Source organism: Legionella maioricensis, from assembly GCF_023618015.1.
GTDB classification, from domain to species: Bacteria; Pseudomonadota; Gammaproteobacteria; order Legionellales; family Legionellaceae; genus Legionella; species Legionella maioricensis.
Genome location: NZ_JAJKBJ010000010.1, coordinates 57,672 through 115,342, shown reverse-complemented (window position 1 = coordinate 115,342; position 57,671 = coordinate 57,672). Strand labels below are relative to the sequence as shown.

Here is a 57,671-nt window from a genome sequence, read left to right as displayed (position 1 = left end):
ATAAATGTGTCTTTTGCTTATTTGACTCAACGTATATAAGTCCTGACCTTCCGGTAAGGGATAAAAAAGATTATCTTTAATAAAATAATTAAGTTGAACCAGCTTATTATTCAGGCGCAAAATGATTTGTTGATGCTTTGCTAATACAACCCAATGATCATTGGCTAATGGTCCTAATATTCTTCTTGCTTCTTTGAGTGTTCTTGCTTGTATGGGTTCTTTACTGCTGTCTGTCAGCCCCATGACTAATTCATTTAAACTGGCATAGCCTTTTTGTGCAAGCCCCTTTAGTTTGTAATAAGGAGTTATTTGGGTGATGGAAACTCCATTAGAACGATAGGATACGTCCGTTTTATGAGTGGGTTTCTCCGTGCTTGATAAATATTCCATCCAATCTTGACCGTCGCGCCATAATTGACGAAAAAAAGCTTCCAGTTTTGCGAATCTATTTGCCGGGAGGTCACTTAAGCTAGGTGCGGGAATTAATTTATAATGTTGGCAAATTGTTCTTAATGCATCGTCCAGATCGTTACTGTTGTGCCCAATATGGAGTTCACTATCCCACACAAAACAGGGATTAGACTCCTTTCCACATGTTATTGTATCGGCGCATTGTTTCGTCGCTACGGTGCTCGAATCCGCATGTACTGGCGTCGAAAGAAGCCTATTGTTTTTTTTCCTCTTTATTTTAGTAAAATCCATTTGATCCTGTCGGGAAACAGCATGAATACGATTGAATTGATGGTGTTGTGCCGCTTTATGGGCATCGTAGAGTAAATAACCCAATGCCCCTTCTGAAACGATGGGGCTATTTGCCAGCATTCGATTGCCGTCCCTACAGAGCTCAATAATGGAAATAACTTTTCTTCTTAATGCTTCATGGCCGATATGATCGTGGCTTTTTAAACGACGTTCTTTTTTTAGGAGAAGAGTTAGGGAATTAATGCATTCGTTGGCCAGTTGAAGTTTCTCTTGTTGAGCAGGACTAAGGGGTTTTTTATAACTCTCCGATCGGATACGATAACGTTGAATTTTATCGATTGTATCTGCGACTAATGATGAAGGGCGTTCCCCGGGAAGCAGTTTTAATAGTTGAGGATCATGGGTAAACAACATTAGCTGGACAGTTTTTTGATTATGGTTCGCGATTAATCGTATTCTGTCCCCTCCTGGAAGGAGGTATTCCATGTTATAAAATCCATACAATACCGTACCTGCCTCTTTACTGAAAGCACTTCCTGTTATCGTAGGCATTGCTTTATGACTATACGGTTTGATTTGTAGAGGAATGAGAATCTGTGTTTGGCCATTGGTAGTTTGAAAGTCTGACATAAAAACCATTCCTTGTTTTTATAGCATTCAGATTACTTGATTTTCCAAGAAAATAGCAAGTGAAGAATGAGTAAAATTTTATGTTTGCTCCACACAGGTTATATTCATTTACGGCTGGAAGTTTTAGGGCGTGGCTGATAAAATGTGTTAAAAATAAACAGGAATCAATTTTAATGACTAGTTATTGTGGATATATTGCTTTGGTCGGGAGACCAAACGTAGGGAAATCAACATTGCTCAATCGTATTTTAGAGCAAAAATTAAGTATCACTTCTAAAAAACCACAAACAACGCGACACAGTATTTTAGGGATCCGTTCGGAGGGAGATCATCAGTTTGTTTACGTGGATACCCCAGGTATTCATCAAGGCAATAAAAAAGCGATGAATCGTATGATGAATAAAACGGCTATTAGTGTACTGCGTGATGTTGATGTGGTTGCCTTTGTGGTTGATGGAACCCATTGGGAAGAAGAAGATGAATATGTATTGGGTTTAATCAAACAATCGAAAGTGCCTTGTGTTTTGGTGGTCAATAAGGTGGATAAAATCACTGATAAGACGCAATTACTACCTTGGATGGAACAAATGAGTCAACGGCATGAGTTTGCTGCCATTATTCCCTTGTCGGCAAAAACAGGGGTACAGGTGGATGAACTTCAGGCTAAGCTCATTGATTATTTACCTGAAGGCCCACATTTATTCCCCGATGATCAATTTACTGATAGATCTGTAAAATTCTTATGTGCTGAATTACTTCGAGAAAAAATTTTCCGCTTTTGTGGTCAGGAGTTACCTTATTCAGTGACTGTGGATATTGAATCATTTAAAGACGAAGGGAATCTTGTGCGTATTCACGCGTTGATCCTGGTAGAGAAAGACAACCACAAACGCATGGTCATTGGTGATAAAGGACAAAAATTAAAAGAGATGGCGACGAATGCTCGTCTGGATATGGAAAAAATGTTAGGAAAGAAAGTTTTTTTACAATGCTGGTGTAAAGTTAAATCAGGCTGGGCGGATGATGAACGCATCTTAAAGCAACTTGGCTATGACTAAGTCGTTACAGGCTTGGGTGATACACAAACAATGGTCCGGAGATACCAGTGCCAGAGTGAGTTTTTTTACTCGTGAATCGGGATTGATTCAGTGCCTTTGCAAAGGAGGGCGAACGCCTAAAAAGCAATCTCTTTTGCAGGCGTTTACTCCTTTATGGGTAGAGATTGATGAACGTTATGATCGTTATTATACTCGAACCATTGAAAGCATTTCTCCCATGCTTCAGTTAGAGGGCAATTCTCTTTTTTCAGGATTGTATATTAATGAACTTCTCTATTATGCATTGAGTCCTGTATATCCAGATGACGCATTATTTAATGCCTATTTAATGACTCTAAATGGTTTAGCCTTAGTTTCAGACCGATTAGGGGTGGAGTCTTTATTACGTCGTTTTGAGTGGGCTTTGCTCAAAACGTGCGGGTATTCTTTTTCTCTGACTCAGGAGGCTCGAACCGGTGCGTTAATTGATGCGGAGCGCCACTATCAATTTGTTGCGGGTGAGGGATTTATAGCCGTCAGTAAAGGTATCCCCGGCGAACATCTGCTCTCACTTGCAGAAGATAATTTGAATGATGAGGTTTTACTAAAATCAGCAAAACAGATTATGAGAGCAGCCATAGATCACCTTTTGGGAGGCAGGGAGATTAAAGCACGCGCTTTATATGGATGAACGTTAATATTGACCTGTGAAAGAAGTCTATTATACTTTTCTTTTTATATTTTTATGGTGCAGAATGAATAAAGAATTATTGTTGGGCGTTAATATTGATCATGTTGCAACAGTGCGCCAGGCTCGCGGAACACGTTATCCTGATCCGGTTCAGGCCGCAATGGATGCAGAAGAAGCAGGTGCTGATGGTATTACTCTGCATATGCGAGAAGATTTGCGCCATATTCAGGCACGTGATGTGCGCTTAATTAAACAAGTGCTGCAAACACGAATGAATCTTGAATTAGCGGTTACTGAGGCTATGCTGGATTTTGCAGAAGAAATTTTACCTGAGCATACCTGTTTAGTTCCTGAAAAACGTGAAGAATTAACTACAGAGGGTGGACTGGATATTTTAACTCACCAGAAGACGGTAGAGCATGCAGTGAGACGTTTGCAAAAAATGGGTAGCGAAGTGTCTTTGTTTATTGATCCCGATATGGAGCAGATTAAAGCTGCTGCAGAAATTGGTGCCCCAGTAATTGAGCTACATACCGGCTGTTATGCTGATGCAACCTGTATAGAGAAGCAAAATAGTGAGTTAGAGCGAATTAAACAAGCTGCAAGCTATGCTGCGAGTTTAAATCTGATTGTTAATGCGGGACATGGGTTGAATTATCACAATGTTAAACCCATTGCCGCAATTAAAGAGTTACTTGAACTTAACATAGGACATGCCATTGTTGCCCGAGCCTTATTTTGTGGATTTAAGGAGGCAGTAAGACACATGCGCCAATTAATGCAAGAAGCGAGACTTTATGTCAATGACTGACGTGATTGTTATCCGGATTACCGGAGATTCTCTTAACAGCAGGCTCTGCAAGCCCAACATCATCAGAGTTAAATCTGGGTGAGGGGCTGGGGCGAGTAAAACGACCTCCAGATATCTTTTCTAAATTTTCTTTTTTCAATTTTCTTTTATTCTTTTTTGGATTATCAGATTTTTTCATGACTTCATCCTATAAAAAAGAGCTATTTTAATTTATAGCTCATTTGATGGATCTCTATTGATCCTAATCTGACATTTATTTAATGAGAATGCTATGAGTTCCTGGCTTTGTTAATCAAATATCTTCATTGAAAACTTCACATTTCCGTGGGTAGTTTTACCCATCCATTTTTTGCTCTCTCTGTTTTAAGATGTGTCACTTGGATGTTATTGATGACAAGTGAGCGCTAAGACTAGAACCGTCATTGATTTTCATCAAACCTTCAAGGAAATTCAGCGTCGCTAAATAAAGAGCAGTAAGACCTGTACCTCATTAGCGAATTAGTTTATTTATTCGAGTGGTTAGAAAATGGGAAAAGTATATTACTGGCAAGGCATTATAGGTGATGCCTCACGATTCGCACCTTATCATGAAATCATTCATAAGTTGGTACAGGGTAACTATAAAGCAGCAGACCTGGATTTAAAAAAATTAAAAGGACACTGTGTTTACAGTGTACGCGTTAACAAAAGTGATCGCCTGATATTTACGACATTCAAGAAAGAGGGAAAATCTTATTTAGTTTTATTAGATATAGTCTTAAACCATGATTATCAAAAGTGTCCTTTCTTAAAGGCTAATGTATTAAAGAATTACCTGGAAAAGAACGCGCCAGTAATTGCAAATCAAATAGAGCATAATGATTTTATTGATACGACAGAAAGCGGTTTATCGGGAGAAGACCTTACCGACACTACCTCTTTACAGTATGTGCCTCTTGCCTATTACAATCAGATGTATATTGAGTTCAATGAGGAACAACAAACAGCAAGAGGAGCCACACTGCCCGCTGTAATTAGTGGTCCGCCTGGTTCAGGTAAATCCTGTGTTGCGTTGTCTCTTTTAGAACAAGCAGTTAATCAAAAAGCGTATGAAGGTGGTCCCATACTGTATATCACCCAGTCTGAACCTTTAAAAAAGATGCTGGAAGCGGGATGGAATGAATTACCTGTAGCACAAAATTTACGCCCCAAGACCGTACAATTTCGTACCTATACTGAACTTTTAAATGACTGCATACCTGATATCACAACACAAAAAATCGTTGGTGATCAGCATTTTCAAGTGTGGTTTGAAAACTACAAAGCCAGACTAAAACACCGAAAAAGCACTTCTTTTGACTTGGATAGCTTTGGTAAACAGACGTCTTTAATCTATCGAGAGTTACGGATTCTCACTGCTTATAAAGCTGAGGAGTATTTCAACCTGGGGGAACGACAATCCTTAATTTCTGATCGGGAAAAGAGACAATGGCTTTGGGAAATGGCTCAGGCTTATTTAGCTCATTTGGAAGAAACCCAATGCATCCATCCGGCATTTTATTCAATAAAAAGTAAACCCAAATTTTCTTTCGTGGTAGTAGATGAGGCGCAGGATTTATCACATCGTCAGTTAAAGAATCTACGTGACTTAACCGAAGGGTATCAAGTGGCCGCATGCATGGATACGCATCAAAGTCTGGAAGATGAGCAATCAAAACGTGATTATTTATTGCAAATCTTGAGCGAAGGTTATTCTAAAGCAGCACATTTCGCATTAAATGCAACGTATCGTTGTCATCCTGTTATTGTGGAATTGGCGAACAGGATTATTGAAGTTAAAAATACTCTGACTGGAGGTATCGCTGATAAAAAAGAATTTAAAACTATTGTTTCTGCGCCTAGTTTACAAGATGAAAAAGGTTTTGTTGAATGGCTTAATAATTCTTCAGCGGCAGAACTGCAAAAATTACGTCACAAAGAACTTGTGGTGGTGACGTATGAAGAGTTTAAAGATGAAGCGATTAAACTATTTCAAACCCCGCTGGTATTTACACCCGAACAAATCAAAGGACTTGAATACAAAACAGTTGTTGCCTTTCGCTTGTTTGACAAAGAGGAATTCAAACAGGCCAATGTGTTACTGAAAAATAAAGTCAGCGAGGGTAGCTTGGTTGCACCAAAGCATCGTGCCAAACAGGGACATAGGGATATAAGTTTTGGACCATTATTTAATAGGGTGTTTACTGCGTTTACGCGTGCTCAAAACCATTTAATCATTGTCCAGGATTTAAAGCAGCTAACTCACTTGAGCAATTTATTGCAGAAAACCGCTATAAAGCAGGAAACTACTGTGTTTACTGACCTTGCATCAGATACGCAAATCGATTGGCTTAAGGAAGCTGATAAACAACGGCAGTATGGAAATGAGGAAATTGCCAGAAAAATTGAAACTGAGAAACTGCAAGAGAACAGTAAGCCGGTTAAGCAAAAAGTAAAGCAGCCTTATATAATAAAATCGAACAATAAAAAGACCTCGAATATACAACTGAAAAAGGAAGACCATCCTTCTGCCTCTACGGGACTTAAGTTGCCCCAAATTTTTTCCAGAAAAACGCTTATTAATCTGCTTAAAGATCCCAGTATTGAAGACTTTTTTAAGCTTAATGTAAAAGGGAATTCTTGTGGCTTTATTGATTTTATCAAGAAAGAAGATAATCAAAGACTGTTAGCATCTGTACTCGGGCAACATGATGAATTAATCAAAGTAGTAGTAGAAGGTTTGCAGAGTAATTTTGATGGACGTTTTCTTTCAATGGTTCTATTGGAAAGGGATTTATTGAAAAAGTTACTTACAAACATCCCTCAGCTATTTCTACATTTATCTCCTGAATTTTTAACAAAAACATATTCTTTTGATAAAGAAGAAAGCACACCTTTCTTAACTTTATCAAAATCTGGCGAAGGGCGTTCTATATTAGAATTGTTGTTTTTACGCGCCCCGCATTTAATAAAAAATTTTTCAGCCTCTGATTTAACTACCCCTTTTAATCAGCCTGACAATTTTCCTTTATTTTATTTAACTCATGATTTTCATTTTGGTGGCGAGGCTGTACTGACATTAATGTTGAAACAGAATCAAAAATTGGTTACAGAAATATCTGCTTCTGCATTCATGAAGCCCCGTTCTACGGAATTATTTTCGAATACCTCGCCGTTTTACTGGTTGAGTGTTTATGGAATAAGTTTATTGAATCAATGGATTGAAGCAAATCCACAATTAATCACAAGCCTGTCCCTTGAAGAATTAATGGATTCACTCTTCTCCAATACTTGGAATCCCGCCTTTTATTGGTTAACGATAAATCAGGAAGCGTTGAGAACATTCAAGTTAATATTAGAATTGAAACCTGACTTTATCTCCTATGTTCCTGCAAAGCGTTTAGCTGAACAATTGACTCGACAAAATAGTGAAGGTGTTTCTCCATTATACTCATTAAGCACCCATGCAGATGGATGTCAGTTACTAAACTATTTTTTAAAAGTCAAACCAGAATTAGCAAAGTATATTTTTCCTGCTGATTTAGAATTTGCTAATACAGAAAATCGCAACACGTATGGAGATTCTCCGCTGTATTGGCTAAGTTCGAGCGTTGAAGGTCGAAGTGTCTTAAAGAATTTATTTAGCTTAAATCAAAATCTTGCACGATTCCTGGAGTTAGAAGGCCTGATACGCCCTCTGATAATGACTAGACGTCAGGGGATAAATTTATCAACTATAAATACCTCTGCTCTTTACTGGTTAACGACTAAATTTGACGGTCGTCAGTTGCTTAAAGCGTTACTTGATATAAACGATAACCTGGTTAAGGGGATTTCGCTTCAAGAATTATTACGTATGCGAACAGCAGAGGCGGGTAAAGAGGCTAACACCACCGCATTCTATTATTTAACGTCTGATCTAACAGGGCATAAAATTTTAAATATGCTCGTGGAAAAAAATCCTGGATTCATAGCAGGGCTATCGTTAGAGGATTTAACTCGTTCTTTAACTGAGGCGGCCGGATTATTTGCAATAACCTCACCATTGTACTGGTTAGCTTACCATTATAATGAAGAAAGTAATTTATTGGACCTATTTTTAACTCCAGAAATAGAGAAAAATCTTACGGCTGAAATATTAATTAGTAAAAGCAACATCGATGAAGGGCCACTTCCTAATTCTATTTTAGGTAGTTTAAGTCGTAGCCAAAAAGGGTTGGAAAAAATAACTCAGCTATTCACGAAATATCCAAACCTTTACGAAGATTTTCTAACTCGTTTTTTAAATGGTTTTTCAGGAAAAGGTTTACCTTCTGCTTGTGGTACTGTTCCTTATTACTCTCTTATGCTAACCCCGGAGGGACGACTTATACTGGGCGATAAATTACGGCGAGAGCCATCCTATGTGAAATTTTTTCCTGTTCAAGATTTATTAATAAAAATCGGAGCTCCTCTGAGTAGCTTTGAGTTTACTCCTCTTCAACTTCTGTGCAGTGCAAATTTTGGTATTCAATTGTTGGTTGCCTTACTGGAGGCAAATTCAAATTATATTAGAGACATCCCAGTCACGGCATGGACAGATGTTGTAACTACAGCGACGCTAACCAATGCATTTTGCCTACATTGGTTAGCACGTAGTGAAGAGGGGGTAAGTGTTTTAAAGCGGTTATGCTTTGAAAATGAAGCGATGGTGAAACAGATTTCAATCGAAGTCTTACTAAACCCAGTATTTTGCAACCAAACTAAAGAGCAAACTACTTTATTATTTTTGTTAATCTGTAAGGCCAGTGGACGTCAGCTGCTTACCTATTTACGTATGAAAAATCCTGAATTAAGAAAGCAATTGACTGAGGACTATGAATTATTAGATGAGCTTGATATTACTCAGATGAGAGTCCCAAGCGATAATAAAACGCTATCTTCCACAGAGTCCACCTCTTCACAACCTTCATCAGCAGAATTTAAAGAAACAGGTTTGATGGGTAAGAATTTAAGGCTGTTTAAACCAGCTAGTGAAGAGAAAGAGGACACTTCATCCAAGCCAGATAAAATTACAAGAATTAGTTAATATTAAAAATCTTAAAGGCAGATTAAGCAACCCTCTTTAGAGCTAAGGCCGGCTGGCCAAAGTTAAAGGGGGTAACATTTTCTGGATTACGCTGTACTCATCCAGGCTAAAAACTCAATAAATTTATTTAGTAAAATTATATTCGCCTTCGAGTGCGCCAAAAGTTATCTCTTCTATTAATTTGAAATGACTTGCGATATGCGCTTGATAAGAGGGCAAACGCTTCACTTCTTCTGGGATAGCTTGCTCATAAAACTCCAGTAAATTGCTTTTCTCTTCTAATTCTCCGCTAAAAAAGCTCAGTGGTCTTATCACCTCAAAAAATGAATGATGCCCAAGAGCAATTGTAGAGGATGCAACTAAAATCCCTAACAGTTGATATTCTGTTTTAGAAAGCATTACAAACGAGTTAATTTTGCTTACGGTTTTTCCTATGCCACCTGATGCACCAGAAATAACAGGTAAGTAATGTTCTCTAAGCCATAGTGCCATAAGGCTATCTTCCTTAGCTTTATAGTATTGTCGGGAGGGATAGTGGGGCAATGAAAAAAAGTCTTTTAGGCTATCAGGCGTATTCTCGGAAGATAAAATACCTAAATTTCGGGTTTCTTTTTCACTATCTAAATCGGTGATTTCTATCACGCCTCTGTTTTTATCTGAAAACAGATAAGCGGGTCTCATTTTTTTTAAAAAAATGGCTTCCCCGTATTGTTTGGATTTAAATAATGAATGTTGGGCTAAAGTACTTAGCGAGGTTATTTCTCCAGAGTTTTCCAGTTCTATTTCGGGTAGTTTTATTGAAGTAAGCACCATGATGCGCTCGGCAAAATACTTACAAAAAGTATCAAAGGCAACTAGCGACTTAGATCCTTTGAGTGCATTCATATCTTTTATCTCTGGACATTCTTCGACTAATTGCGAGAAGACCGAAAATAGCACTCTATTGAACATGGAGTTTTCAGAATTGCTAGTAATTATCTGTTCAACTGCTTCAAGTACTTTATTAATAAGTGGTTGGAAGATCTCTGGGTGTTCAATAAAGTATTGGGCGAGATAGCTTTCAAATAAACATACCTCAATAAGATTTTTTTTATCATCAAATGTCATAATATAGCCAAATTATTCAATTATTATCAATTCGGAGCTGAAATAAATACATAGTGAGCGCAAACAGATATTTATTCTCTAAAGTCTTATCTAGGGCTATTGAATAAGTTATTGAGTAAAGAGTTTTGCTTTCATGGTCTTGTTGGCCGCGAGCCCGGCTTCCCAACTAACATTCAATTTGATCTAATAATTCAATCTGTTCATTAAGATTTACCACCAGATTTTGCCAATATACAGGCGTATTAAACCATGGGAAACTCAAAGGGAATGCTGGATCAGTCCAGCGTTTTGCCAGCCATCCTGAATAATGCAGCATGCGTAATGTACGTAATACCTCAATTAAGTGGCGTTCGCGGGGGTTAAAATCATGGAATTCACAATATCCCTGTAAAATCTTCGCCAGTTGCACCTCCATTTGTTTTGGTTCGCCCGAAAGTAACATCCAAATATCTTGCATCGCCGGGCCAGTGAGGCAATCGTCTAAGTCCACAATATGAGGGCCTGATTCGCTCCATAACATATTTCCTGCATGACAATCACCGTGTAAGCGTATTGGAGCAATGTGACCAATGCATTCAAATATCTGCTTGATTCTTTGTAAGGCCGTTTCGACTGTTTTGCAAAAATTAGGTTTTAAATAATCCGGAATAAAATTTTGTTCAATGAGAAATTCATAAGGCTCCTGACCATAACTTAGAGCATTTAGCTGGATGCGATGTTGAAATGACCGGCAGGAACTGATGCCATGTAAACGTCCTATAAAGCGTCCCATCCATTCTAATTGTTCGCTATTATCCAATTCTAGAGGGCGGCCGCCGTGTCTGGGGAAAAGTGCGAATCTGAAATCCAGATGATGGTGCAATGTTTGACCATTTATAATTAGGGGTGCAATAATGGGAATTTCATGTTGTACTAATTCGAGTGCGAACTGATGTTCTTCTAAAATCGCCTGTGAACTCCAGCGATGGGGTCTATAAAATTTCACGATGAGGGGGGGCGCATCTTCAATTCCTACTTGATAAACCCGGTTTTCATAGCTATTGAGCGCGAGTAAGCTGCCTGTGCAAAGAAAACCTGTGCTTTCAATTGCATCCAAAATAACATCGGGAGCGAGTCGCTCATATGGGGTTTGATTCTGGTGATTCAAATGAGAATCCTCTGATGGGTAAGTATAGGGATGCATTATACAGATTGTTTGTAACAAGCGTAGGCAAAAAAAAAAACAGAAGAGGCAAGGCTGCTGTTGAAGCGCTGCTCCAGTCGGGGAAAAGAAGAATACGTTGAAAGAGCAATGCGTGACATTGAGAAATTTATTTAGTGTTCTATTTGGAGTACAGCGTTATGACAACTGAATCTGCGACAGAAAATGACAAGCTGAATAAAACAATCATTCAATGGGGATGCGAATACCTTTTATCTCATGGATATACCCTAAAAAGCAGCTTGCCAGAAGAGGTGCAAAACACTCCTTGGTCTTATGTAGTGCGCTTTGCAACATCTGCTGGCTACATTTATTTGAAGCATACGCCGGAATTGCTTGCCTTGGAGGCCATCATTACCCTGATTTTGCATGAGCAATTTCATGCTTCTGTTCCAGAGGTTATTGCACATAATGCTGAATTAAATTGTTTTTTAATGAAAGATGCGGGCAGACCATTACGAGCAATTTTAAAAAAGCAATTTGATGCAGCATTGCTTTGCAAAGCTATTGAGCAATTTACCGCTATTCAGTTAACTGTTGTGGATCATGTCACTCTTTTTCTTGATATTGGCGTTCCCGATTGGCGATTAGATAAATTACCCGTTTTATACAAGCAATTGCTTGCACAAAAAGACACATTGATGGCGGATGGGCTATCAGAAATAGAAATTAGCCAATTAGAGATGCTCTTTCCCAAGGTTTCCAATTTATGTGAAAAATTATCCGACTACTCCATCAAACAAACCATTGTTCAATGTGATTTTCATGACAATAACATTCTTATAGACGATGTATTACAAAATGTCACAATGATTGATTTAGGTGAAGTAGTGATTTCTCATCCGTTTTTTTCATTGGTAGGCTGTTTGCGACAGGCAAAATTTCACCATGCACTAACCGATGAAGATGATGCATATCTGCGGCTTATGGATGCCTGCCTTAAAAATTATATGGTTTTTAATTCTAAAAGAGATTTATTAGAGGCTTTTTCTACGGCACGCATATTATGGATTGTTTATGAGGCGTTGGCGCAATATAGGTTGAGGGTCGCATGTGATAATGCGAGATTTATGTCATTTCAAAGAAATGGAAGACTCAGTGGCTCATTGAAAGAATTTATGACCGCGTGCAGTGGAATGGACTGAAAATTATCCGATTTGAGGGTATAGCGGGCTGAGAAAAATAACTTGGAGTTAACATCGCTAGTCCCGCCGGCCCCAAATCAGCAATTATGCTATTTTCTCTTAACAGTACCAGGTAATCGATCCCTGGGTCTTAAGGGGCCAAAACGACCTCCTGATACCTTTTCTAAATTTTCCTTTTCCAATTTTCTTTTATTCTTTTGGGGATTTTGATCAGATTTTTTCATGATGCTGTCCTATAAAAATGAAATACTTTAAGTATAGTCCACTTTAGTCATAGGAGCGGGGCATGGAGCAAGGTTGGGTCATTTTGATCCAACCTTGTATTTTAAAAATCTAAACTATTAAATAAAACAGTCTTTGAATTTAAAGGACAGCCAGGGGCTGCTCTATCGTGGGCGGTACATTTTCACCTTTTCTAATGCTGCCTGCCGCAAAGAGACCAATTCCCGCCAAAGTGGCTGCAATCCCAATTCCTGCTAATACTAATCCGCCAATACCAAAGGTGGCTGCATTTAGCGCTGCAAAGGCAGTTGCAATGGCTGCAACTCCTAGAACAGTTATAAATCCGCCTAATATTTGCATGCTAAGATTAGAAAAAGCAGAAGGTGGTCTTCGCACTATAACTTCCTCATCTTCAGTCACATTTAAGAGTTTTACTCCGTATCTGAATGATTGCTCTTCTTGTGGAGAGGTATGAAATTCATCCTCCGGTACAGAGTTCTTCTCAAGGGTATGAGGATTCTCCGGGATAGATGCTGTTTTTAAAGGGATGTCCGTACTAACAGAAGGTTGATGCGGTGGAAGTTCTAAATCCATCTCGTCTATTTTGTCTATCTCGCTTAGCGCGTTTTTTACATAAACTCCTGTTTTTAATGGCATACTATTCAAGCAACCTTCTGATAATAAAGGTTGATCCATCATCATTTGGGCAAGGGCTAGTGAGTCAACAGTACAGACATCGTTAAATGGAATATCTTCTTCTCTTTTTAATTTTTGGGTTATCACTCGCACAAAATTAGTGCACCCTGTAATCTGTTTTAATTGCTCAATGATGGCTTCACAATTTCGCGTATCCTCACCAGGGTTTGCCAAAAACAAGGTGTTACTTTGAAAGTCAACTTTGACCGCAAAGGCATGATTTCCGGTAGTGGTACTAATAAATAAAGGTTCTGCTTTGTTTTGCAACGCCAATTTTAATTTTTCTGAATTTGCATCTTTATTTTTGGTAAAATTATTAAGTAAATCTTGATCTGCAAAAATCCAGTTTTTTTGATCTAACTGTAAATAATTACGGACAAGCTGGGCTAAATATCCCTCTTCTCGCACCAATTTTTCTATGTAGCTGTACAAGATGCCTATATCGATGTCAATAAATCTATCCTGAACCTGATCTGGCGAATTGACTATTCGATCTTGTAACTGTAATAAATGGCCATTCTTACTGCCTTGAAGAAACATCTCTCTTACTTCTCTTTGTATCCCAAGACCTATAAGAGGGAGAAGACGTCCCATATCACTTATGTAGTTAAGGCCTTGGCTAATATCATCTGAGCTGGCTATCCTTGGTTGCAAATCTGATATCAACTGATTAAGTAACTGATTTGCAGGTGTAGTGCCATTTTTATTGGAATAATCTACAGTGATTAAGACAGAATCTGCGTTTTTTTTGATCGTATGATTTGTATCGTGTATTGCATTGGCGGTTTCTCCGGTATCTTTATACATACTCAATGGAATTCTGATGGTATTTATTCGTTTATGATATTGATGACCTTCTGGATAATAAGTCACTTCAATTTTATCCAGGTTTGAAATGAAACCATCTGAATAAATATAGTTATGATAACTTGAGTCATTTTTACCAGGGATCGGCGCTCCTTCTTCTCTGAGCTCTTGTTGATTCACGTCTTTGATTTTAAATCGGACTCTATCCTCAAAAAACGCGACATCTTCTTGTTTAAAACCGTGTTGCAGGAGTATTTTTTTTAAAATAAGTGTTCTCATTTTTAATGGACTACCTTGGTATACTTAAGATTGCACAATTATAACACACTGAATTCTTTTTTTATACGAAATTTTGTAAGCCTACTATTTAACAACTGCAGCCTGAGGCATTCAATTCAGCTGGGGACCTACATGGCGCCCATTTTTTTGTATATAAAGAAAGGGAGTCTGGTGATAAGGGCCATTATGGCTCGCCAAAAGGCTGGATAATAAAATTTACGTTTTTTTCTTTTAATGGCTTTCCAGCAGGCTTTGGCGCAGTTTTGCGGATCTGCTGCGTGAAAAATTCCTGGCAAACCATACGTTTGTTTTGTATCAATAAATCCTAATCGGACAACAGTAATATGCTTTGTCTCCGATGCCGATTGTTGTAGCCCCTCCAGATAAACTTCAATAACGGCTTTGCTTCCGCCATAAAGACTGTTTTTAGATCGTCCTCGGCAGGCGGCTACTGAGCTTAAATAAAAAAGGTAGTGTTGGGTTTGATTCAAATTTAAATATGCATGAGTCAGCAGGGTAGTTGCCAGTACATTGACTTCGATGAGTTTGGTAATCGATAGCGGATTTAACTCGTTATTCCCGGTAAAATCACTATGTGCAATAAATAAATCTAATTCATTAACGCAGGGCTTCAAAATAGTTATTAATTTATCTGCATGCTCTGTCATTTCCATGAGTACTATGTCGCAGGGTACTTCATAGCGCAGGCGTATGTCCTGAGCAATGATTTCCAGTTGCTCTGAATCTCGTCCAACTAAACGTAAGTGATGTCCTTCTGCAGCCACGCAATGAGCGAATTTTTCCGCTATGATGGATGTGGCTCCTAAAATAACCCATGTTCTAGGAATCATTGTATTATTCCTAATCGTTTTGCAAGGTCAGATTGCATGTGACAGTGGTAACTGGCGAGTATCTGCAAAAATTTGGCGTTATTTTCATACATTTTTTGATATTGGTCCGGATTGAGTAACAAATCTTTAGCTAAATAAATACGTCCGTTTATCTCAGTAATCAATTGATTCATTGCTGTAATAGCCTGTTTTGCCTGTGCATTATGAATGAAATCAATAGCCAGTGTAAAACCTGGTTTACAAAAGGAGAGTAATCCCTCACCCGATTGGCTGAATAATTTGAGTACGGCCAGGGTAGGGGTAGCCTTATGGAGTTGAATCAGCTTTATTAAGCGTTCCAGGGTATCGATGGCATGGTCTTGAGTAAACACTGCCTGAAATTGAATTAATCCTTTAGGGCCGTAGAGTCTATTCCATCGGCTTATTTTATCCAGGGGATTATTGAATTCTTCCAGACTCTGTTGTTCCTGGTTTTTTTTACTATTAATAAAAAATTTATTAAACAATTTCATGTTCCATGATGTGATCAGGCTAAATGGTAACTTGGGGACAGTATGCGATTTTCTTTCTTTACATGGAACAGGGGGGCAATGGTTTGCTAAAGACAATAGGGCACGTGGAGTTGGGCTTAGCAAGTCAAGCCAGGCGACCTGATAATCATGAATAGTACTATTGGTAGACATCTGTTCGGTTAATGTTTTAATTGAATCAACGACGGTGTTTTCTACTTGAACAAATCGCGAGGTTTTTTTTAAGCGAATGGCGACACGGGTAATAATGCCCGTTAAACCTAATCCGGCAATAGTTGCATGAAATAAGTCTGAGTGCTGCTCCCGACTGCAACGGATTGTTTTATCATTGATGATTAATTCAAACCACTCCACATGATGGCCAAAACTTCCTTCACGAGGATTATTTTTACCGTGAACATCATGAGCCAAACCTCCAGCAACGGTTGCATACACTGTTCCTGGTATTACAGCTGGAATAAAATCAGGATCCAGTAAAAATAAGTCTTTAAATAAAGTGCCGCCCTGACACACTGCTATTCCTGAATTGCTATCAAAATGAATGAGATGATTAAAACGTTTGGTGTCAATAATAAGTCCATCTTTGTTCAAACAACTGTCGTTGTAACTGAGTCCTGCTCCTCTGGCAAGCATATTCACCGGCTTATTATTGGTAACGTACTCAGCAAGTTGTTTTTCATTGTCGGGCCTTAAACATACCGACTCACTATATAGGGCATGGCTGAAATTAGTTAATAATATTTTTTTGCTGCGCATACTGTGATGCTCATGAAGTGAAGGAATTTATTGTTGAGTTTCGCATGATTTATTTATTAATGAAACCGTAGCAAATTATTAAAAGGAACTATAATTTATTTAGTTTATAATTTAAAAGGAATTACTATGAACTATGTAATAACCTTATTGAGCGTAGTCTTTTTTAGTTTATTTTCTTATGCAATATTCGCCGCTGATATTCCTCAGGATGTAATCGGCAGTGAAAAATTTGATGCTATGAAGTGCATTAGCGAAAACACGCAAACCTGTATTAACTCTATTTGTTTAAATTCAGAAGAAATAGATTGTCAGTCTAACTGTCAAAAAACAGCTCAGGAAAAATGCCAACAACAAATTAACGAATAAAAAGCAGATTATTTTTAAATTAGAGTAAGATCCTGCAAGTGATGCTGTATCTTGCAGGATCTTTATAGTTTATTAGTGGTAAATTAGCTAAAGCGATAGCCAATACCAAAACCAAAAACCCAAGGATTAATTGTAACTTTAGTTGATACAGGTGCTAACACGGTATTGACGGTAACATTTGTTTTAACAAATGCTTTCTTTACGTCAATATTAATTGACCATTGGTCATTAACAGCAAAGTCCGTTCCCAATTGCAAAGCTGGACCCACGCTGTCCCCATAATGAGTAGATAAGGATAAAGGACCATTCTTAATGTTATAGAAATGGGTGAAGTTGATGCCCGCGCCCACGTAAGGACTAAACATCTGTCCTGGCATAAAATGATATTGGGCCGTCAAAGTAGGCGGTAGAACTGAAACCTTTCCCAAATCAACAGTACCGATGGCAGTGTGCGTTGCTTTGACGGAATGGCGTGTGGTAGCCAGGATTAATTCAGCGGCAATATTGGGGGTAAAAAAATAGCTGAAATCGAGCTCGGGCGTTACCACATTGTTAATCTTTGTAACTTCTCCACCAATTAGAGAAATAATGGTGCTAGATTCATTGGGAATCATATCTATAGCACGTAATCTCACAAGCCAGGAAGAATCAGCGGCAGCTAAAGAACCAGAAATTAGTGTGCTTGCTACGAAGGTAGTCATCATTGTTTTTATTTTCATTTTGATATCACCTATTCAATTAATATTAAAGTTATCCTTAACCTTGGTGTAATAATATCTGGTTACATAATTAAAACACTGATCTATGTCAGAAACCCGACAGGAAGATTCTGTATAGTTCTCATTAAGCTTCTTCTTGCCGGAGCAGGGTTTTAATAAAATTGGCAATTAGCTAATTGATTTCGTCTTTGCGAGTGTAACGAAGTTGATCCAGGCCGATGTTCAATTACAAGCCTGATGCTTCACTGCCTTTGCAAAGACGTAGATAAGGATTGTGTTATGAATGATAATTTAAATCCAGTTTTTTGTGATTAAAAAGTTTTTGTAGAGTTGTTCTTCTGGTGAGTCTTTCTCAGGCTTCCAATTGTAAATCCAATTTACTGTGGGGGGGAGAGACATTAATATGGCTTCCGCACGACCATTGGTTTGTAAGCCAAACAAGGTTCCGCGATCATAAATTAAATTAAACTCCACATAACGCCCACGTCGATAAAATTGAAACTCTCTTTCTTTATCTCCGTAAGGTGTGTTCTTTCGTCTGGCTACAATTGGACGATAGGCCTGAATATAACCATTTCCTACATGACGCATAAATGCAAAGCACGTTTCATAATCATGCTGATTCAGATCATCGAAGAACAAACCGCCAATACCCCTTGGTTCATTGCGGTGTTTTAGAAAAAAATAATCATCACACCATTTTTTATAAATAGGGTACGCGTCTTCACCCAGGGGGGTACAAGCATTTTTGGCAACTTGGTGCCAGTGAATGCAGTCTTCTTCAAAGCCATAATAGGGAGTTAAGTCAAAACCACCACCAAACCACCAAACCGGATTGCCTTGTTCAGGCTCTGCGATAAAAAAACGTACGTTAGCATGCGAGGTGGGTACATAAGGATTTTTAGGATGAATCACCAAGGAAACACCCAAGGCCTGGAATTTGCTGCCAGCCAAATGTGGTCGCGTTTGGGTTGCAGCAGCAGGAAGGCTATCTCCATAGACATGAGAGAAATTCACACCGCCTTTCTCAAATACGCGCCCATTAGAAATAACTCGCGTTATTCCAGAGCCGAATAAATCTTTCTCCCAAGGATGTAATGCAAAGTCGGCTTGCCCATCTTCAGCAGCTAATGATTCACAAATCGCATGTTGTAGACTGAGCAAATAGTTTTTTATTTCCGAGATGGCTAAAGGAATGTCTTCTTTTTTCATGGCATAACCTCATGATTACCGGGTTTATCGAGATTCTAATGGAAGCCGAATAATTGTTTGTATTTCAACTGTTAATAAAATTAACAGAGCTTCTAGAGAGGTAAGTATAAAAAGATTGGCTACTGAATACTTTGATATAGATCAATAAATGGAGTCAGATTTAGCCAATCCATCTTGAGCAATCCACTGAAGTTGCGTGTGATCTAATAATTTGATTTTTTTATTTTTGATAATAAGAAGACGATTTTTCTGAAAACGAGACAGAATTCTGCTGATTGTTTCTGCCGCAAGCCCCAGATAATTTCCAATATCTTGGCGAGACATGCATAAATCTAACTCAATTGTAGTGTTGCAGTCGGGTTGACGTCTTGATAACTCGAGTAAAAAAGCAGATAGTCTTTGTTCAGCCGTCGGTGCAGTGACGTATTGACCAAAACTAAAGCGTTGGCTTATAGAGGCCAAGAGATGTCGATTTAAATCAGGGCGAGAAGATATAAGATTTATGAGGCGCTCATAGGGAATGCGACACACATTGGTATTGGTAATAGCAATTGCAGAAAAAGGGTAATGATTGAGATAAATAGCTTCAAAACCAAGTATTTCGCCCGCCAAATAGAATTGGTGAACACTTTCTTGTCCTTCGAGATCGACATGGAATGTTTTTACAGCGCCAGAATTAATAGCATAAAGATGGGAAAATCCATCACGATAGGAATAAAGAGACTCTCGTCGCTTTAATAATTGGTGCCCACTGACTAGAGGGGTGCCCTCGTCGGCACTTTGGCAAAAAGCAGCAAATAGGCAATGATGACATGAAGACTTCTCTTGAGTTAATTTTTTTATTGCCATTTTATTGCTCTGTTAAAAAGGAAGAATTTGATCATTTTATGAATCTGTGACCATTCTACTGCTAATGAGGGGACAATATTCTCTTCGTGCATCCAGGTGTCTTAAAGATATTACAAAAAATGCTACGCTTAATTACTAATTAATTATAAGCATTTTCTAAAAATGAGCAACAGGCATTATAGATAAAGGAGATCTCCCAACCCCAAAATAGTTAAGGACTTAAAAATAAAGTTGATATATCTGAAGATAAGAGCCATCCTTTTCCATTCTTTCTAACGCCTGATTAACTTGTTGAATTAAATGTTCCTTTCCTAATTTGGCAACTATTCCGTATCCTTCTCCGGCTCGAAATTGATGACCAAGCAGTTTAAAATCTTTAGTATTGGAAAGCCAATACATGGCGCGAGGATACTCTAATACAATGGCATCCACTTTTTTATTTTTTAACGCAAAAACCAATTCATCAACATGGTCATAGAGTTTGATCTCGACATGACCTTTAAATTTGTTATAAACAGCACTTTGTTCAGGGGAACCTTTATAAATTCCTATTCTTTTACCACGTAGTTGGGAAGAGTGTTGCAGGCTTGAATGGGCTAAGGTGATAAATTGCTGGTAATTAAATTTATAAGGAAGACTAAATAAAAAATGCCTCTTTCTTTCTGGTGTTATGATAATTGCGGCAATGGCCAGATCAATCTTCCCTTCATTTAGTGCTCCAAACAGCTTGTGAAAATTAAATGTTTTAAAGGTGCACTGACGTTCCATTTTTTTACATATTTCGTTCATAATGTCTATATCAAAGCCTGAAAAGGTATGGGGGGCTTCTTTAAATTCAAATGGGGGGTCGTTAGATAACGTACCTATGACTAAATTTTGCGCATGTGCGTTGGCGGTAAGCAAACAAAAAAATAAATACAGTATGTAAACAGATCTCATCATCATCCTTGCTCGTATTAAAATTTCTTCCATCTATACAGGATTATAGTTTATTTTTCTTTTAGTTAACCAGGGCATGTCATTAACATGTCATTAAAAGGATCTCTCTTCACACGAAGCGTGGGGTTAAGATAACGTGTCAAATGTAGCCCGTATTACGCTGCGCTAATATGAGCTACCGAAAAGCCAGCTTATTTAGATGAGAACTTTACTATTAATGGCATATCATCTTCGTCATTGTCCTCGCAGAAAGTTTGAAAAAAGATGCTTTTGAGATTAGTTCCAAAAGATATTAATGAAGGTGGAGAGTAGCTAAGTTTCTCGTAACGTTTCTGCGCATCAGCTATTGACGGTACTGATAGGTTCAATTGATGTTCTTTACTGTACTGCATAATGTATTCAATAAAGTGTTGACGCTCACAAATTACAGCAAGATCCAAGGCACTTTCTAATCCTTCTCGAATAGGGACTGTAGAATTTTCTACTACATATTTAAATAATTTAAAATTATTCTTATACACACACACTCCAAAAGGAGTAATACCGTCGTGACGTGGGTTATTAGGGTTGGCGCCAAATTGCAGCAACAATTCAACTACATCCCACATATCTTCCTGGCATGCATAAGCAAGAGGAGTAGATTTGCTTTCTTCCTTGCCTTGCAATTGTTCTACTGCTTGAGGAACGTAAGTTAAGAATACTTTTGCCATTGAAATTTTATTGAATTGTTTGGATGTTCTCATTACCAAAGCGCCTAAAGCCGCAAATCCTCTGGGATCTAGAGCCCATGGATTAGCTTTTGCCTCCAGTAGTGCTTCCATCTCCTCAGGGCGTGCATCCGCACATGCAGCAAAAAGGATAGGCTGCTTATTAGTACATACGATATCTGGAGAGGCCTTATGAGCCAATAAGCATTTGAACATATTAAAATAGCCTTTGTTATACGCAATCTCCAAGAGATATTGTTTTTCTTCTTTGGTTTTCCTTTCTAAATTGACGTCTTTTCGTAGCTGCATTACAAGCTCCAAGACCTGCACGCGATTATTTTTAACCGCCAATTCTACGATGTCCTCTGTGTTTAAAGTACAATTTTGCAGCAAATATTTCAAAGATTGCTTCTCTATTTTTGTATATATCGCTTCTTCATGGAGTATTTTTAGAACCGTTTTATTTATTTCTTCCGATAATTGATTAGATCTGATTAATGTATCAAGAAATTCAGTTTCATCTATTTTTTTATCAGACTTTTTATCTTTTTTTGCAGGTTTTTTTTCTAACAGACTAAACTTGTGTTTTTGTAGTTCATATTCTTGAAGTACTTTCCCAACAGAACTTAAACTTCCTGAGTGTAAAATAGCTGCTATTTTTTTATTTAGCTCGTCAATTTTTACTCTTTCAGGGGTTGGTCCTTCTTCTTCTTTTTTTATAGCAGGTTTGTTAATAGGCACAATGCTCTGTAAAGCTTTAGGGCTTGGCTCCGAGCGAGTTGTTTTAGCCTGCTTCTCAACTTTAAATGAGGTAATGACAACCTGAGATTTCTTTGCGACTTCTTGTACTGTTTGTGGCGGATTTGTTTTAGCCGCCAGCTCTAACTGACTTAATTTTATTTCCGTGTCCATCAGCAAATCATTATAGTGTTTTAATTCAAATACATGCTCTTGATTAAACAGCGTTCCCGAACGAATATGGCTAATCATCCTCTCCAATTCTTGCTTATACGCCAAGAGTTTTTTTTGTAACGCTGAGGAATCGCCATGGTCCAGCTCAATACTCAATTGCTTGAGCCTATCTTCAAGAAGCTTGTATTGGGCAAGATAATCCTGTTTTAACTTCGAAATTTTTGCAACAAAAGGAGCTATGTTTTTGATTCCAAATTTCAATAGGCTTTCTGGAACAGTGTCGATAGAAGTATTTTCTTTATTTTTGACAGTTGTAAAGAGATATTGACCTAATTCTGAGTAATAGATTCTTGCAACATCCCCATTTTTATTTTCATCAATTAAGTTAATAGTAATATGAAAAGTCGAGTTTTGAACTTCTTTCCTTACTTTTTCATAAACAGTAATATGAAGGCCTACTGTTGTAAGCTCACCATTTGCTGTTTGGATTTTACTTTTTTCTCGGTTTTTGGGTACAAGCATGTAATAATTTGCGCCTGATAAAGAGGTTCTTGAAAATAGGATGAATTCCTCTTTCATGAATTCTTTATATTCTTCAATCAATTTATGAAGGGAGTTGCTCATATTGGATGCCTTATTAACACTGCCCAAGAATTTCATTTGATTAGATGTTCTGTAATCTCAATACGTTAAATGAATAAATATTGGCAAAATAGTTCTTTTAATCGGCATTATAATGGGGAAGTCTTATGGAAATATTAAGTATTTAGTTTTTCATTCAGTTAAAATTATCAGATAAGTAGTCTCGCTTTTTCTACAACATAATGGAGTTTTCAACATGAGCTTTATGGTTTTGTCACAGCGTGAGGTGCAACAGTGTATCGATATGAAGCAAGCGATAACCGTAATGGAGGAAGCTTTTAAAGAATCTTATTTGCGCCAGACAATATTACCTCTAAGAACCCCTGTAGCCGTAGAAAAAGAAAACGCGTTGATGTTGACTATGCCTGCTTATCTTAGCCAGAAAAATGCTCTGGGATTAAAGGTCATTTCAGTATTTCCCAATAATACAGCTAAAAAGAAACCTGCGATAAATGGAGTCATGTTACTGCTTAACGAGGAAACAGGTGAAGCACAGGCCATTATGGAAGCCGGTTATTTGACTGCAATGCGTACTGGCGCTGTTTCAGGATTGGCAACTAAATATCTTGCAAAAGAAAATGCTAATGAGGTGGCAATTATTGGTTCTGGAGTGCAGGCAGTAACGCAACTGGAAGCGGTTGCCAGTGTTCGGCCCATTCGAAACGTTTCAATCTGGTCACGAAGTTTTGAAAACTCCAAGAGATTTGCTCAAAAAATAGAAGATAAGTATGAGGTTGAATGTCATCAAACCATTCGCGAGGCAGTGAAAAATGCGGATGTTATTTGTACAGCTACCGCAAGTACTGAACCACTGATATGTTTGGCGGATTTAAAGCCAGATGTTCATATTAATGCAGTGGGTTCGCATACGCGCAAGATGCGTGAAATTAATAATGATGTAATGGCTAAAGCCGTCATTGTTGTTGATCAACTAGAAGCCGCCTTATCTGAAGCTGGGGAGGTAATTTCAGCGTTAGAAGAGCGATGTATTCGACAGGAGGATATCAAAGAGCTTGGGGCCATAGTTAATGCGAATCAGACACCGAACCAGAAACGAATCACACTATTTAAATCGGTGGGGCTGGCTATTCAGGATATCAGTATTGCCCATGCTGTATATATGAATGCCTTAAAACAGGGTTTAGGTACTTCACTATCACTAATGTAACCTAATAATTTTTTGTAGCGTTGGATTTGTGTATTTCTGCTTCTAGTTGCTCTATATTTTTAGTAATTAATTGGAGCAACCATTGTATTCCTTTATCAGAGTAGTTTTTTTGGTGAGTGACCACAAAAATAGGTGTTGGTTCCAACTCAAAGGGAAGGGGTTGTTGAACCAGTCCCGGCTGCTCAGCAAAGCGTGTAATGAGAAAACTGGGAAATCTTTTATGAACAATAATCTAAAAATCAAATTTGCAACCGCCACCGATATACCGTTAATTTTACAATTTATTAAGGAGTTAGCGGAATATGAGCAATTGCTGCATGAGGTGGTGGCAACTGAGGAGCTATTGCAAGAGACTTTATTTGGTATTAAAGCTCATGCGGAAGTAATTATTGGATATCTTGATGAGAAACCAGTTAGTTTTGCATTATTCTTTCATAATTATTCTACATTTTTAGGCAAACCAGGTCTTTATTTAGAGGATCTCTATGTAAAATCTGAGGTACGTGGCCAAGGGGTAGGGCAGATGATGCTGGCTTGCCTTGCTCAATTGGCTAAAGAGCGAAACTGTGGGCGCTTTGAATGGTGGGTATTGGATTGGAATGATACCGCAATTAAATTTTATGAGCGACTCGGTGCCAAACCAATGAGCGACTGGACAGTCTATCGGGTTAGTGGTCAAGCATTGAATGATTTGGCTAGCAGTTATAATAAATTTGATTTCATTGAAAATAAGGATAAATAAAAGCACTCATGATTCATTTTAATTGGTATGACTTTGCGCAATTAACTGTGGAACAACTTTATGCTGTTCTTACCTTACGTTCGAATGTATTTGTAGTGGAACAGAATTGTGCTTATCTTGATCCGGATGGGAAAGATCCCGTGGCGTTACATTTATTGGGTATGGATAACGGCTCATTAGTTGCTTATCTTCGTTTATTTCCTCCAACCCCTGCTGAGAATTATGTTGTATTCGGTCGCGTGGTAACTGAAAAATCTGCTCGTACCAAAGGATATGGAAAAAAACTAATGGAAGAATTGTTAGTTTATTGTGACGCTAATTACCCGAGCGTTAACATTAAATGTTCTGCGCAGAATTATTTAACAAAATTTTATGGGCAATTTGGATTTAAAATATATGGAAAAGTGTATGAAGAAGATGGCATTCCACATATAGAAATGCGCAGAAACTCTCTATAGCTTGGGTTCAATCGTAGTCGACCAGCAAAGCTTATTGGTTTTTCTAATTATTCTGAACACCATTTGTGAGTGCATCCCTAATAAAAAAGCCCGCGATTTATTCAAGTAATTTGCATGGATTGCAACTAGTGTTACCCAGAACGTTAATAGATTCAGATTGATGAAGATGAAGCAAAAATTTTCGAGTTATAACTTTGTTCACGTCAAAGCTACGTGACAAAGCTATATGGAGAATAAAATTCATGCTATAATTGTACTTAATTTGAACCAAGTGATTCAAAAATAAAAATGGAGATATATAAAAATGGCCAATCCACACTTTACAATATTTGAAATAGCTTATAACGATATTGGTATAAAAAATATATTTGAGCTTAATAAAGTCAAAAATGACGATATTGTGAAAGCCATTGAGGAGCAAAAATATACGTGGCGTCTTGATTTGGATTTTGAATCTCGTGAGAAATTATCGACATATATGAGTAGTGGTATTACTTTTCCTGCTCGTACATTATCTTTATGTGTTGAGTACAATGAAAATGAAAAAGGAGAGTTCAATATTGTTTCTTATGATTTAGCGGAATTAGGTACTCCTGCCGTATATCCCAGTGCCCCATTAAACCATAAGATGAAGGAGTTTAAAATAAAACAAGAAGAACAAGCGCAGCAAAGACATATAAGTCATGAAAAAATGCAAAAAGACGGCAACGATATAAAAGAAAAAATGAAACCCGTTTATGTAGAATCCCGATTTACACATTTTGGTAAGGAAAAAAAACAGAATCAAATTGTCTTTCCCAAAATGAGCTCAGAAGATAGTCATGAAAAATTAAAAGAAAACAGCCAATGCAACTGGTTATTAAAAGAAGGTACTCTTCCTGGTACTTTGATTATAGAGTTTCTTGACGGTCGAGATAATTTTCAATCTGTTACATGTGCATACGACAAGAAAGGCGGCTGGGTGATTGGTGATGAGGGAATGAAAAATTTAACTACTTTATTGAGAACATCGAATGAAAATTTTTTATCACGTACCGAATTTTTTCAACAGGTAAAAGAAAAGTTCCAATTAGATGAAACTTCAATGCTGAAACCAGAAGAACAACTTGGTCAAATAATTACTCCTAAAAATTTATGATGCTAATAGTTAAATTATGGTTTTACTACATAGCCCGTGCAAACGGGCTATGAGCTGACTAAACCATCCTAAGTGACAATCTGTGTAGCGTTCAGGAGAAGTTCACTGATGGAGGGGCTACATAATAAATACCAAGACATCTTTCGGAATAGCCGCAACAGAAAAGATACGCTCAATAAAACGACTCTTTCGGCTGAATTGGGCTCCGATCGCCTTCTATTTACTCCAAGTCTCAACCATAAGAAAAGACCGTGGAACTATTTTCATCCATCTCTTGTACGCCCCCAGCCTCATCAATCACCCTTTGTAGCTCGCTTGCTTTGGTCTTATTGATATTAGCACTATACCAACGGATTTTTGCTGCTATCTGCATTTCCAGCATAGGATCTTTTACCATGTGTGGACAAATAACTGCTAATTTATCGCCTAAATCATGATTCAGAGGGAGATCCGCGATAATTTTCGCTAGTATCATTGGCGCTTTTCTATGAGCAGCTAATATTTTGAGATGCTCTGCAGTAAATAAGAGTCCGGCAAGATCGGGATAATGCCCTAACACAGCCCATAATTTATCCTCAGAAACACTAGCTGCCAATTGTTGAGGCGATACATGCTTTAAGATCCGTTGCGCTTTATTCCTTGCAAATAATTCATTTGAAAAACCTAATTCACGCGCGCTGGCCATTAAGGAATCCCAGACCCCAACAATCAACGCTGCGTCTGTTTGCTCAAGTATTGTTAGAAAGCGTTGCAACTCAACTTCATTTAAGCCATCCATTTGTTCTAAAACGCTAGGTGGATAATGACGTATTAAGTATTTAAGGCTCCTTTGACAAAGGTCTTGAGCTTCAGCTCCCGCCTCTTTAGGGAAACGCTCTAATAATTGCCAAAAAAGTATCTTGGCTTTTTTCAGGTTGTCTACATTTTGAGATAAATTGTTTACGACATGATAAAACTCTCCATCTTCCCATTGAGGCGGGCGTGGATAATTCGCTGAAGTGATATTCGTGGGAGTGATAAAAGACACTGTTCGAGACGGGGTTTTTTCCTTTATCAAATGGAGATTGGGCTGCGTCAAACTACGGTGATCTTTTCTGTTCAATGGTGTCGATACAGATACTGTCACTCTTCTTGAGGGGGGCCGTTTCATAGCTCTGGTTAATACTTCCGTCGAGCGTTCGTCTTTGTGGGCTTTGAGGTAACGATTCAGCTTGCTAATCAGCATGGACATGCCTAATTCTTTGCCAAAATCAATCGGTACCCGTCCACAAGCCACCAACAATTTATCGTAGAGCATTTCATCTACGGGAAGCGCAAGCATCAACTTCACAATTGAATCCGATTTTTTATTATTTTCAATAATACAGGTCCATTGCTGCAAAGATAATACAGTGCCAACCTGCTCGGGGAATAGATCGACGACCTCCCAAAATTTAATGTCATTACACGCCTCTGTTAACTGTTCCAAGCTGAGGGCCTGAATAATAGCCGGAATCCAGGTACGGACATTTTCTCGAGCAGAGAGCTGAAAAGCTTTTCCATGGTGCATGACTCCATTCCAAATCCCTAATGAAAGTTTCACATCGGGGCTCAAAAGGCGCACAAGCGATGCTCTCTGCTCATTGGTCATCTGATCGATGCCGTGGAATAAGTTTTTATAGTCGGCTTTTGCAATAGCCAGAACTTTGTTCTCCATAACCTTTCGAACAGCAACATTTTTTTCTTGTCTTTCTTTATTGATAATTTGCATCAACGACAGTGGCTGCTCATCAATCGTAGCGATTTCCTCTTGCTCTTCTGAGGTGACATCATCCATTAGTGCCTGGGGGGCATCAACTGTATTAGTTTCTTCTTGGCTTTCTTCGCTGATGCTTTCCATCAACGTCTGGGATTGCTGGTCAACTGGAACAATTTTTTCCTGGATTTCTTTGATAGGTTCAATTAACAACGGTGATTGTTCATCAAAGGTATCGCTTGTCGCACTGTTGATCTCATCAACCCATGCTGCGTCAGGTCCAAGTGCTTTGGTCATCAGGTCTTCATAAAGACGCCGGGTTTTGTCAGAGATATCCGTTTCATAGGGGAGAGGCTGTATTTCTGATTGGAAGTTATTCATGTCAATGTTGCCATAGAGCTTTAAATAACCAAAGGTTAATATAGAAGAAAACTGACGAACTAATAAATGAAGGTAATTCAACTCAGCAAGAGTCCATCCGTTTTCTTCTTTAACCAAGTACACTTTTGTGCCGAAAAATCCTGTTGTCGCACGATGCTCGGCATTAAAATAATCTGCAGGAAAATCCGGGTGGGTATCAACAAATTCTTTAATTGCCAATAGGATTGTACTTTGAGGCATTTGCTCTCCATTGCTAATAAGTTAGGGCCTATTATGCTATCGTTAACGCGATAAGTCTAACCACGGAATGTGCGAGCTGCTGTGCTATGACAAAGTCCCCTTAAGTGAGATCGATGTCCTATTTCGATATTTTTATTATTGAGAAGAATTTTTAATGCACTGGTGAGGAGAATTAATTATACTAACCTAAAGCGGTTTTCTGATTAAAAATTTTATGTCTCATATTAGAACAGCAACACTAAAAGATGCAGAGGCTATCGCTTTAATTCATCTCCGTTCCTGGCAAAAGATGTATAAAGAGTTTATCCCGGAAACCATTCTGAAAAGTTTATCTCTGCAAGAACGAACTCAACAATGGCATGATCTGCTAAAAAAGGGAGTCAAAGTACTCGTTAGCGAAATGGATAATCAAATGGTTGGTTTTGCGAGTATTTGTCCGTTTCGGGATATTATTGAAAATGGTCCAATTGGCGAAATCAGCGCGATTTATTTACATCCAGATTACTGGCGCATGGGATTGGGAACCCAATTATGTTTGGCTGCATTGTCTGAATTAGTAGACCAAGGATATAAAAAAGTATGTCTTTGGGTACTGGCGGACAATACACAGGCTCGAGGATTCTATGAGGCTTTGGGCTTCGAAGCCACTGGCTCAACTAAATTGGAAGAGTTTTACGATGGCGGTGCTTTATTAAAAGAAATTCTCTATAAAAAAATGCTCTAAGGTATTAAATATCTATGGGGTCAGAGTTGACCCCATGATTTGCATGTATTTAAGAAGTTAACGCTCGAGAACACCTAACGCCCAAAGTAGAATCACTTTTGATATCTATGCACTGAGAACTACCCCCATTGGAAGCAAAACACTCTGACCATGCATTATCGAGTGGGTTACCTGATTGCTCGGTAGAACTCCAATAGTCTCCAGCCAAACACATCGAGCCGATACAGTTATTTAATAATACCGGTAGATTATCAGCCATGTTTTGTTGAAGTTGCAGCAAGGGCGGGGACGTGCAAATTAAACTTCCATCATCTGGCCCCATTTCACAAATTGCAGGTAAATACCAATCTGAGTAGCCACTAATGATTTGTTTGCAAAGTCCTGTCGCATAGGTTGATAAAGGAGGAGTTGATGCGGCGATAGTGCTGTAATAAACATAAATGTTATTGGTATTGCAAGAACCATCTATTGCTCCATTGCAATTAGATTGTCCTGAATATCGGGTAGCAGGGGGTACAGAGCTGGCATTAGGACTTGGGCTACTGGAGGTAGAGGTATCATCAATTCCCCAAATGCTCACCCCGCCGTCATAATTGCCTGCACTGTCTGAACTCCAAATAATTCCAGAAGGGGGTGTGGCTTGGTCAAATTGTGCTGCAACCTTACCGCCAATACTTACTGTATTGAGGGTTGTATCATCAATGGAATACACATAGCCTCCTTGATAAATACAACTATAACTCAATACCACCACGCTCACCTGCGTTGCAATAGCCCCATCAGCCATTACGGTAAGGGGGCCATTGGTTGGGGCAGTACCAGTTGTGCATTCTGAGGTTGCTGTTATGCCAGGGGTAATGGTAATAGTACAGGATTCATTGGGCCCTAATATATTGTCGCAAGTCGAAGAGGTAATTGTGGTTCCTGCAGGAAAACCAGAGGATATAACGGACACGTTGGAGGCTGCCATTGCTCCATTGTTGGTGATCGTTATCTGTCTTGCATGGCCGGTTAATGCATTATTTGTATAAGTACATCCGGCTGTCAACGGTGGACAATTAACGGAGAGAGCTAAAGAAGTCACGCTGGGTGTCAATGTTGTTTGACCCTTACTAATGATAATCCGGGCAGGCGCGGTATTGCTTGCAGAAAATAAACAGTATCCATTATTACTTGGGGTACAACCCATTAATGAATAGCCAGGCGTGTTAATCTTTATCCCCACAGAGGGATATACATGATTGGGTATCGTGGTGCTTATATTTAGATTTAAAGCAGAAACCGCATAATTTTGACAGGATAGGGGGCCCTTCCCATTAAGGCATAGGGTGATGCTCAGATTCGCAGGAGTTCCTGTTGCCGAAATATTAAAAAAGAGTCCACCTCTGGCAATGGTTGTTTGGCTTATCAGTAGTGCCCCTAAGGTGCTCAGGAGGATTAAAATACATTTAAATGCTGCTTTTTTAGTTAAATCTAAAAATATCATAAGACATCCTAATGTTTGTCCTGTAACCGATCGGGTTGCTATTTCTCAACGTGATCATTCAGTCCTCTTTAATTCTGCGAATCTCATCAGACATTCCATCATGGCTTTTCATTCTATAAGGCAATAGGACAATAAGGCAAATTTAACTAAAAACTTTATTGAGAGCAGAGGCTTAATAATGAGCAGCACTGTTATTAACTTAAGAAACGTCATCCAGAGCGAAGCGAAGGATCTCTTAAATGTGGGGTAATACCTATTGCAGAAGCCCCTCGTCGCTTACGGGTACGATGTGAGCCTTCGAGGCAGCGTAACCCCTCCTCAGTCTGAACTGAATAACCCCACAAAAGTGACACAACTTCTGTCCTTGGGAGGACGGGGATCCATCTGTGGAGATAAGCCAACACTCAAATTAATCCACTGAGGATTATGTTGCTCAATAAGTGGAAATACACCGATTAACTCTGCTTTATGTTCATACATACGCTGTTCTAAATTGCTTGTAACACTTACATATAAAGTTCCATCTTTTTTGCTAGAAAGAATGTATACAAAATAGTTTTTTTCATAAACTTTCTATACTCTTTTGCGATGTTGGGGCGTTAGAGTATCTTAACCAGACCTCAGATGCATCTTATTGATGTATCCCTGCCTTCGCAGGGATTGACAAAAAATTGCTTTATTTTGGGAGTTCTTCAGAGTTTGAACCGATATTTTTTATTTTAATGATAGCAGATCCAGGCCGATCTATGCTTGCTTTTAGATATTAGTAATTGTTCTTTGTTTTCTTTTTTTGTCCATGACAGCGTTTATATTTTAGGCCGCTTCTACAAGGACAAGGTTTATTTCTATTTACTTGGAAAATCTTTTTAGGAAACTCTCCTTCAGTAAGGCTAATTGTTGGATGTGCAATAGTAAAGGGAGCTTTTTTTTGCCTTAAATCAATTATCGAAGAGTATGGCGCTTTTTTCGAAGAGTCTGCTCCTGAAAACTCAACAGTAGGTTCAGAGTGCGGGTCATTATATAAAAAAACTAAATTAAGATTCTCGCCAATAGTTCGGTTACTTCTATGAGCTATTGCTCTAAATCTTTTCTCTATGCCATCTTTTATAATAGACATATTGATATCTTTATTGCCTACTAAGTCACTTAGGAACTCGATATCATTAGGTTTGATATGTTGTGTATCCCCAAAGGAAGTTACAAATCTTGATCCAACTTCTTTATTAGAACACACTTGGAAAATTTGAAATTCTTCCGCTTCGTTTATACATTCTCCTTGGTAACCGCGTTGAAAATTAGAAATAAATAAGCTCCCCCACAATGATGGGCTGACATTATCAATAAATCCAGAAAATACTACTGTTAACCTTTGTCGTGAAAATGATGGGTTTTCATATAAAACTGATAATTTATTTTTTAATTGCTCAGCAATACTGAATATAGCGTTTTCTTGTTGGCCTATATCATGCAGAGTGTTTATCAACCAATCCTGCATATAAAATCCTGCTTTTTTTGTAATTGGATTTATCTCCTTGGAGCTGGGAAATTGAGCTAATCCAGTGAAGCCAACTATAAATCGACCATCATCGCATAATAGGATGAGAGACTTATTGGTCTTATCTGAAATAAATTTACCTTTTGCTGTTATTTTTCTATCGGAAATTTGAATCACATAGTTATTAGTACCTGCGGTCAGTATTAAAGTCATTTTATTCCTATTTGAGATATCCAAGCACAATGCATTTATTATATGTATGTTTCTATAGTATTTTTAATAAGCTATTGTTAGAAATTGAAATGAAAGTAAATTACCATGCGTTTTAATTTAAAATTAAAACAAGAAGTAATTAGGTTATACCGAACAAGACCAACAGGAAAAGGAATTTTTATGAGGATTTATTTACTACAACATGGAGCCTGTGTAGAAAAGTCAATCAATCTAGAGCAGCCGCTTAGTGTAAAAGGGAAACAGACCATTGATTCACTTTCCAGTTTCTCTCTATTCTTAAAATAGAGGTCGCTTTCCTGTGAAACATTATGGGTAAGCTGGCGGCGAAGCTTCTTGTCCAAGATGAGATAAGAGCTTCATTTTCTTTGTACCTGGAACACCTCTTTGTCTTGAGCGAAATGAGAAACAAGAATGGCTTATTCGATGCGTCATAAACCCGGGTTTATTAATACAATCAAAGTAAGGTCTGTTGACCATTGAGCCCCCTCTTCGGTAACACCCAATTTGAGGCATTTCGAAACGCGGGTATTCACCAAGTGTTCATAATGACTTAATTAATATCTGTTATAATTTGACCATGCTGTTTATATTGTGGTCATTATTATGAGTCTTTATATTTGTGTTGATTTAATAAATGAACAATTACATGGGTTGAGTTTGGGAAATCTTACTCCATTTCAATCTGTCTTACATTTTTTTTCAAATTCCGCAAAAGAAGAATACCGTAAATCATTAATAGCTGATCAAGAATTTCTTAAAAACTTAGAAAAAAAACTGGGTCAACGTATAATAAACGACAATTACGAAGCTTTATCTGAAGATATTAAATTAATTGAAAATTACCTTGCCTCAAATAAACAGACACTAATCAAAGATAGTTTGATATTCGTGCTAGATGATTTAAAAGATATAGATAATAAAATTACAAAAATCAATAAGAGTTCCGTGGAAGAGGACTATTCTAAAGTAGATGAAATTCAAACCAAAGATAGTTTGACGTCGAACGATTATGCAAGATTCCAAACCCCAGAGTATCGAATTGCGGAAATTAATCAGGGTAAACTACCCAAATTGGGTACATCTCGTGGTGAATGTTATGGTTTTACTTATGCGATGGTAGATCCGAAGTTCTCGCCATATAAAAATCAGGCCGTAAAAATTGATCTCACCAAGGAAGTTCATAATTATCAAAAATCTCAATTGGATCGTGAAAAGGATCAAAAAACAGTAAAAAGAACGAGACTTACGAGAGAATATTTTTGCCCTGATTACCAACAACAGGCACAACAGATTTTAGACGTCGCTAAAGAAAATAAAGGAGGAGAACTTCAATTAACGCGCCGAAGTTCCATGATAGGACATGCATGCTATGTCAGCGTTCAAGATGATGGGGGAATACGATATATGGATCCTAATCATGGAGCGTATTTATTTCAAAGCCCAAAGGACTTTATTGATTTTTATGTTGCAGCCTCTAAAAATGACAAAGAAGCCGGAGTTGATTTTCGGTTCTATTCCCTTTCTGAATTGAACTATGATGAAAAAGAAACATTAGCTGAGTCTAAAACATGGCAAGGAGTAATTCGAAGTTTTCTCACTGGCTCTAAATATAATGATAATAACTCATTATCAAGTAGGGTAACTTCTGGCATTTATACAGCTTTAGGTGCTGGGGTTGGGGCTGGTGCTGGAGCTGCCTTTGGTGCGGCAATAGGGAGTGTATTTCCGATTATCGGAACTGCTGTAGGTGCAATAATAGGTGCTGTATTAGGTACACTGATTGGCGGAGGAGCTGGATGGTCATTAAATACTTTTGCCCAAAGAAATGGACATTACGGAATATTAAGCATCCCACATTTGATTCAAGATAATTGGCATAGTTTTAAAGAAAATCCATTATCGTTCTTCTCCCCTTTTCCTTCAAAAGCTAATGACTCCGTGGCAGCTGCGACTGATGTTAGTTTTTTTAGTTCCTCCTCAAAAATTTTATCGCATCTTTCTCCTAATTCTCCACCTCAAAAGTTTGTGGTAACTGAAGAGTTAATTAGCGCTGAAAGGAACAAAAATAAAGAAGAGACGCAGCTAAAAGCAGCGACTTTAGCCTCTTCAGTAGATGAATCTCATTTTAATCTAAAATCTTCTGGAGCTGATGAACAACAAATCGAAACCAGCCTTCCAGATCCATTTTGCACAAGACCTAAATTACCTCATTAAAAAGGATGCACAGGAAATTAAATTCAGTGGCCTGCACACTGGCTTTAATGTAAATGGGTTTATTCTGGACTAGATAAGGTTGCAAGCTGGTATACATTGTTCAAAAATCGTCATGTTAGTGGATTGCTCTATGGTATTTCATCATCCTCATTCGACGTAATCAGATATATTCCAGTCAATTCATTGACATAATCATTTTTAATATGCCAAATTAGAGGGGTATTCGAAGCATGCTGTTGATTTATCATTAGTTTTTTTTCATGGCATGGTATTTGCTTTGATTATGTCTTTCAAACAAATAATCTTAAATTCAAGAGGAATTTAGGTAATAGCATCAGATGCGAACGGACTGCTTATGGCTGAAAAAGATGTGTTATCACAAGAAGAAATAGATGCTTTACTCGAAGCGGTGGATGAGTCTGCTGAAGAGGGGGGCGAGGCGCAGGCTGATACTGAGCAAGTTGAAGGGGAGCAATCAAAGGATTCCGCAGATCCGGAAACAGATTCAGATAAGGTATTTGAGCCTCAAACAAGAGTGGGCGATAATGGCGTCAAAACACTAAATTTTACTGGTCAAAAACGTATTGTTAAAGGTCAGTTACCTGTATTAGATAAAATTTATGATAGGGCAGTGCGTTACTTTGCAACCGATATTTATCAGTTAACCGCTAAAGATTTCGAAATAAAACAAGAGCCTCTTTTAATTATAAAGCACCGTGAATTTATGGGTAGTTTGCCTAATCCGAGTTTGATGAGTATTTATAAATTTAAACCCTTGCGCGGTAAGGGGATTGTACTTTTTGATAGTATTTTTGTTTACGATTTAGTGGATTATTATTTTGGCGGTAGTACTCAATTTTATGCCCAAAAGGATAAAACCGATTTCACGGCCACTGAATTGCGGGTTATGGATGTTGTCACGAAAAAGTTAATGGCTAATCTCATTCATGCCTGGGAGCCGATTATGCTGCTTGATTTAATGAAAGTGAATGAAGAAACGAATCCTCAATTAGTTAATATAGCCGAGCCTGAAGAAATGTTGCTTGTGGGGCGGTTTACTATGAATTTTGGTAAAGAAACAGGTTCTTTTTACATTATATTACCTTACTCAATGCTTGAACCTATCAAACAGCAATTGGAGTTAGGGGCTTCTCGTCCTGATGATGAAATTGATCCTAACTGGATCAATTCATTAAAAGAAGAGTTAATGGATGTTGAATTAACGATTAGTTCTGCTATGGCTCAAACGACCAGTACGCTGGGTAAAGTGATGTCTTGGCAGGCAGGTGATTTTATCCCTTTGGAAATGAGCGAAATCGTTACTCTGGATATTGAAGGGACCCCCAGCTTTACCGCAACTATGGGTAGTGCCAATGAAAAACGAGCGCTAAAAATAATAAAAACAATAAGTTATTAGGAGAAATGGATGGCTCAATCAAAAGAAGCAGCAACGGAGCAATCAAAACAAGTTAACGTTTTGGCTCAAGATGCTGACAGCGAAAAATTGGAGTTGATTTTAGATATACCTGTATCAGTGACTGTAGAGATTGGTCGTACCAAAATGACTATTCGAAATTTATTACAACTTAATCAAGGAGGAATTGTTGCCCTTGATCGTTTAGCAGGTGAACCACTCGATGTTTTGGTTAATGGAACTTTAGTTGCTCACGGGGAAGTGGTTGTGGTTAACGATAAATTTGGGGTGAGATTAACAGATATAGTGAGTAAAGCTGAGCGGATTAAGAAGCTCAGAGAATGATTATAATGCGCTATTTGATCTCGCTGTTTTTTTTATTAATCAGTACAGGTGCTGCGGCATTACCTGCGGAGAGTTCTAATCTGATCAGTCATAATGAATTGATGCGGGTTATTATGGGACTGCTCTCCGTTTTATTAATCATTATTTTTTTGTCCTGGATAGTGAAGCGATTAAATCTTGTTAAATTAAGTTCTTCCAAAGGATTTCAATCCATAGCAAGTATGACTTTGGGTCCTAAGGAAAAAATGATGTTACTGAAGGTAGGCGATCGGTTTTTATTGATGGGAGTTGGTGCGAGTACCGTAAGTCTTTTGTACGATTTTGGTGAACAGTTACCTCCGGGATTTGATTCAGAAAATAAACCTGCTTTTGCCGAATTCCTTAAATCTGCGGTGGGAAGAAAATAAAATGAAAAATAAGACTTTGATGATGATGGTTTTGTTTTTCATTTTATTACCTATAACAGTCCAGGCAGCGCCACTATCATTACCTGCTATTACGGTACAACCAGGGGTAAATGGCGAACAATCTTATAGCGTCAATCTGCAAATTTTAATTTTCATGACGATATTAAGTGTCTTGCCTGGATTATTGATGGCAATGACCGCCTTTACGCGAATTATCATTGTACTGTCAATTTTACGTCAGGCCATTGGCATGGCTCAGACACCCACCAATCAAATTTTGATTGGTATTGCTTTATTTATGACTTATTTTGTGATGTCGCCGGTTTTTAATAAAATTAATGACACAGCGATACAACCTTACATGGCTGAAAAGATGAATTTTCCTCAGGCCTTGTCCAATGCACAAATTCCCTTACGCGAGTTTATGTTAAATCAAACACGAAAAAATGATTTGTCGCTTTTTAAACAATTTGCCCGAGCTGAATCCGCTCCCCTTAACGAGGTTCCAATGAGCGTGGTGATTCCGGCTTTTATCACCAGCGAACTGAAAACGGCTTTTCAAATTGGGTTTATTTTATTTTTGCCTTTTTTAATTATTGACCTCGTTGTTTCGAGTGTTTTGATGGCTATGGGGATGATGATGTTATCACCTTTAATTATTTCATTGCCTTTTAAAATTATGTTATTTGTGATGGTTGACGGTTGGACTTTGGTGTTAGGTTCACTTGCTTCAAGTTTTGCGATGACTTAGGAGGTGCTATGACCCCAGAATCGATAGGCTCTTTGTTCAGCGGAAGCGTTAATGTCATCCTTTTATTGTTAACAGTTTTGACGGTTCCGGGTTTAATAGTGGGTTTAATTGTTGCGATGTTTCAAGCGGCAACTCAAATCAATGAGTCTAGTTTAAGTTTTATTCCCAAATTATTTGTTACTTTTTTAGTATTGGTGTTTGCAGGACCATGGTTATTAAAGACTTTAGTTAATTATACAGATTCTTTGATTACTAATATTCCTTATATGATAGGCTAGGAACTACAGATGAATGTAGATTATCAGGCAATGATACGCGTTTTGAGTCAAGTGATTTGGCCTATGTGGCGTATTGGTGGTTTGATGCTTACAGTACCTGTTTTTTCTTCTGTCTTAATTTCTTCACGGATTAAGGTGTTATTTGTTTTGACGTTAAGTTGGATATGCGCTCCCTTCGTATCCCCCCAACTATCATTTCTGCATTTTAATGGTCTTTATCTGGTGTACATGATACAGGAATTATTTCTTGGCCTGTTAATGGGGTTTGCTTTACAGCTCGTATTTCAAATTTTTGTTTTAGGTGGTCAGATTATTTCAATGCAAGCCGGATTAGGTTTTGCAGTGATGGTTGATCCTTCCAGTAAAGCCAGCGTTCCTTTGGTAAGTCAGTTGTATTTGATGATGACTACTTTAGTATTTTTAGCATTGAACGGTCATTTAACCTTACTGGATGCACTACTGAATAGTTTTAAAATGATGCCTATAGGCCAGTCGCCAATAGATAATACTATGGTATGGCATGTGATTATGTTTTCTGGCTGGATGTTTAAGGAGGCGGTATTAATTTCCATTCCGGCAATATTGTCTCTACTTATTGTTAGTTTGTCCTTTGGAATAATGACGCGAGTTGCTCCACAACTGAATATTTTTTCTTTGGGCTTCCCTATTACTCTAATAATGGCCATGGCAATTATTAAAATAGGTTTGCCAAGCGTTGGGACGGAAATAGTTTCAAGTATTGAACAGGGAATGCAGTTTATAATAGGGATGTTACGCTGATGTCAGATGAAGAACAGGCACAGGAAAAAACCGAACAGCCCTCGGCCAAGCGACTAAAAGAGTCGCGAGAGAAGGGGCAGGTCGCTCGATCCAAAGACTTTAATGCGACGGTAATTTTATTAGTTACCGCTGTAGGCTTCTTTATTTTTGGAAAACAACTCTCCACTCATTTGGCTGTGATGATGCGACAAGCTTTTGAGTTTGATACGCAAATAATTCTTACTCCTACTTTAGTTTTTGAACGGTTATTCTTTTTAGCAAAAGCCGGACTTTGGGCTCTTGTTCCCATATTGGTTGTTATTTTTCTTATCTCTTTAGGAGCCCCTTTATTAATGGGCGGATGGGTATTTAGCGGCCAATCCTTACAACCTAAATTCTCGCGACTGAGTCTGTTAAAAGGTTTTAAGCGTATGGCTTCTCTAAAGGGATTTGTTGAAATGCTTAAATCCTTTTTTAAATTCGTTCTTGTTGCTGGCATTTCCATCCTGGTTCTTAAATCGCAGGTTCCTTTATTGTTAAGTCTAAGCAATGTTCCAATCGAAACAGCAATTCATGATGGTGGATTTATTATTGTTAAGTCTTTTCTTTTCATTTCCGCAAGTTTAATTCTAATCGCTGCTTTGGATGTACCTTTCCAATTATACGAACACAGTAAGGCAATTAAAATGACCAAACAGGAATTAAGAGATGAATATAAAGAAACTGAAGGGAAGCCTGAAGTAAAAAGTGCTATTCGTAGAGCTCAGCAAGAGTTGGCCAGACGACGTATGATGAGTGAAATTCCTAAAGCCAATGTCGTGTTGACCAACCCGACTCATTATGCCGTTGCAATCAGTTATCATAAAAAAGGCAGTCGTGCTCCTATTGTTGTTGCCAAAGGCAAGGATTTGATTGCATTTCAAATCAGCAAAGAAGCGAAGACGCATAAGGTGCCTATTATTTCTGTACCTCCTTTGGCACGGGCCATTTATTTTTCTACCAAATTAAATGCTGAAATACCCAGAGGATTATACGTCGCGGTGGCACAAGTATTAGCCTATGTGTTCCAGTTACGTGATAAGCAACGCTATGATTATAAACCTGAAATTTTACAAAACGTTCCTATTCCACCTGAATTGGCTCGTGAAGCAGAGGAAGACATCAAATGACAGCCGCCTTGAATTATATACAGTCCTGGATGCGTCAGGGATTAGGTACTCCGTTGATGTTGATCATCATGCTCAGTATGATGATGCTGCCATTACCTCCTTTTTTATTGGATATATTTTTTACTTTTAATATTGCACTGTCGTTGGTGGTTTTATTAGCGGTTATTTATAGTGAAAGACCTTTGGATTTTGCAGTCTTTCCTACCGTTATTTTGCTTGCCACTTTATTAAGACTGGCACTTAACGTTGCTTCTACGCGAGTTGTGTTATTAAACGGCCATAATGGTACCGATGCTGCTGGCCACGTCATTCAATCTTTTGGTGAGGTAGTAATTGGCGGAAATTACACGGTAGGTTTGGTCGTTTTTATTATTTTAGTAGTGATTAATTTTGTGGTCGTTACTAAGGGTGCTGGACGAGTATCTGAAGTGAGCGCACGCTTTACTTTGGATTCTTTGCCTGGGAAACAAATGGCTATTGATGCCGATCTTAATGCAGGATTAATCAATCAGGAGCAGGCCATTAAGCGTCGAACCGACGTCGCTCAGGAGGCTGATTTTTATGGCTCTATGGATGGAGCAAGCAAGTTCGTACGTGGCGATGCAGTGGCAGGTATATTAGTGCTGGTTATCAATATTGTGGGAGGATTGATTATTGGTATCCTTCAACATGGAATGAGTTTAACGGATGCATTGCACAATTATATTTTATTAACCATTGGTGACGGTTTAGTGGCTCAAGTTCCCTCTTTAGTTTTATCTACTGCAGCCGCAATTATTGTTACTCGCGTTTCCAGCGCACAAAATATGGGCAAAGAAGTTATATCGCAAGTTTTTTCTAATCCTCGCTCACTTATTATCGCCTCAGCTATTATAGGATTAATAGGTATTATTCCAGGCATGCCCCATGTTGCTTTTATCTTATTATCAGCAGGTTTAGCAGGGATAGCGTATTTATTTATCAAACAAGCCAAAGCAAAAAGTGATTTGCAGATTAATAAAGAAAATGAACAGACTCAAACGAAAGATCCTCTCACTTCAGAATTATCCTGGGATGATGTTAATCCTGTTGATGTCATTAGTTTGGAGGTAGGTTATCGTTTGATTCCTTTAGTAGATAGTGCTCAAGGAGGGGTATTGCTTTCGCGAATTAAAGGAGTTCGTAAGAAAACATCACAAGAGTTAGGATTTTTAATCCCTTCAGTTCATATTCGGGATAATCTGGATTTAAAACCCAATCATTATCGGATTAGTTTGGCTGGAGTGATTATGGGGGAATCGGCAATTCATCCGGATAAATGGTTGGCTATCAATCCCGGACAAGTGTTTGGTACTCTGGAAGGAATTCCAGGGCGAGATCCTGCTTTTGGGATGGAAGCCGTCTGGATTAATGAAAATCAAAAAGAACAAGCACATACTTTAGGTTATACCGTAGTAGATGCCTCTACAGTGGTTGCAACGCACTTGAGTCAAATAGTGGATTTGAACAGTCAGCAATTATTGGGATATGAAGAAACTCAGCAACTTTTAGATAAACTGGCAGTGAGCTCACCTAAACTGGTTAAAGAGCTGGTTCCTGATGGGCTTTCTTTAGGTATGGTAAGTAAAGTACTGCAAGGGTTGTTAATAGAGCGTATTCCTTTGACTGATATTAGAACTATAGTCGAAACTTTGGCGGAGAATGCGCCAAAATCTAAAGACAGTGAGTTTTTAATTAGTCAGGTAAGGATCGCATTATCAAGGTTAATCACGCAAAAAATTAGCGGATTGGACGAAGAACTCCCCATTATTACTTTGAAACCCGAGTTGGAACAATTATTGCAGAATACTATTCAGAACAGTGGCGGTGGCGGCGTCAGCTTTGAACCCGGTATGGCAGATAAAATACAACACTCTTTGGCTCAGTTTGCTGCTCAACAGCAGGCAAAACAAGAAAGTTCTGTATTAGTGGTACAACCAGCAATACGTTCTGTTTTGGCACGATTTGTGCGTAATATATCCAATGACTTCCATGTATTGTCTTATCAGGAAATTCCTGATAACAAACAAATAAGGATAATTGGTACCGTAGGATAGTCATACTCATAGCGAGTATAAAAGGCAGGAGGCTTTATGAAATTGAAACGTTTTGTCGCTGCAGATACCCGCAGTGCGATGCAACAAATCAAGGCTACTTTTGGTCCTGATGCCGTCATTTTGTCTAGTCATCGTGTAGAGGGTGGGGTTGAGGTAGTTGCTGCTATTGACTTTGATGAATCCATTTTGTCAACTCAAGCAGCGGTGGCTTCTGCGGAGCCTCCGACCCAGACTGAAAAATATCCTCCTCAAACACCGATAGATGACATGCGTCAGGAAATCCAGACATTGAGAGGGATGCTGGAAGCTCAATTAAGAGGAAATGTGGGAGGAAATGAGCCTCTACATACTGTATTGTTACAAAAGCTCTTATATTTGGGGGTCAGTCATACTACTGCTGCTGCCTGGGCACGTACAGTGAGTCCTGAATTAAATCAACAACGAGCTTGGCAAGCAGTGTTAGCCCATATTTCCGAGCTGTTACCTATTCGCGATACACGACGGATAGAAGAAGGGGGCATTTATGCATTTGTCGGGCCAACAGGTGTTGGAAAAACGACAACTCTTGCCAAAATTGCGGCGCGCTTTTCTTTAAGATTTGGCGCTGATAAATTAGGTTTAGTTACTATGGATACCTATCGTATCGCAGCCCAGGAACAATTAGTTCTTTATGGAAAAATTCTGGGAGTAAAAGTATGTGTTGCTCAAGATGAGGTTTCTTTAGCACGAGTGTTACGTCAATTAAGTGATAAAAAACTGATTTTGATTGATACAGCAGGGATGAACCCCGCTGATGAGCGGGTCGCCAAGCAAATGCATGTTTTGAGTACTTATCTCCAATCCATTGCTAAAGTTCTGGTATTACCCGCAACCAGTCATTATCAAGTGCTCATTGATGCAATAAGACGATATCAGGCGAATCATATCGATCAATGCATCGTGACAAAATTAGACGAGTCTCTGGCCATAGGTGGCGCCTTAAGTGCTGTCATCGAATCTGGCTTGGGAGTGAGTTATTTGACGCATGGTCAACGAGTCCCTGAAGACATCAAAATGGCTACGCGTCATCAACTTGTTGAGCTGTTTGCTCAACAAGAACTTCAATTGTTCCCGGCCGATAAATACATCAGCAAGGAACAAGCGCGTGTTGGGAGGGAATATCATGTCGAAAACTAACAAGAGCATTAAGGATCAGGCTTCTGGTCTTAGAAATTTATCCCGAACTAAACCGGTTAAAGTGATAGCAGTCACAGCAGGTAAAGGTGGGGTGGGCAAAAGTAATGTTTCCGTTAATTTGGCTGTGGCTCTGGCTCAGCTCAATAAAAGTGTGATGTTGCTTGATGCAGATTTAGGTTTGGCCAATGTTGATATTATGCTGGGATTGCATACCAAATATAATTTATCTCACGTCATTCAGGGAATATGTCATTTAAGCGATATTATTTTGCAAGGACCCAGTGGCATAAGAGTGATTCCCGCTGCTTCTGGAACGGAATTCATGACCCAACTGACTCAGGCTGAGCATGCAGGGATCATCGATGCCTTTAATGAGTTAACCGATGATTTGGACTATATGATTATCGATACAGCCGCGGGAATTTCAGACACGGTGTTGAGTTTTGCTCGCTCCTCACAGGAATTAATTGTTGTTGTATGTGATGAACCGACCTCATTAACGGATGCCTATGCTTTAATCAAGGTGATGAGTAAACGCTATGAGTGGACTCATTTTAACATTTTAGCCAATATGGTCAGAAATTTAAAAGATGGACGAGATTTATTTAATAAATTGCTCCGAGTTTCTGAACAATTTCTTGATGTTCATCTAAACTATTTAGGAGCGGTACCGTTTGATGAGAATGTTCATAAATCGGTAAAAAAGCAAAAACCGGTTTTAATTGCTTGCCCTGATTCTCCGGCTACGATTGCATTAAGAGAGTTAGCGGAAACGGTGAATAATTGGCCGTTTAAATCATTATTAGGAGGCAACACGAGTTTCTTTTTAGAACGATTAGTATCAGGTGAATTTTAAATTGTTCACTATACTTAAAATAGCTTTAAATGAATTTGGGTTGGATTTTATAGATTATCAATTATCTGTGCTGTTCTTGTAAGGAGAGTATCGTGGATGCTTTAGCTGCATACAGCAAAGTAAATCAACAAACCCAGGAAACACTGGTAAAAGGTCATGCTCTATTGGTCAAACGGATAGCCCATCATCTATTGGGACGTTTGCCCCAAAGTGTTCAACTTGACGATTTAATACAGGCTGGGATGCTTGGTTTACTTGAGGCTGCGAGACATTATGATGCGTCTAAAGGAGCTTCATTCGAGACCTATGCTGGAATTCGTATTCGAGGACATATGTTGGATGAGGTACGGCGCAATGATTGGGTGCCTCGCTCGGTTTATCGCAATTCCAGAATGATTTCTGAGGCGGTAAAACAAGTGGAACATCGATTGGGGCGAGAGGCTAAAGATTTTGAAGTAGCCGAGGAGTTAGGCCTACCCATTAATGAATATCATGAAATGTTGCAGGACTCTGCCAGTAGCCATTTATATGGTTTTGATGACTTAGGCGTAACCGATGACATTTTATATTCTGAAGGAAGCGGATCATCCTCTGAACCTCATGTCAGCGTACTGCATACGGATTTAATGAGTCATTTAACGCAGGTCATCGAAGGATTGCCTCATAAAGAACGACTGGTTTTGTCTTTGTACTACGAACAGGATTTGAACTTAAAAGAAATTGGAGAGGTTTTGGAGGTGAGTGAATCTCGTATATCTCAAATTCTTAGTCAAGCAACTCACCGTATTAAATCACGCTTACCGGAATAGATAATAATAATGGATTCATTAACACTAATAGGTTTATTAACAGGTTTTCTCGCAATTATCATAGGGCAATTGATTGAAGGGGGCGATTTACATTCTCTGCTCAATGTGGCTGCCTTATTTATTGTCTTGGGAGGAACTTTGGGGGCAGTAATGTTGCAGACCCCAATGCCAACCTTTAAAAGGGCATTTAAAATTTTACCCTGGATATTTAGGCCGCCTCGTATCGGTTTTGATGAATACAGAGATTTGCTCATAGAGTTAGCTAAAAAAGCACGTCAGCTGGGATTACTTTCCTTGGAAGATCACTTGGAAGTCGAGCGCAATCCATTAGTTAATAAAGGGCTTGAACTATTAGTTATTGGGGTAGATAAACAAACCATAAGAGATGTATTAGAAGCCCAAATCGATCATGATGAATCACAGGATTTACGAGCAGCACATGTTTTTGAAAGTATGGGAGGCTATAGCCCTACTATAGGAATTCTCGGAGCTGTTTTAGGATTGATTCAAGTCATGAGAAATTTGGCTGATCCAGGAAGCCTGGGGTTGGGCATAGCAGTAGCATTCGTGGCTACTATCTATGGGGTAGGTATGGCTAATCTTATATTTCTACCTGTAGCTAATAAATTAAAAAGTTGTATTTCTCGCCAAGTACATTTTGATGAAATGATTGTAGAGGGATTAGTTGCCATAGCCTGTGGTGAGAGTCCCAATATGTTACAACTAAAATTAAATAATTTTGGCAAGCATAAAAAAAATGAAAGCAAGACGAAATAGGCCGGAAGAGCATGTAGATAGCCATAGATGGGTAGTCTCCTATGCGGATTTTATTACCCTGTTATTTGCTTTTTTTGTGGTGATGTACGCTATTTCATCAGTCAACGTGTCAAAATACAAATCACTTTCAGAAGGGATGAAATCAGCATTTAATAAAAAAGATCAAAATAAAGCGATGGTATCCACTGATAACAAAATAAATGGCCCTGCAGAACGAAAGACCAAAGGCAGCTATAGAGATGGTCTTGATGACTTAAATAAATCATTGTCGGAATTGGAGAATGGAGATTTTAAAATTAACCGGCAAGAGGGCTGGATAGAAATGGATATGAAAGCAGGTTCTTTATTTGAATCAGGGACTGCTGATTTGACTCCAGAAGCTTTAGTGAAATTAATGCAATTAGCGACAAAAATTAAAGAGGTTCCTTTTCCTATTGTAGTTGAAGGGTATACTGACGATATACCAATAGAAACACCGCAATTTCCTTCTAACTGGGAGCTTTCTGCAACCAGGGCTGCTACCGTAGCGCGTGTTTTAAACAGTTATGGCATCAGCACAGATCGTATTTTAGTTACCGGTTATGGGGAGCAATATCCTATTGCGGATAATCTTACAGAAGAAGGAAGGGGTTTAAATCGGAGAGTAAATATTGTGATCGCTAAAGACAGGAATGTAGACCGCTTGATCAACCCGAGAATAAATCAGATACATAATGTTATTGTTAATATGGTGCCTTCTGTAGAGTTAAAAAAACAAAACACGAATAAAGTACAATCACCACAACAGAATGGGAATAAAGTAGAATCACCAAAACAGAATACGGATAAAAAGGAAAAAAAATGATCAATATCATCCTGAGTTTTAATCTAATCATCTTTTTGTTTATAGGCAATTTTTTATTAAATCAACGTAAGCAAATCGCCGCTCAACAGGAAAAAATAGATTCTTTGGAACAATTAACAGTGCAAATACAGAAAGATCACCCGGTATTAATTAATGCTGATTTATTATTTGCTAAACAATTAAGAGAAATTAATAAACAATTAATCAGTATGGATAATCAATTACAAGATTTGGAAAATAAAAGAGATAATGATGGTGGCTATCAACATGCTTTAAGAATACTGGAGATGGGGGGCGACCGTGACGAAATTGTTGCCAGCTGTCATTTATCTAATGCTGAAGCAGAATTATTAATGAATTTGCAGGCTTATCGTTCTGCCATAAAGACGACTTAGGCACTATAAATACCTTATTAATTAATGTTCCTAAACCAATTACTATAGCTAGAAAGCTACTTTCGCTGTAAAATCCTATCTTTATTTTTTAAGAGACACTTATGTTAGAAGTGAATCATATTAACCTGAGCTTAATTGACTTGGGTAAGCGTATTGAATCGCTTAGGGGGTACCTTTGACTTTGAAGCGAAAAGTGAACGCCTCGAAGAAGTGATACGCGAATTAGAATCATCAACGATTTGGAATAATCCTGAACAGGCTCAAGCTTTGGGTCGTGAACGAACTCAATTGGAATCAGTTGTTCTTTCTTTAACAAATCTGGGGCAATCCATAGTTGATTTAACAGAGTTGTTCGAGCTTGCCCGAGAGGAACAAGATGAACAGACAATTACTGATATTGGGGAAGAATTACAGTCCATAGAAGAACAAGTCGCGGGTTTTGAGTTTAGACGTATGTTTTCTGGCAAAATGGATAACGCTAGTGCTTATCTGGATATTCAGGCTGGGTCAGGTGGAACAGAAGCCCAAGATTGGGCTGAAATGATACTGAGAATGTTTTTACGATGGGGCGAACAGCATGGCTTTACTACTGAGCTCATTGAATGTTCTCCGGGGGAAGTCGCGGGCATTAAAAGTGCTACTATCCATTTTACTGGTGAATACGCTTTCGGCTGGCTTCGAACTGAGACAGGAGTTCATCGCCTGGTTCGTAAATCACCTTTTGATTCAGGTAACAGGCGTCATACTTCTTTTGCGGCCGTTTTCGTTTCCCCTGAAGTTGATGATGATATTGAAATAGAAATTAATCCAGCGGATTTACGAATAGATACCTATAGGGCTTCTGGTGCGGGTGGTCAGCACGTTAACCGAACTGATTCTGCGGTACGGATAACCCATGCGCCTAGTGGCATAGTGGTACAATGCCAGAACGATAGAAGTCAGCACAAGAACAAAGATCAGGCGATGAAGCAGCTGCGTGCTAAGTTGTATGAATTGGAAATGCAAAAGAAGAATGCGGAGCAACAAGCCTTGGAAGCGACTAAATCTGATATAGGTTGGGGATCGCAAATTCGCTCTTATGTATTAGACCAGTCCCGGGTTAAAGATTTGCGCACAGGTGTAGAAACCAGTAATACCCAAGCGGTATTAGATGGCGCATTAGATCAATTTATTGAAGCCAGTTTAAAGGCAGGAGTAGGGCAGCATGACTGAAGAACATTTAGATGAAAGCTTAGATGAAAGTGAAGTTTATCATATTCGTAAACAAAAATTAGCTGAGTTACGTAACGGTGGTTTTAATTTTCCCAATCAGTTTCACCGTGAGCACCTCGCTGATGAGTTAATGAAAAAATATGGCGACTTTGAAAAAGACCCTTTAGCACAACAACAGGTTAAAGTAACCGTTGCCGGACGTATTGTTTTAAGACGAATTATGGGTAAAGCCAGTTTTTTCCATATTCAGGATGTATCCGGACGAATCCAAATCTACATCAGGGCAAATGATCTCCCTGAAATATATGAACAATTCAAACATTGGGATTTAGGGGATATTGTTGGCGTTAAAGGCGAACTCTTTAAAACCAATACTGGGGAACTTACTATCAATGCCGAGTATGTTGAATTATTAACTAAGTCCTTAAGACCATTGCCTGATAAATTCCATGGCTTGGCTGATCAGGAAATGAAGTATCGTAAACGCTATGTTGATTTGATTGCTAATGAAGACAGTCGACGAACCTTTTTAATTCGTTCACGACTGATACAAGCAGTCCGTCAATTTATGGATAAAAATCAGTATTTAGAAGTGGAAACGCCGATGATGCATCCTATCCCGGGCGGTGCTGTGGCTCGACCTTTTGTTACGCATCATAATACTCTGGATATGACCATGTATTTGCGTATTGCTCCTGAACTTTATCTAAAGCGATTAGTCGTAGGGGGATTTGAGCGAGTATATGAAATTAATCGTAATTTCCGTAATGAAGGAATTTCTACTCGCCATAATCCTGAGTTTACGATGATTGAGTTTTATCAGGCTTATTCAGACTATAAAGATTTAATGACCCTTACAGAGCAACTATTACAGTATTTATGCGATACAGTTTTAGGGAGTAGGCAAGTAGAATATCAGGGGCAGGTCATTGATTTTAATAAACCTTTTGCACAGATGAGTGTGAAGGAAGCGATATTAAAGCATCATCCTAAAATTAGTGCGCAGCAGTTAGAAACTATAGAGGGATGCAGAACATTTCTTAATGATTTAAATTTACCGTACAAAGAAACAGACGGACTGGGTAAATTGCAGATGATAGCGTTTGAAGAAACAGTAGAACATCAGTTATTTCAACCTACCTTTATTACTGCGTACCCAACTGAGATATCTCCCTTAGCTCGACGCAGTAATTCTGATCCTGAGGTAACAGACCGGTTTGAATTTTTTATTGCAGGCCGTGAAATTGCTAATGGTTTTTCCGAGTTGAATGATGCTGAGGATCAGGCGGAACGTTTTCATCAACAAGTTGCAGAAAAAGATGCTGGTGATCTGGAGGCCATGCATTTTGATAGCGATTACATTGAAGCCTTGGAATACGGTTTGCCTCCTACGGCAGGAGAGGGCATAGGGATAGACAGACTGGTTATGTTATTCACTGATTCACAGTCCATTCGTGATGTTATTTTATTCCCACAGTTACGCCAATAATTGGGGAGTGATTTATGTCTGTTCGCTGGATCCAAAGAGCAGTTCAATATGTTAAAGAAGTGCAGGACGTTGGTTTTTTTGCTTTAATGTCAGATTCCCGTATTTTTATGTTTTTTACGGGAACCCCCCTATATTATGTGATGTTTCCGTTCATGGGGTTTTTGCTTACCATTTCGGCCTTATTTAATGGATATCATCTTGCTAAGGCCAGAAATAAAAATCTGGATCAGTGGTTCGGTTTTATTACATCAGCAGTCTGTGCAGTTTTGGCCAGTATTTCGCTGTATGGCGCTGCTATATCAACAGCATATGGTCTTTCTTTTGCAGCAGGGCCATGGTTTTTTTTCAGCAGCGTCCTTGTTGCAGCTTTTCATCAGTTAGCGATGTTAGGGCTTAATGGATATAGAGCTTATGAATCTCTTCAGGGATCTGCCCAGCGCATGCATTATATTCAAGCGGTCATAAATAATTTATTTGTTCTAGGCTTATTAACTGCTGTTGTAGGAGCTGTGGCCTTTGTAATGCTTTTTCCTGTTGCTCCTGCGGTAGGATCTGCTTTTGCTTTGACTGCGGTAACTTTTACTCTCTTAAATATTTTATGGCGGTTCACTCCCCATAATTGGAAGCTGTCTATCAAAGGACTGTTACATTTAGGGAAACCAGAACCAATAGAGCAAGAACAACCTACCGAGTCATCGGAACTAATAAGTACATTGGATGCGGGTTTGCAGCATGATCATCTATACCATCGGATATTTACCCGTTGTGATTACAGTGCAGTAGTTAAAGCAATGGAGCCCACTGCAGGAGAGGCTTATCTGCAAAAAATTATTACAAGAAAAATTGCTGTTCTTCAAGGCTCCTCTGCCCATGAAATGGAAAAAAACACTCAGAAAGCAGCTTTTCTTGCTGATATATCATCAGCTCTAAATGAGCATAGAGCAATGAACAAGAAAGAGTTATTAAGAACCTATCCTCTGGCATTCCAGAGTTTTTGGGCCGACAAGGGGGATGTGGAGCAATTGTTTGACGCTGCTAAGGTTTTATTTGACAAGCGCGAGCGGCAGATAATACTAGACGCTACCCCAGTTGAACCTGAGCAAACTCTATTATTTAATTGAACATTAAACTAGAAATTTTTCAAGTCTGACTATCATGCAAAGATAACAGTCAGGCTTGAATTATTATTTATTAAGAATGTCCGTGTGAATGGGCGTGTCCATGTCCGTGTCCAGTGTCGACATGTCCATGTTGATGGCCGTGTCCATATTCAGTATTTATATGTCCATGACCGTGATAGTGTCCATGATCATGGTGATGGCCGCCGAAAACAACCGGTGTGGGGAAAATCGTCGGTTGGTAATAGGTAGGACGACTATAAACATAGCCAGGTGTCCTAACTGTATAAGAGCTGTTTCCTGAAAATAAAAAGGGTAATAAACAAACGGCGCTAATGAGACCAATAAGAGCTAATACTCCAGCAATAGGTGCAAGAGGTGCTGCTACTGCTACTGCTGCGGTGCCAATCAGGGCTGCGGTACTTACCTTAGCGGTTGTGGCCAGAATAATCCCTCCAGCTATCACTGCTGCAGCGGTTAATGCCCCCAAGCACTTTAACATGAAGCTGTAATTGGTATTATTATTTGAAGGGCTCGCTTGGCCATGATGATGAGTTCTTGCTTGGCCATGCTGATGTTGAGTTCTTGCTTGGCCATGCTGATGTTGAGTTCTTGCTTGGTCATGCTGATGTTGAGTACCTGCTTGGCCATGCTGATGTTGAGTTCGTGGACTTCTTTCTATTTTTACTTCCATTGGTTACCTCATCTGTTGTGCCAGGTTAAAAAATGTATTTCAGTTCGAGCTAATTTACTGTGAGTGGAGAACTTTTTGTTTTTTATAGACATTCATCCCGGTAAACAAATTGGTCATTATCGGATTTGTTCATAAATAAAACATAATTAACAAGTTCCTTTCTACACGATTCGGATTTTACCGCATCAATGACAAATGTCACACTATTTTTTAATTAATCAAATAAAAGAGGGGCTATGGGGGCAATTGGTCCTTAGACGCTCCACAGCTTGTTCTTGAGAGTTCCTCAAAAAATTTAAACAGTCGAGAGCAAGGCATTATCTGGCTCCGTTTGACTGATGAGCACTACTATGGCTTAAGCCACTTTATGTCATTCCGAGGAGTTTGCGACGAGGGCTCTTCGCCACATTTTGGAGATCCTTCGCTTCGCTCTGGATGACGTTTCTTAAGTCAACGGCAGTCAATAACTTCTTAGAAAAATGATTTATATTTAGACAAAGTGCTTTGCATTTACTAAGCTTAGGATATTTCCAGCAAGATTAACTCAAGAGTATAAGGCGGAACTTTTATTATTAATAAAGGATTATTAACATGGATAAAAAAATTGAACTGTTAACACCTGAAAATTCAGTACTTTTATTAATAGACTATCAACCACAAATGGCGTTTGGGGTCGCTAATATGGATCGTCAATTGCTGAAAAACAATGCGGTTTCTTTAGCAAAATCTGCAAAATTATTCGCAGTACCTACGATTCTAACATCGGTTGAAACCGAAAGTTTTAGTGGCTACATCTGGCCAGAATTATTAGACGTCTTTCCTGACAATGACATTATTGAACGAACCAGTATGAATTCCTGGGATTCTGCAATGGTTAGAAAACATATTGCTGGTACCAAGAGAAAAAAATTAATACTAGCAGGTTTGTGGACAGAGGTGTGTATCAATATGTGTGCTTTTTCAGCCATGCAAGATGGATATGAAGTATATGTTGTTGAGGATGCATGTGGAGGCACAAGCTTTGCGGCGCACCAAACGTCAATGACTCGCATGATTCAAGCAGGGGTTGCTCCGCTCACCTGGCAACAGTTATTGCTAGAATGGCAAAGGGATTGGGCAAGGAAAGAAACCTATAACGGAACCATGGATATAGTCAGAGAACATAGTGGTGGCTATGGGATGGGGGTTGATTATGCCTACACCCTGGTTCATAAACAAAAATCAAGAAGTCAATGGAAAGGTAAATTGATCAAATAGTCCAATATCAGTCTGGAGCAATCTCGCTATGGATATTATTTTCTTTAACGGGCTTTTTAAAGGTCCGGGTATTAGTCAAAGCGATGTGACTGCTGTTGCTATCAAAGACCATCGGTTTGTGCAGTTTGGTTCCGATCAAGAAATCCTTTCTTTAAAAACACCATCGACAAGGCTGGTGGATTTACAAAAAAAGAGGGTTATCCCTGGTCTTAATGATTCTCACATTCACCTTATTCGCGGTGGTTTGAATTTCAATATGGAGCTAAGGTGGGATGGCATCAATAATTTGAGTGACGCTTTATTCATGCTAAAAGAACAAGCTGCAAGAACTCCGGCACCACAGTGGGTTAGAGTGGTTGGTGGCTGGAGCGAGTTTCAATTTAAAGAAAAAAGAATGCCTTCCTTAGATGAAATTAATGCGGTTTCTAAAGAGACGCCGGTGTTTATTTTGCATTTGTACGATAGAGCCTTGCTCAATAAAGCAGCACTTAATGTCATCGGTTACGATAAAAACACTCAAGAAATGCCGGGTACGCGTATTCAACGGGATAAGGAAGGTAATCCAACGGGGATGTTAATTGCTAATCCTAATGCCATCATCCTCTACTCGACCTTAGCTCAAGGCCCAAAGCTTGATAAAGAAGATCAAATTAATTCTACGTTACATTTCATGCGTGAGTTAAATCGACTGGGTGTCACTAGTGTCATCGATGCTGGGGGTGGTTTCCAAAATTATCCAGAAGATTATGAGGTAATCAATGAACTGAATGAAGAGAATAAACTGACGGTTAGAATCGCGTATAATTTATTCACTCAAAAACCGAATCATGAATTAGCCGATTTTGAGCAATGGACTAAAAACAGCCAGTATCAACAGGGGAATGATTATTATCGCCATAATGGGGCGGGAGAAATGTTGGTGTTTTCTGCTGCTGATTTTGAAGATTTTTTACAACCTCGTCCTGATTTACCTCCAGTCATGGAGGAGCAATTAAAACCAGTGGTGCATTTATTGGCACAGAAATCCTGGCCGTTCAGGTTACATGCTACTTATGATGAGTCTATTGCAAGAGCCTTAACGGTGTATGAGCAAGTCCATGAAGAAGTACCCATTAATCAATTACATTGGTTTTTTGATCATGCCGAGACTATATCCGATAAATCAATCGAAAGAGTACACGCTCTTGGCGGTGGTATTGCCATCCAAAATCGTATGGCATTCCAAGGTGAATATTTCCTGGAGCGCTATGGAAAAGAGCAAACTCTTCGTACTCCACCCCTCAGTAAAATTCTATCAGCAGGTATTCCTGTGGGCATGGGAACTGATGCAACAAGGGTTTCCAGTTATAATCCCTGGTTATGCATTTACTGGTTAACCTCGGGGAAAACAGTAGGGGGAACAGTGCTGTATGAAAACGATAATATTCTCTCCAGAGAAAAAGCGTTAGAACTGTATACCAAAGGCAGTGCGTGGTTTTCTAATGAATCTAATAGTAAAGGATCTTTTTTGCCCAATCAATTGGCTGATTTTGCTGTGTTGTCCAAAGATTTTTTTCAGGTTACTGAAGAGGAAATCAAAGAGCTTTACTCCTTAATGACGGTGGTTGGTGGAACGATTGTGCATGCCTGCGAGCATTTTGCTCACTATAATCCTCCTTTACCGCCGGTGAGTCCTGATTGGTCGCCAATAAGACATTATGGAACTTATGGCGGTAATAAATTATTGGCTATGGGTTCCAGTACCACAACCCATCTCTGTCACTCTTTAAATCATCTTGAATCTAATTGGCATTGGGGAGGAAATTGTTATTGCTGGGCATTTTAATGAACTCTTGTTCTTATCGGCAAGTGAATTGGGTAAGGAGTACAATAATGCGTAAAGTTGGATCTCTTGTCTGTACGGTTTTGATGTTAGCTGATTTATCTCTGATGACCGTCAATGCGGCGCAAAATTCTGATTTTTCCGTTGGGCCTCAATACAACACCACCCATGTTTACGTGGCTCCAGGACAGTTTGATCGCTTCATAGCCAGCTTTATGGGTACTTTTGGAGGAAATACTTCACCGCAAGGTATCTTTCAGGTAACCCCAACGCCGAGTCAGACTATGTCGCAGCTGGGATTAACTCCGGTAGGGGCGGTATCTGTATTCGGGTTCAAGACACCTATTCCTTATCCTTTTGGACTTGAACGAACAGGCTATCTCGTTAAAGATTTGGATAAAGCCCTCGCTGCTGCACGTGATTCAGGAGCCGATGTTGTGGTAGCACCATTTTCTGATCCTGTAGGCAGGGATGCTATTATTCAATGGCCTGGAGGCGTGTACATGCAACTCTACTGGCATAATATCCCGCCATCTTATGCCAAGTTGAAAACTATTCCGGAAAATCGAGTCTATCTGTCTCCAGACAGTGCCGATCTGTTCATTAAGGATTTTCTTCGTTTTTCAAAAGGTAAGGTAGTATCGGATAATCCAAATGCCCCTGGTATTGAGATAGGACAACCGGATAAACATTATCGACGCGTACGTATTGAATCCGGTTTTGGGCGAATGCTGGTCATCATCACCAATGGCGATTTAGTTTGGCCCTATGGTCGTGAAATAACGGGTTATGAAGTGCCTAATCTTAAAGAGACTCTTGCGCAAGCACAAATAGCGGGAGCAACCATTCTGGTCGAGCCTGTTATCGCGGAACAACGTCTTTCAGCCATGGTGAAGTTTCCCGGCGGTTATATTGCAGAAATCCACGAAATTTCGTCTTTACCCGCAGCTATGGAAAAGCCTTGATGCAAATTTGACGGGATCAACTCATTTTTTTGTAGTCTGGGTGGGGGCCGCAGGACTGAAACCTGGGCTTCACTTCGTTTCACCCAGGTTACTCGCTGCGACGTCCAAGGATCAATTGTCGACTGCCCCTAACATAAACAAGCCAGTTGATCTTGCTGATCCTTCTCAGGAGTATGAGAAGCAAGATTAGCAGCAGGCGTAAAGAACCTTCCCGCTTTAGAGTTCACTGCCTCAGGCTTTGGCACAACAGCTAAACTGGCTTGGGGTTTGGAACGGAAATCTAAAGCATTCAACACTTTTGCGGTTGTATTTCCAGGAACTTCTGCATCGACTACCGCATTTGCATTATTTGATGCTGGAGTCACAACTTCCTGGTGTTTGAAACGATATAAATTAGCTAAAATAATGGTGGATTCAAGTACCATTAAGGCCACACCCAGTGCCGGGTTAAGCGCAAAGCCCAAGGCAACAAACAATCCTGCTGCCACCAAAGTAATCATTGAGTTATAGGTTAAACTCATGAGTAAGTTTTGGAAAATATTTTGTTTGGTTTTTTGTGCTACATCAAATGCTGTTGCAATAGGAAATAGCAATCCCTGTTGAATCACTATGCCCGCATGTTGTTCCGTGATGTCATCACCAATACTTGATTTAACCGCAATGCCTATATCTGAATAGGCAATTGCGGTGACATCATTGGCTGCGTCACCTACCATCGCTACTTTATAACCGCGGCGTCTTAACTGTTCTATATAACCTGTTTTAGATACCTCTCCCGGTTTAGTAATCGCACCTACGGTATTGGCGCAAATATTCTCTTTGGGGATACCTAATAATGCGGCATATTTTTCTGCAGTTGCCTGATCTGCCCCGGTACAAATATGAACCTCTTTACCAAGACGCTTTAATTGATTGACTGTTGCCAGGGCATCTTCACGCAAAGGGTCGTGGAGGTCAATTTGTCCTATGACTTTGGTCCCGCGAACAATGTAAACCGAACCATTTTCAGGATTATTATAAGGCTCATTGATATGGGTAATTCCATTCGCTAATAGCATGTCTTTATTGCCTATTATGAATGTCTCACCATTGATCACACCTTTCATGCCAGAGTGATGACTTTTATCAACGGAAGTTATTTCTAATGGCTCGCTTGAAACAATGCCTTGACCTTCTATATAAGACTTAATCGTTTTTGCCACTGGATGTTGGGATTGATCTTCTAATAAGGCGATATGGCTCAAAAACTTTTTATTTTTATCTGCAATATAAAAAGAGCTCACCTCGATTTGGCCTTTAGTAAGTGTGCCGTTTAAATCAAAAACAACGACATCAATATCAGCAGCGGCCTGTAACGCTTTGCCATTTTTAAAATTAATTCCTTTTTCAGAGGCTTTTTTCATCCCTATTTTAACTGCCAGGGGGGTAATCAAGCTCAAAGCACAGGGGCATGCACTCACAAGAACAGAGATAACGCATTGAATAGCAAGCGCGGGATTAAATACGGAACCGATGACAATTCCGGATACAAGAGCTACAGCGAGCAAGCCAGGAATAAAATATTTCAATACTGTATTCGCAAACAGTTCAATCGGTGCTTTTTCGCTATTTGCTTTTTTAATATTTTTTGCGATTAATGAGAGATAAGAGTTTTGATAAGTTTTTGTTACACGCATTTCCAATGAAGGAACATGAGAAGCTAAAGTCATGCCGGATTTTACTGTATCGCCCGGTTTAAATTCTTTCAAATCGGGAGAGCCATCTATTCGAGTGGTATAAAGTAGTGCGGTGCTCGTTAATACACCATCGACGGGAATAACATTTCCGCCTTTAACAATAATAATATCGTTAGGAATTAAGGTCTTGGCTGAAATTTCCTTATCCGGATTGCCCTTTAACTTGACTAAGGCAGGTATACAAGCGCGCACATCCAGTTTTCTAGTAATTTCATCTTTTAAGGTATGTTCAATTCCTTCGCCTAAATGCCAAAAGCCCAATACCAAAGGTGCTGCTTCAAACATCATAGGTAAACCGGGAACAAACAGGCTTGCGATAGACACTCCAACAATGGTCAAAGTACTAATGGTGTATAGGGTTGTAGTATTCCATTTTTTTTCCAATAAGGCACGCCACGCTGATTGATAAAT

General features: G+C 38.9%; 50 protein-coding genes and 1 pseudogene (2 of these 51 cut by a window edge). 32 read left to right on the top strand and 19 right to left on the bottom strand.

What is annotated here, in order from left to right; all coding sequences use genetic code 11:
* Window positions 1-1,332, bottom strand: the 5' portion of a protein-coding gene (locus LOX96_RS09965) for a hypothetical protein (protein ID WP_250421762.1). It extends 1,869 nt beyond the left edge of the window; only the first 1,332 of its 3,201 coding nucleotides appear in the window; it begins with the start codon at window positions 1,330-1,332; its stop codon lies off the left edge, out of view.
* A 173-nt stretch (window positions 1,333-1,505) separates the two neighbouring features.
* On the opposite strand from LOX96_RS09965, the gene era reads away from it, so the two are divergent.
* The 3 genes from era (at window position 1,506) to pdxJ (ending at window position 3,871) form a co-directional block, all read left to right on the top strand.
* Window positions 1,506-2,390 carry a GTPase Era gene (era, locus tag LOX96_RS09960; protein WP_250421761.1) on the top strand — a complete coding sequence of 295 codons (885 nt, stop codon included), beginning with the start codon at window positions 1,506-1,508 and terminating at the stop codon, window positions 2,388-2,390.
* Window positions 2,383-3,060, top strand: a complete 678-nt coding sequence (gene recO, locus LOX96_RS09955) for a DNA repair protein RecO (protein ID WP_250421760.1) — start codon at window positions 2,383-2,385, stop codon at window positions 3,058-3,060. The genes era and recO overlap by 8 nt, the downstream gene beginning before the upstream one ends.
* Before the next feature lie 64 nt (window positions 3,061-3,124).
* Complete coding sequence (gene pdxJ, locus LOX96_RS09950) at window positions 3,125-3,871, top strand: pyridoxine 5'-phosphate synthase (RefSeq protein ID WP_250421759.1); 747 nt, start codon at window positions 3,125-3,127, stop codon at window positions 3,869-3,871.
* On the opposite strand, the gene LOX96_RS09945 is transcribed toward pdxJ, so the two are convergent.
* Window positions 3,861-4,049 carry a hypothetical protein gene (locus LOX96_RS09945; protein WP_250421758.1) on the bottom strand — a complete coding sequence of 63 codons (189 nt, stop codon included), beginning with the start codon at window positions 4,047-4,049 and terminating at the stop codon, window positions 3,861-3,863. The genes pdxJ and LOX96_RS09945 overlap by 11 nt on opposite strands.
* A 348-nt stretch (window positions 4,050-4,397) precedes the next feature.
* Between LOX96_RS09945 and LOX96_RS09940 the strand changes: the two genes are divergently transcribed.
* Complete coding sequence (locus LOX96_RS09940; protein WP_250421757.1) at window positions 4,398-8,957, top strand: DNA/RNA helicase domain-containing protein; 4,560 nt, start codon at window positions 4,398-4,400, stop codon at window positions 8,955-8,957.
* A 123-nt stretch (window positions 8,958-9,080) separates the two neighbouring features.
* Here the strand turns inward: LOX96_RS09940 and LOX96_RS09935 are convergent, their stop codons facing one another.
* Both LOX96_RS09935 and LOX96_RS09930 read right to left on the bottom strand, forming a co-directional pair.
* Complete coding sequence (locus tag LOX96_RS09935) at window positions 9,081-10,064, bottom strand: hypothetical protein (protein ID WP_250421756.1); 984 nt, start codon at window positions 10,062-10,064, stop codon at window positions 9,081-9,083.
* Window positions 10,065-10,230: 166 nt separating this feature from the next.
* Window positions 10,231-11,211, bottom strand: coding sequence for a serine/threonine protein kinase (locus LOX96_RS09930; RefSeq protein ID WP_250421755.1), 981 nt, complete (start codon window positions 11,209-11,211; stop codon window positions 10,231-10,233).
* Window positions 11,212-11,405: 194 nt separating this feature from the next.
* On the opposite strand from LOX96_RS09930, the gene LOX96_RS09925 reads away from it, so the two are divergent.
* A complete protein-coding gene (locus tag LOX96_RS09925; protein WP_250421754.1) occupies window positions 11,406-12,410 on the top strand; it encodes an aminoglycoside phosphotransferase family protein in 1,005 nt (334 codons plus the stop codon).
* An 89-nt stretch (window positions 12,411-12,499) separates the two neighbouring features.
* Here the strand turns inward: LOX96_RS09925 and LOX96_RS17565 are convergent, their stop codons facing one another.
* The 4 genes from LOX96_RS17565 to LOX96_RS09910 all read right to left on the bottom strand — a co-directional run bounded on the left by LOX96_RS17565 (window position 12,500) and on the right by LOX96_RS09910 (window position 16,551).
* A complete protein-coding gene (locus LOX96_RS17565) occupies window positions 12,500-12,634 on the bottom strand; it encodes a hypothetical protein (protein WP_284498352.1) in 135 nt (44 codons plus the stop codon).
* A gap of 139 nt (window positions 12,635-12,773) precedes the next feature.
* The gene (locus LOX96_RS09920; RefSeq protein WP_250421752.1) at window positions 12,774-14,414 is read right to left on the bottom strand and encodes a hypothetical protein; all 1,641 of its coding nucleotides are present in this window, start codon (window positions 14,412-14,414) and stop codon (window positions 12,774-12,776) included.
* A 128-nt stretch (window positions 14,415-14,542) separates the two neighbouring features.
* Window positions 14,543-15,265 carry an SDR family NAD(P)-dependent oxidoreductase gene (locus tag LOX96_RS09915; RefSeq protein WP_250421751.1) on the bottom strand — a complete coding sequence of 241 codons (723 nt, stop codon included), beginning with the start codon at window positions 15,263-15,265 and terminating at the stop codon, window positions 14,543-14,545.
* Entirely contained in the window at window positions 15,262-16,551 is a 1,290-nt protein-coding gene (locus LOX96_RS09910; RefSeq protein WP_250421749.1) for an FAD-binding oxidoreductase, read from the bottom strand. Before LOX96_RS09910 ends, LOX96_RS09915 begins: the two co-directional genes overlap by 4 nt.
* A 126-nt stretch (window positions 16,552-16,677) precedes the next feature.
* On the opposite strand from LOX96_RS09910, the gene LOX96_RS09905 reads away from it, so the two are divergent.
* Window positions 16,678-16,917: a hypothetical protein gene (locus tag LOX96_RS09905; RefSeq protein ID WP_250421747.1), complete on the top strand. Its 240-nt coding sequence runs from the start codon at window positions 16,678-16,680 to the stop codon at window positions 16,915-16,917.
* 83 nt (window positions 16,918-17,000) lie between these two features.
* On the opposite strand, the gene LOX96_RS09900 is transcribed toward LOX96_RS09905, so the two are convergent.
* From LOX96_RS09900 to LOX96_RS09880, 5 genes are all read right to left on the bottom strand, one after another.
* A complete protein-coding gene (locus LOX96_RS09900) occupies window positions 17,001-17,636 on the bottom strand; it encodes an OmpW/AlkL family protein (RefSeq protein ID WP_250421746.1) in 636 nt (211 codons plus the stop codon).
* Between the two features lie 291 nt (window positions 17,637-17,927).
* Window positions 17,928-18,848: an oxygen-dependent coproporphyrinogen oxidase gene (hemF, locus tag LOX96_RS09895; RefSeq protein ID WP_250421744.1), complete on the bottom strand. Its 921-nt coding sequence runs from the start codon at window positions 18,846-18,848 to the stop codon at window positions 17,928-17,930.
* A 141-nt stretch (window positions 18,849-18,989) separates the two neighbouring features.
* Window positions 18,990-19,697, bottom strand: a complete 708-nt coding sequence (locus LOX96_RS09890) for a Crp/Fnr family transcriptional regulator (RefSeq protein WP_250421743.1) — start codon at window positions 19,695-19,697, stop codon at window positions 18,990-18,992.
* Between the two features lie 219 nt (window positions 19,698-19,916).
* Entirely contained in the window at window positions 19,917-20,636 is a 720-nt protein-coding gene (locus tag LOX96_RS09885) for a transporter substrate-binding domain-containing protein (protein WP_250456363.1), read from the bottom strand.
* Between the two features lie 191 nt (window positions 20,637-20,827).
* On the bottom strand, window positions 20,828-22,879 hold the full coding sequence (locus LOX96_RS09880; RefSeq protein WP_250421741.1) for an ankyrin repeat domain-containing protein: 2,052 nt from the start codon (window positions 22,877-22,879) through the stop codon (window positions 20,828-20,830).
* Between the two features lie 214 nt (window positions 22,880-23,093).
* On the opposite strand from LOX96_RS09880, the gene LOX96_RS09875 reads away from it, so the two are divergent.
* The 4 genes from LOX96_RS09875 (at window position 23,094) to LOX96_RS09860 (ending at window position 26,403) form a co-directional block, all read left to right on the top strand.
* Complete coding sequence (locus LOX96_RS09875) at window positions 23,094-24,065, top strand: ornithine cyclodeaminase family protein (protein WP_250421740.1); 972 nt, start codon at window positions 23,094-23,096, stop codon at window positions 24,063-24,065.
* Window positions 24,066-24,285: 220 nt separating this feature from the next.
* Window positions 24,286-24,807, top strand: coding sequence for a GNAT family N-acetyltransferase (locus LOX96_RS09870; protein ID WP_250421739.1), 522 nt, complete (start codon window positions 24,286-24,288; stop codon window positions 24,805-24,807).
* Window positions 24,808-24,815: 8 nt separating this feature from the next.
* Window positions 24,816-25,265: a GNAT family N-acetyltransferase gene (locus tag LOX96_RS09865; protein WP_250421738.1), complete on the top strand. Its 450-nt coding sequence runs from the start codon at window positions 24,816-24,818 to the stop codon at window positions 25,263-25,265.
* A gap of 304 nt (window positions 25,266-25,569) precedes the next feature.
* On the top strand, window positions 25,570-26,403 hold the full coding sequence (locus LOX96_RS09860; protein ID WP_250421737.1) for a hypothetical protein: 834 nt from the start codon (window positions 25,570-25,572) through the stop codon (window positions 26,401-26,403).
* Between the two features lie 232 nt (window positions 26,404-26,635).
* Here the strand turns inward: LOX96_RS09860 and LOX96_RS09855 are convergent, their stop codons facing one another.
* Window positions 26,636-28,759, bottom strand: a complete 2,124-nt coding sequence (locus LOX96_RS09855; protein WP_250421736.1) for a hypothetical protein — start codon at window positions 28,757-28,759, stop codon at window positions 26,636-26,638.
* A gap of 214 nt (window positions 28,760-28,973) precedes the next feature.
* On the opposite strand from LOX96_RS09855, the gene LOX96_RS09850 reads away from it, so the two are divergent.
* Complete coding sequence (locus LOX96_RS09850) at window positions 28,974-29,483, top strand: GNAT family N-acetyltransferase (RefSeq protein ID WP_250421734.1); 510 nt, start codon at window positions 28,974-28,976, stop codon at window positions 29,481-29,483.
* Between the two features lie 49 nt (window positions 29,484-29,532).
* On the opposite strand, the gene LOX96_RS09845 is transcribed toward LOX96_RS09850, so the two are convergent.
* The 3 genes and pseudogenes from LOX96_RS09845 to LOX96_RS09835 form a co-directional block, all read right to left on the bottom strand.
* Window positions 29,533-30,969 carry a DUF1566 domain-containing protein gene (locus LOX96_RS09845; RefSeq protein WP_250421733.1) on the bottom strand — a complete coding sequence of 479 codons (1,437 nt, stop codon included), beginning with the start codon at window positions 30,967-30,969 and terminating at the stop codon, window positions 29,533-29,535.
* Window positions 30,970-31,287: 318 nt separating this feature from the next.
* Window positions 31,288-31,515, bottom strand: a pseudogene (locus tag LOX96_RS09840) (GIY-YIG nuclease family protein); the annotation flags it as partial.
* Between the two features lie 217 nt (window positions 31,516-31,732).
* Window positions 31,733-32,677 (bottom strand): YecA family protein, encoded by a 945-nt coding sequence (locus LOX96_RS09835; RefSeq protein ID WP_250421729.1) that lies wholly within the window; start codon window positions 32,675-32,677, stop codon window positions 31,733-31,735.
* A gap of 678 nt (window positions 32,678-33,355) precedes the next feature.
* Between LOX96_RS09835 and LOX96_RS09830 the strand changes: the two genes are divergently transcribed.
* The 18 genes from LOX96_RS09830 to LOX96_RS09745 all read left to right on the top strand — a co-directional run bounded on the left by LOX96_RS09830 (window position 33,356) and on the right by LOX96_RS09745 (window position 50,789).
* Window positions 33,356-34,912: a hypothetical protein gene (locus tag LOX96_RS09830; RefSeq protein WP_250421727.1), complete on the top strand. Its 1,557-nt coding sequence runs from the start codon at window positions 33,356-33,358 to the stop codon at window positions 34,910-34,912.
* A gap of 355 nt (window positions 34,913-35,267) precedes the next feature.
* A complete protein-coding gene (gene fliM / locus LOX96_RS09825) occupies window positions 35,268-36,329 on the top strand; it encodes a flagellar motor switch protein FliM (RefSeq protein ID WP_250421726.1) in 1,062 nt (353 codons plus the stop codon).
* 9 nt (window positions 36,330-36,338) lie between these two features.
* On the top strand, window positions 36,339-36,671 hold the full coding sequence (fliN, locus tag LOX96_RS09820; protein WP_250421725.1) for a flagellar motor switch protein FliN: 333 nt from the start codon (window positions 36,339-36,341) through the stop codon (window positions 36,669-36,671).
* A 5-nt stretch (window positions 36,672-36,676) separates the two neighbouring features.
* Complete coding sequence (gene fliO / locus LOX96_RS09815) at window positions 36,677-37,078, top strand: flagellar biosynthetic protein FliO (RefSeq protein WP_250421724.1); 402 nt, start codon at window positions 36,677-36,679, stop codon at window positions 37,076-37,078.
* A gap of 19 nt (window positions 37,079-37,097) precedes the next feature.
* Complete coding sequence (gene fliP, locus LOX96_RS09810; protein ID WP_431606636.1) at window positions 37,098-37,829, top strand: flagellar type III secretion system pore protein FliP; 732 nt, start codon at window positions 37,098-37,100, stop codon at window positions 37,827-37,829.
* Between the two features lie 8 nt (window positions 37,830-37,837).
* Complete coding sequence (gene fliQ, locus LOX96_RS09805) at window positions 37,838-38,107, top strand: flagellar biosynthesis protein FliQ (protein ID WP_250421722.1); 270 nt, start codon at window positions 37,838-37,840, stop codon at window positions 38,105-38,107.
* 9 nt (window positions 38,108-38,116) lie between these two features.
* Window positions 38,117-38,887 (top strand): flagellar biosynthetic protein FliR, encoded by a 771-nt coding sequence (gene fliR, locus LOX96_RS09800; RefSeq protein WP_250421721.1) that lies wholly within the window; start codon window positions 38,117-38,119, stop codon window positions 38,885-38,887.
* On the top strand, window positions 38,887-40,035 hold the full coding sequence (flhB, locus tag LOX96_RS09795; RefSeq protein WP_250421720.1) for a flagellar biosynthesis protein FlhB: 1,149 nt from the start codon (window positions 38,887-38,889) through the stop codon (window positions 40,033-40,035). The genes fliR and flhB overlap by 1 nt, the downstream gene beginning before the upstream one ends.
* Window positions 40,032-42,110 carry a flagellar biosynthesis protein FlhA gene (gene flhA, locus LOX96_RS09790; protein WP_250421719.1) on the top strand — a complete coding sequence of 693 codons (2,079 nt, stop codon included), beginning with the start codon at window positions 40,032-40,034 and terminating at the stop codon, window positions 42,108-42,110. The genes flhB and flhA overlap by 4 nt, the downstream gene beginning before the upstream one ends.
* Window positions 42,111-42,146: 36 nt before the next feature.
* Window positions 42,147-43,286 (top strand): flagellar biosynthesis GTPase FlhF, encoded by a 1,140-nt coding sequence (gene flhF, locus LOX96_RS09785; RefSeq protein WP_250421718.1) that lies wholly within the window; start codon window positions 42,147-42,149, stop codon window positions 43,284-43,286.
* Window positions 43,273-44,142, top strand: a complete 870-nt coding sequence (locus tag LOX96_RS09780) for a MinD/ParA family protein (RefSeq protein ID WP_250421717.1) — start codon at window positions 43,273-43,275, stop codon at window positions 44,140-44,142. The genes flhF and LOX96_RS09780 overlap by 14 nt, the downstream gene beginning before the upstream one ends.
* Before the next feature lie 92 nt (window positions 44,143-44,234).
* Complete coding sequence (locus LOX96_RS09775; RefSeq protein WP_250421716.1) at window positions 44,235-44,951, top strand: RNA polymerase sigma factor FliA; 717 nt, start codon at window positions 44,235-44,237, stop codon at window positions 44,949-44,951.
* A 9-nt stretch (window positions 44,952-44,960) separates the two neighbouring features.
* Window positions 44,961-45,728 (top strand): flagellar motor protein, encoded by a 768-nt coding sequence (locus tag LOX96_RS09770; RefSeq protein ID WP_250421715.1) that lies wholly within the window; start codon window positions 44,961-44,963, stop codon window positions 45,726-45,728.
* Window positions 45,709-46,572, top strand: a complete 864-nt coding sequence (locus LOX96_RS09765; protein ID WP_250421714.1) for a flagellar motor protein MotB — start codon at window positions 45,709-45,711, stop codon at window positions 46,570-46,572. Before LOX96_RS09770 ends, LOX96_RS09765 begins: the two co-directional genes overlap by 20 nt.
* Window positions 46,569-46,967, top strand: a complete 399-nt coding sequence (locus tag LOX96_RS09760) for a DUF2802 domain-containing protein (protein WP_250421713.1) — start codon at window positions 46,569-46,571, stop codon at window positions 46,965-46,967. The genes LOX96_RS09765 and LOX96_RS09760 overlap by 4 nt, the downstream gene beginning before the upstream one ends.
* A 101-nt stretch (window positions 46,968-47,068) precedes the next feature.
* A protein-coding gene (gene prfB, locus LOX96_RS09755) for a peptide chain release factor 2 (protein ID WP_250421712.1) occupies window positions 47,069-48,179 on the top strand; the annotation gives its coding sequence in 2 pieces (ribosomal slippage) (window positions 47,069-47,143 and window positions 47,145-48,179; 1,110 coding nt in all).
* Window positions 48,172-49,668: a lysine--tRNA ligase gene (gene lysS, locus LOX96_RS09750; protein WP_250421711.1), complete on the top strand. Its 1,497-nt coding sequence runs from the start codon at window positions 48,172-48,174 to the stop codon at window positions 49,666-49,668. Before prfB ends, lysS begins: the two co-directional genes overlap by 8 nt.
* Before the next feature lie 14 nt (window positions 49,669-49,682).
* Complete coding sequence (locus tag LOX96_RS09745) at window positions 49,683-50,789, top strand: hypothetical protein (protein WP_250421710.1); 1,107 nt, start codon at window positions 49,683-49,685, stop codon at window positions 50,787-50,789.
* Between the two features lie 70 nt (window positions 50,790-50,859).
* On the opposite strand, the gene LOX96_RS09740 is transcribed toward LOX96_RS09745, so the two are convergent.
* The gene (locus LOX96_RS09740; protein ID WP_250421709.1) at window positions 50,860-51,480 is read right to left on the bottom strand and encodes a hypothetical protein; all 621 of its coding nucleotides are present in this window, start codon (window positions 51,478-51,480) and stop codon (window positions 50,860-50,862) included.
* Window positions 51,481-52,071: 591 nt separating this feature from the next.
* On the opposite strand from LOX96_RS09740, the gene LOX96_RS09735 reads away from it, so the two are divergent.
* Genes LOX96_RS09735 through LOX96_RS09725 form a run of 3 tightly spaced genes read left to right on the top strand, consistent with a single transcriptional unit; the run spans window position 52,072 to window position 55,524 of the window.
* Complete coding sequence (locus tag LOX96_RS09735) at window positions 52,072-52,737, top strand: hydrolase (protein WP_250421708.1); 666 nt, start codon at window positions 52,072-52,074, stop codon at window positions 52,735-52,737.
* Window positions 52,738-52,765: 28 nt separating this feature from the next.
* Window positions 52,766-54,562 (top strand): amidohydrolase, encoded by a 1,797-nt coding sequence (locus LOX96_RS09730; RefSeq protein ID WP_250421707.1) that lies wholly within the window; start codon window positions 52,766-52,768, stop codon window positions 54,560-54,562.
* Window positions 54,563-54,609: 47 nt separating this feature from the next.
* Window positions 54,610-55,524: a glyoxalase gene (locus LOX96_RS09725; RefSeq protein WP_250421706.1), complete on the top strand. Its 915-nt coding sequence runs from the start codon at window positions 54,610-54,612 to the stop codon at window positions 55,522-55,524.
* Between the two features lie 128 nt (window positions 55,525-55,652).
* On the opposite strand, the gene LOX96_RS09720 is transcribed toward LOX96_RS09725, so the two are convergent.
* Window positions 55,653-57,671, bottom strand: partial view of a heavy metal translocating P-type ATPase gene (locus LOX96_RS09720; protein WP_431606635.1) — the 3' portion only. It continues 63 nt past the right edge of the window; only the last 2,019 of its 2,082 coding nucleotides appear in the window; its start codon lies beyond the right edge, outside the window — the gene reads right to left on this strand; the stop codon is at window positions 55,653-55,655.

Excerpts from the sequence above, each read along its gene's own strand:
- era (WP_250421761.1), top strand. The coding sequence starts at position 1,506 with ATGACTAGTTATTGTGGATATATTGCTTTGGTCGGGAGACCAAACGTA.
- recO (WP_250421760.1), top strand. The coding sequence starts at position 2,383 with ATGACTAAGTCGTTACAGGCTTGGGTGATACACAAACAATGGTCCGGA.
- pdxJ (WP_250421759.1), top strand. The coding sequence starts at position 3,125 with ATGAATAAAGAATTATTGTTGGGCGTTAATATTGATCATGTTGCAACA.
- LOX96_RS09945 (WP_250421758.1), bottom strand. The coding sequence starts at position 4,049 with ATGAAAAAATCTGATAATCCAAAAAAGAATAAAAGAAAATTGAAAAAA.
- LOX96_RS09940 (WP_250421757.1), top strand. The coding sequence starts at position 4,398 with ATGGGAAAAGTATATTACTGGCAAGGCATTATAGGTGATGCCTCACGA.
- LOX96_RS09935 (WP_250421756.1), bottom strand. The coding sequence starts at position 10,064 with ATGACATTTGATGATAAAAAAAATCTTATTGAGGTATGTTTATTTGAA.
- LOX96_RS09925 (WP_250421754.1), top strand. The coding sequence starts at position 11,406 with ATGACAACTGAATCTGCGACAGAAAATGACAAGCTGAATAAAACAATC.
- LOX96_RS17565 (WP_284498352.1), bottom strand. The coding sequence starts at position 12,634 with ATGAAAAAATCTGATCAAAATCCCCAAAAGAATAAAAGAAAATTGGAA.
- LOX96_RS09920 (WP_250421752.1), bottom strand. The coding sequence starts at position 14,414 with ATGAGAACACTTATTTTAAAAAAAATACTCCTGCAACACGGTTTTAAA.
- LOX96_RS09915 (WP_250421751.1), bottom strand. The coding sequence starts at position 15,265 with ATGATTCCTAGAACATGGGTTATTTTAGGAGCCACATCCATCATAGCG.
- LOX96_RS09910 (WP_250421749.1), bottom strand. The coding sequence starts at position 16,551 with ATGCGCAGCAAAAAAATATTATTAACTAATTTCAGCCATGCCCTATAT.
- LOX96_RS09905 (WP_250421747.1), top strand. The coding sequence starts at position 16,678 with ATGAACTATGTAATAACCTTATTGAGCGTAGTCTTTTTTAGTTTATTT.
- LOX96_RS09900 (WP_250421746.1), bottom strand. The coding sequence starts at position 17,636 with ATGAAAATAAAAACAATGATGACTACCTTCGTAGCAAGCACACTAATT.
- hemF (WP_250421744.1), bottom strand. The coding sequence starts at position 18,848 with ATGAAAAAAGAAGACATTCCTTTAGCCATCTCGGAAATAAAAAACTAT.
- LOX96_RS09890 (WP_250421743.1), bottom strand. The coding sequence starts at position 19,697 with ATGGCAATAAAAAAATTAACTCAAGAGAAGTCTTCATGTCATCATTGC.
- LOX96_RS09885 (WP_250456363.1), bottom strand. The coding sequence starts at position 20,636 with ATGAGATCTGTTTACATACTGTATTTATTTTTTTGTTTGCTTACCGCC.
- LOX96_RS09880 (WP_250421741.1), bottom strand. The coding sequence starts at position 22,879 with ATGAGCAACTCCCTTCATAAATTGATTGAAGAATATAAAGAATTCATG.
- LOX96_RS09875 (WP_250421740.1), top strand. The coding sequence starts at position 23,094 with ATGAGCTTTATGGTTTTGTCACAGCGTGAGGTGCAACAGTGTATCGAT.
- LOX96_RS09870 (WP_250421739.1), top strand. The coding sequence starts at position 24,286 with ATGAACAATAATCTAAAAATCAAATTTGCAACCGCCACCGATATACCG.
- LOX96_RS09865 (WP_250421738.1), top strand. The coding sequence starts at position 24,816 with ATGATTCATTTTAATTGGTATGACTTTGCGCAATTAACTGTGGAACAA.
- LOX96_RS09860 (WP_250421737.1), top strand. The coding sequence starts at position 25,570 with ATGGCCAATCCACACTTTACAATATTTGAAATAGCTTATAACGATATT.
- LOX96_RS09855 (WP_250421736.1), bottom strand. The coding sequence starts at position 28,759 with ATGCCTCAAAGTACAATCCTATTGGCAATTAAAGAATTTGTTGATACC.
- LOX96_RS09850 (WP_250421734.1), top strand. The coding sequence starts at position 28,974 with ATGTCTCATATTAGAACAGCAACACTAAAAGATGCAGAGGCTATCGCT.
- LOX96_RS09845 (WP_250421733.1), bottom strand. The coding sequence starts at position 30,969 with ATGATATTTTTAGATTTAACTAAAAAAGCAGCATTTAAATGTATTTTA.
- LOX96_RS09835 (WP_250421729.1), bottom strand. The coding sequence starts at position 32,677 with ATGACTTTAATACTGACCGCAGGTACTAATAACTATGTGATTCAAATT.
- fliM (WP_250421726.1), top strand. The coding sequence starts at position 35,268 with ATGGCTGAAAAAGATGTGTTATCACAAGAAGAAATAGATGCTTTACTC.
- fliN (WP_250421725.1), top strand. The coding sequence starts at position 36,339 with ATGGCTCAATCAAAAGAAGCAGCAACGGAGCAATCAAAACAAGTTAAC.
- fliO (WP_250421724.1), top strand. The coding sequence starts at position 36,677 with ATGCGCTATTTGATCTCGCTGTTTTTTTTATTAATCAGTACAGGTGCT.
- fliP (WP_431606636.1), top strand. The coding sequence starts at position 37,098 with ATGATGATGGTTTTGTTTTTCATTTTATTACCTATAACAGTCCAGGCA.
- fliQ (WP_250421722.1), top strand. The coding sequence starts at position 37,838 with ATGACCCCAGAATCGATAGGCTCTTTGTTCAGCGGAAGCGTTAATGTC.
- fliR (WP_250421721.1), top strand. The coding sequence starts at position 38,117 with ATGAATGTAGATTATCAGGCAATGATACGCGTTTTGAGTCAAGTGATT.
- flhB (WP_250421720.1), top strand. The coding sequence starts at position 38,887 with ATGTCAGATGAAGAACAGGCACAGGAAAAAACCGAACAGCCCTCGGCC.
- flhA (WP_250421719.1), top strand. The coding sequence starts at position 40,032 with ATGACAGCCGCCTTGAATTATATACAGTCCTGGATGCGTCAGGGATTA.
- flhF (WP_250421718.1), top strand. The coding sequence starts at position 42,147 with ATGAAATTGAAACGTTTTGTCGCTGCAGATACCCGCAGTGCGATGCAA.
- LOX96_RS09780 (WP_250421717.1), top strand. The coding sequence starts at position 43,273 with ATGTCGAAAACTAACAAGAGCATTAAGGATCAGGCTTCTGGTCTTAGA.
- LOX96_RS09770 (WP_250421715.1), top strand. The coding sequence starts at position 44,961 with ATGGATTCATTAACACTAATAGGTTTATTAACAGGTTTTCTCGCAATT.
- LOX96_RS09765 (WP_250421714.1), top strand. The coding sequence starts at position 45,709 with ATGAAAGCAAGACGAAATAGGCCGGAAGAGCATGTAGATAGCCATAGA.
- LOX96_RS09760 (WP_250421713.1), top strand. The coding sequence starts at position 46,569 with ATGATCAATATCATCCTGAGTTTTAATCTAATCATCTTTTTGTTTATA.
- lysS (WP_250421711.1), top strand. The coding sequence starts at position 48,172 with ATGACTGAAGAACATTTAGATGAAAGCTTAGATGAAAGTGAAGTTTAT.
- LOX96_RS09745 (WP_250421710.1), top strand. The coding sequence starts at position 49,683 with ATGTCTGTTCGCTGGATCCAAAGAGCAGTTCAATATGTTAAAGAAGTG.
- LOX96_RS09740 (WP_250421709.1), bottom strand. The coding sequence starts at position 51,480 with ATGGAAGTAAAAATAGAAAGAAGTCCACGAACTCAACATCAGCATGGC.
- LOX96_RS09735 (WP_250421708.1), top strand. The coding sequence starts at position 52,072 with ATGGATAAAAAAATTGAACTGTTAACACCTGAAAATTCAGTACTTTTA.
- LOX96_RS09730 (WP_250421707.1), top strand. The coding sequence starts at position 52,766 with ATGGATATTATTTTCTTTAACGGGCTTTTTAAAGGTCCGGGTATTAGT.
- LOX96_RS09725 (WP_250421706.1), top strand. The coding sequence starts at position 54,610 with ATGCGTAAAGTTGGATCTCTTGTCTGTACGGTTTTGATGTTAGCTGAT.